General features: G+C 46.9%; 44 protein-coding genes and 3 pseudogenes (1 of these 47 running past the window's edge). 23 read left to right on the top strand and 24 right to left on the bottom strand.

Translation table 11 applies throughout. From position 1 onward, the window contains the following. On the bottom strand, positions 1 to 489 hold the 5' portion of the coding sequence (gene dsdC, locus L4D76_RS15510; protein ID WP_428441802.1) for a DNA-binding transcriptional regulator DsdC. 453 nt of this gene lie to the left of the window's left edge; only the first 489 of its 942 coding nucleotides appear in the window; the start codon lies at positions 487 to 489; the stop codon falls past the left edge of the window. A gap of 241 nt (positions 490 to 730) precedes the next feature. Here dsdC and dsdX point away from each other — a divergent pair, with 241 nt between their 5' ends. The 6 genes from dsdX (at position 731) to glgB (ending at position 9,755) form a co-directional block, all read left to right on the top strand. Further along, the gene (dsdX, locus tag L4D76_RS15505) at positions 731 to 2,068 is read left to right on the top strand and encodes a D-serine transporter DsdX (protein ID WP_428441801.1); all 1,338 of its coding nucleotides are present in this window, start codon (positions 731 to 733) and stop codon (positions 2,066 to 2,068) included. A gap of 20 nt (positions 2,069 to 2,088) precedes the next feature. Next, on the top strand, positions 2,089 to 3,420 hold the full coding sequence (gene dsdA, locus L4D76_RS15500) for a D-serine ammonia-lyase (protein ID WP_428441800.1): 1,332 nt from the start codon (positions 2,089 to 2,091) through the stop codon (positions 3,418 to 3,420). Positions 3,421 to 3,709: 289 nt separating this feature from the next. Further along, the gene (locus L4D76_RS15495) at positions 3,710 to 4,387 is read left to right on the top strand and encodes a TIGR00153 family protein (protein WP_428441799.1); all 678 of its coding nucleotides are present in this window, start codon (positions 3,710 to 3,712) and stop codon (positions 4,385 to 4,387) included. 263 nt (positions 4,388 to 4,650) lie between these two features. Then, entirely contained in the window at positions 4,651 to 5,886 is a 1,236-nt protein-coding gene (gene glgC, locus L4D76_RS15490; RefSeq protein WP_428441798.1) for a glucose-1-phosphate adenylyltransferase, read from the top strand. Between the two features lie 4 nt (positions 5,887 to 5,890). Further along, positions 5,891 to 7,417, top strand: a complete 1,527-nt coding sequence (glgA, locus tag L4D76_RS15485; RefSeq protein WP_428441832.1) for a glycogen synthase GlgA — start codon at positions 5,891 to 5,893, stop codon at positions 7,415 to 7,417. A 157-nt stretch (positions 7,418 to 7,574) separates the two neighbouring features. After that, on the top strand, positions 7,575 to 9,755 hold the full coding sequence (glgB, locus tag L4D76_RS15480) for a 1,4-alpha-glucan branching protein GlgB (protein WP_428441797.1): 2,181 nt from the start codon (positions 7,575 to 7,577) through the stop codon (positions 9,753 to 9,755). Between the two features lie 352 nt (positions 9,756 to 10,107). Here glgB and L4D76_RS15475 read toward each other — a convergent pair whose 3' ends face one another. Then, positions 10,108 to 11,244, bottom strand: coding sequence for an ABC transporter substrate-binding protein (locus tag L4D76_RS15475; protein ID WP_428441796.1), 1,137 nt, complete (start codon positions 11,242 to 11,244; stop codon positions 10,108 to 10,110). A gap of 40 nt (positions 11,245 to 11,284) precedes the next feature. Further along, positions 11,285 to 13,135, bottom strand: coding sequence for an adenylate/guanylate cyclase domain-containing protein (locus tag L4D76_RS15470; protein ID WP_428441795.1), 1,851 nt, complete (start codon positions 13,133 to 13,135; stop codon positions 11,285 to 11,287). A 51-nt stretch (positions 13,136 to 13,186) separates the two neighbouring features. On the opposite strand from L4D76_RS15470, the gene L4D76_RS15465 reads away from it, so the two are divergent. Together L4D76_RS15465 and L4D76_RS15460 are read left to right on the top strand one after the other, a co-directional pair. Next, positions 13,187 to 14,521: an ABC transporter substrate-binding protein gene (locus L4D76_RS15465; RefSeq protein WP_428441794.1), complete on the top strand. Its 1,335-nt coding sequence runs from the start codon at positions 13,187 to 13,189 to the stop codon at positions 14,519 to 14,521. A 189-nt stretch (positions 14,522 to 14,710) separates the two neighbouring features. Further along, complete coding sequence (locus L4D76_RS15460; RefSeq protein ID WP_428441793.1) at positions 14,711 to 17,545, top strand: cation:proton antiporter; 2,835 nt, start codon at positions 14,711 to 14,713, stop codon at positions 17,543 to 17,545. Positions 17,546 to 17,582: 37 nt separating this feature from the next. Here L4D76_RS15460 and L4D76_RS15455 read toward each other — a convergent pair whose 3' ends face one another. After that, positions 17,583 to 18,569, bottom strand: a complete 987-nt coding sequence (locus tag L4D76_RS15455) for a universal stress protein (protein ID WP_428441792.1) — start codon at positions 18,567 to 18,569, stop codon at positions 17,583 to 17,585. Positions 18,570 to 18,797: 228 nt separating this feature from the next. Here L4D76_RS15455 and L4D76_RS15450 point away from each other — a divergent pair, with 228 nt between their 5' ends. From L4D76_RS15450 to L4D76_RS15435, 4 genes are all read left to right on the top strand, one after another. Then, positions 18,798 to 20,018, top strand: a complete 1,221-nt coding sequence (locus tag L4D76_RS15450; RefSeq protein WP_428441791.1) for a cation:proton antiporter — start codon at positions 18,798 to 18,800, stop codon at positions 20,016 to 20,018. A 104-nt stretch (positions 20,019 to 20,122) separates the two neighbouring features. Further along, positions 20,123 to 20,902 (top strand): AraC family transcriptional regulator, encoded by a 780-nt coding sequence (locus L4D76_RS15445; RefSeq protein WP_428441790.1) that lies wholly within the window; start codon positions 20,123 to 20,125, stop codon positions 20,900 to 20,902. 138 nt (positions 20,903 to 21,040) lie between these two features. After that, a complete protein-coding gene (locus L4D76_RS15440) occupies positions 21,041 to 21,874 on the top strand; it encodes a helix-turn-helix domain-containing protein (RefSeq protein ID WP_428441789.1) in 834 nt (277 codons plus the stop codon). Between the two features lie 470 nt (positions 21,875 to 22,344). Further along, on the top strand, positions 22,345 to 23,289 hold the full coding sequence (locus L4D76_RS15435; RefSeq protein WP_428441788.1) for a DUF3179 domain-containing protein: 945 nt from the start codon (positions 22,345 to 22,347) through the stop codon (positions 23,287 to 23,289). Positions 23,290 to 23,458: 169 nt separating this feature from the next. Here the strand turns inward: L4D76_RS15435 and L4D76_RS15430 are convergent, their stop codons facing one another. The 9 genes from L4D76_RS15430 to L4D76_RS15390 form a co-directional block, all read right to left on the bottom strand. Beyond that, entirely contained in the window at positions 23,459 to 24,337 is an 879-nt protein-coding gene (locus L4D76_RS15430; protein WP_428441787.1) for a LysR family transcriptional regulator, read from the bottom strand. 423 nt (positions 24,338 to 24,760) lie between these two features. Next, a complete protein-coding gene (locus L4D76_RS15425; protein ID WP_428441786.1) occupies positions 24,761 to 25,573 on the bottom strand; it encodes a nucleoside-specific channel-forming Tsx family protein in 813 nt (270 codons plus the stop codon). A 72-nt stretch (positions 25,574 to 25,645) separates the two neighbouring features. Beyond that, on the bottom strand, positions 25,646 to 26,818 hold the full coding sequence (locus tag L4D76_RS15420) for an Ldh family oxidoreductase (protein WP_428441785.1): 1,173 nt from the start codon (positions 26,816 to 26,818) through the stop codon (positions 25,646 to 25,648). A 244-nt stretch (positions 26,819 to 27,062) separates the two neighbouring features. Beyond that, positions 27,063 to 28,202, bottom strand: a complete 1,140-nt coding sequence (locus tag L4D76_RS15415) for an arginase family protein (RefSeq protein ID WP_428441784.1) — start codon at positions 28,200 to 28,202, stop codon at positions 27,063 to 27,065. A gap of 122 nt (positions 28,203 to 28,324) precedes the next feature. After that, positions 28,325 to 29,473 (bottom strand): arginase family protein, encoded by a 1,149-nt coding sequence (locus tag L4D76_RS15410; RefSeq protein WP_428441783.1) that lies wholly within the window; start codon positions 29,471 to 29,473, stop codon positions 28,325 to 28,327. Between the two features lie 283 nt (positions 29,474 to 29,756). Continuing rightward, complete coding sequence (locus L4D76_RS15405; RefSeq protein WP_428441782.1) at positions 29,757 to 31,349, bottom strand: hypothetical protein; 1,593 nt, start codon at positions 31,347 to 31,349, stop codon at positions 29,757 to 29,759. A 214-nt stretch (positions 31,350 to 31,563) separates the two neighbouring features. Continuing rightward, positions 31,564 to 32,799, bottom strand: a complete 1,236-nt coding sequence (locus L4D76_RS15400; RefSeq protein WP_428441781.1) for an MFS transporter — start codon at positions 32,797 to 32,799, stop codon at positions 31,564 to 31,566. Positions 32,800 to 32,919: 120 nt separating this feature from the next. Beyond that, positions 32,920 to 33,048: a hypothetical protein gene (locus L4D76_RS15395; RefSeq protein WP_428441780.1), complete on the bottom strand. Its 129-nt coding sequence runs from the start codon at positions 33,046 to 33,048 to the stop codon at positions 32,920 to 32,922. 190 nt (positions 33,049 to 33,238) lie between these two features. Next, positions 33,239 to 34,630, bottom strand: coding sequence for a diaminopimelate decarboxylase family protein (locus L4D76_RS15390; RefSeq protein WP_428441779.1), 1,392 nt, complete (start codon positions 34,628 to 34,630; stop codon positions 33,239 to 33,241). A gap of 185 nt (positions 34,631 to 34,815) precedes the next feature. On the opposite strand from L4D76_RS15390, the pseudogene L4D76_RS15385 reads away from it, so the two are divergent. Beyond that, positions 34,816 to 34,932, top strand: a pseudogene (locus tag L4D76_RS15385) (IS6 family transposase); the annotation flags it as partial. Between the two features lie 257 nt (positions 34,933 to 35,189). On the opposite strand, the gene L4D76_RS15380 reads toward L4D76_RS15385, so the two are convergent. The 4 genes and pseudogenes from L4D76_RS15380 to L4D76_RS15365 all read right to left on the bottom strand — a co-directional run bounded on the left by L4D76_RS15380 (position 35,190) and on the right by L4D76_RS15365 (position 37,753). Beyond that, positions 35,190 to 37,097, bottom strand: coding sequence for a methyl-accepting chemotaxis protein (locus L4D76_RS15380; protein WP_428441778.1), 1,908 nt, complete (start codon positions 37,095 to 37,097; stop codon positions 35,190 to 35,192). Continuing rightward, positions 37,094 to 37,351 carry a sulfatase-like hydrolase/transferase gene (locus L4D76_RS15375; RefSeq protein ID WP_428441777.1) on the bottom strand — a complete coding sequence of 86 codons (258 nt, stop codon included), beginning with the start codon at positions 37,349 to 37,351 and terminating at the stop codon, positions 37,094 to 37,096. The genes L4D76_RS15380 and L4D76_RS15375 overlap by 4 nt, the downstream gene beginning before the upstream one ends. A 49-nt stretch (positions 37,352 to 37,400) precedes the next feature. Then, positions 37,401 to 37,520 (bottom strand): annotated as a pseudogene (locus tag L4D76_RS15370) (IS6 family transposase); the annotation flags it as partial. A gap of 50 nt (positions 37,521 to 37,570) precedes the next feature. Next, entirely contained in the window at positions 37,571 to 37,753 is a 183-nt protein-coding gene (locus tag L4D76_RS15365; protein WP_428441776.1) for a hypothetical protein, read from the bottom strand. 471 nt (positions 37,754 to 38,224) lie between these two features. Between L4D76_RS15365 and L4D76_RS15360 the strand changes: the two genes are divergently transcribed. The 5 genes and pseudogenes from L4D76_RS15360 to L4D76_RS15340 all read left to right on the top strand — a co-directional run bounded on the left by L4D76_RS15360 (position 38,225) and on the right by L4D76_RS15340 (position 43,244). Then, complete coding sequence (locus L4D76_RS15360) at positions 38,225 to 38,482, top strand: hypothetical protein (protein ID WP_428441775.1); 258 nt, start codon at positions 38,225 to 38,227, stop codon at positions 38,480 to 38,482. A gap of 30 nt (positions 38,483 to 38,512) precedes the next feature. Further along, positions 38,513 to 38,988 (top strand): annotated as a pseudogene (locus tag L4D76_RS15355) (IS6 family transposase). A 718-nt stretch (positions 38,989 to 39,706) separates the two neighbouring features. Further along, complete coding sequence (locus L4D76_RS15350; RefSeq protein WP_428441774.1) at positions 39,707 to 40,648, top strand: phosphate acyltransferase; 942 nt, start codon at positions 39,707 to 39,709, stop codon at positions 40,646 to 40,648. A 62-nt stretch (positions 40,649 to 40,710) separates the two neighbouring features. After that, positions 40,711 to 41,769: a butyrate kinase gene (gene buk / locus L4D76_RS15345; RefSeq protein ID WP_428441773.1), complete on the top strand. Its 1,059-nt coding sequence runs from the start codon at positions 40,711 to 40,713 to the stop codon at positions 41,767 to 41,769. Between the two features lie 98 nt (positions 41,770 to 41,867). Further along, positions 41,868 to 43,244, top strand: a complete 1,377-nt coding sequence (locus tag L4D76_RS15340) for an aldehyde dehydrogenase (RefSeq protein ID WP_428441772.1) — start codon at positions 41,868 to 41,870, stop codon at positions 43,242 to 43,244. A 63-nt stretch (positions 43,245 to 43,307) separates the two neighbouring features. Here L4D76_RS15340 and L4D76_RS15335 read toward each other — a convergent pair whose 3' ends face one another. Then, entirely contained in the window at positions 43,308 to 44,189 is an 882-nt protein-coding gene (locus L4D76_RS15335; protein ID WP_428441771.1) for a LysR family transcriptional regulator, read from the bottom strand. Between the two features lie 296 nt (positions 44,190 to 44,485). On the opposite strand from L4D76_RS15335, the gene L4D76_RS15330 reads away from it, so the two are divergent. After that, positions 44,486 to 44,662: a hypothetical protein gene (locus L4D76_RS15330; RefSeq protein WP_428441770.1), complete on the top strand. Its 177-nt coding sequence runs from the start codon at positions 44,486 to 44,488 to the stop codon at positions 44,660 to 44,662. Between the two features lie 481 nt (positions 44,663 to 45,143). Here the strand turns inward: L4D76_RS15330 and L4D76_RS15325 are convergent, their stop codons facing one another. Beyond that, a complete protein-coding gene (locus L4D76_RS15325; protein WP_428441769.1) occupies positions 45,144 to 45,809 on the bottom strand; it encodes a TetR/AcrR family transcriptional regulator in 666 nt (221 codons plus the stop codon). Positions 45,810 to 46,007: 198 nt separating this feature from the next. Beyond that, the gene (locus tag L4D76_RS15320; RefSeq protein ID WP_428441768.1) at positions 46,008 to 47,417 is read right to left on the bottom strand and encodes an APC family permease; all 1,410 of its coding nucleotides are present in this window, start codon (positions 47,415 to 47,417) and stop codon (positions 46,008 to 46,010) included. A 573-nt stretch (positions 47,418 to 47,990) separates the two neighbouring features. Between L4D76_RS15320 and L4D76_RS15315 the strand changes: the two genes are divergently transcribed. Further along, entirely contained in the window at positions 47,991 to 48,470 is a 480-nt protein-coding gene (locus L4D76_RS15315) for an acyl-CoA thioesterase (protein WP_428441767.1), read from the top strand. Between the two features lie 238 nt (positions 48,471 to 48,708). After that, positions 48,709 to 50,679, top strand: a complete 1,971-nt coding sequence (gene dhaR / locus L4D76_RS15310) for a dihydroxyacetone kinase operon transcriptional regulator DhaR (protein WP_428441766.1) — start codon at positions 48,709 to 48,711, stop codon at positions 50,677 to 50,679. A 95-nt stretch (positions 50,680 to 50,774) separates the two neighbouring features. On the opposite strand, the gene ptsP is transcribed toward dhaR, so the two are convergent. From ptsP to dhaK, 3 genes are read right to left on the bottom strand one after another with little or no spacing between them, the layout of a single operon-like run. After that, positions 50,775 to 53,270 (bottom strand): phosphoenolpyruvate--protein phosphotransferase, encoded by a 2,496-nt coding sequence (gene ptsP, locus L4D76_RS15305; RefSeq protein WP_428441765.1) that lies wholly within the window; start codon positions 53,268 to 53,270, stop codon positions 50,775 to 50,777. Positions 53,271 to 53,327: 57 nt separating this feature from the next. Then, complete coding sequence (gene dhaL / locus L4D76_RS15300; RefSeq protein WP_428441764.1) at positions 53,328 to 53,954, bottom strand: dihydroxyacetone kinase subunit DhaL; 627 nt, start codon at positions 53,952 to 53,954, stop codon at positions 53,328 to 53,330. Between the two features lie 17 nt (positions 53,955 to 53,971). Continuing rightward, complete coding sequence (dhaK, locus tag L4D76_RS15295; RefSeq protein ID WP_428441763.1) at positions 53,972 to 55,039, bottom strand: dihydroxyacetone kinase subunit DhaK; 1,068 nt, start codon at positions 55,037 to 55,039, stop codon at positions 53,972 to 53,974. 778 nt (positions 55,040 to 55,817) lie between these two features. Here dhaK and L4D76_RS15290 point away from each other — a divergent pair. Beyond that, a complete protein-coding gene (locus L4D76_RS15290; protein WP_428441762.1) occupies positions 55,818 to 56,261 on the top strand; it encodes a DUF6398 domain-containing protein in 444 nt (147 codons plus the stop codon). Positions 56,262 to 56,359: 98 nt separating this feature from the next. Here the strand turns inward: L4D76_RS15290 and L4D76_RS15285 are convergent, their stop codons facing one another. Continuing rightward, positions 56,360 to 57,052, bottom strand: coding sequence for an IS6 family transposase (locus tag L4D76_RS15285; RefSeq protein WP_428441761.1), 693 nt, complete (start codon positions 57,050 to 57,052; stop codon positions 56,360 to 56,362). Between the two features lie 310 nt (positions 57,053 to 57,362). Here L4D76_RS15285 and L4D76_RS15280 point away from each other — a divergent pair. Further along, positions 57,363 to 57,671 (top strand): fasciclin domain-containing protein (locus L4D76_RS15280; RefSeq protein WP_428441760.1); only part of this gene is annotated, 309 nt, incomplete at its 3' end.

Below are 57,671 nucleotides of genomic sequence, written 5' to 3'. Positions count from 1 at the left end.
CGGCGGCTTGTTATCATAATAAATCGCCAGGTCGATATTATAGTTGTTGAAGTTGATATTTTCGTTACCGGTGAGGATATCTAAGGTTATGGATGGATAAAGCTGATGGAAATCCGCCAGCTTAGGAACGAGCCAGCATTGAGCAATGGATGGGCGGGAATATACGATCAACGAGCCTGATATCTCATTGTTTCTTATCTCTGCGACCTCTTGATTGATCAGCGCCAACGACGATTGCAGCGCCGTATAAATTCTCGCGCCTTCGCTGGTCAGCTTTATTTTACGGTGAAACCGGTCGAACAACTTAAACCCTAATTCACTTTCAAGCCCGTTCACCCGATGGCTAATCGCACTTGGGCTCAGTGATAGTTCTTCTGCTGCCATAGAGAATGAAAGATGACGCGCTGCCACCTCGAACGTATGTAATTTTGATAACTGGTACCCGTTTAGCAGCGTATTTCCTGTTAATGGGATGTTTTTTGCGTACATGAGGTTAACAACAAGTCATTATTGAGGATGATAACAGTACGGCTATCTAATGATTTAATCATTGTTTCATACTATTTTATGTGAAACAGATCGTTCCATAACCCTGCATTTTGAACTTAATCACCCTTTTGGTTCAATCTGGCTCATCTGAAAGTTGAGTATTGATCGTTTGTCAGTCTGATGCCTGAAAGTTTTAATGAGCGCCAACACAGCAGCTCATAATACAAACAAGGACAAGGACATGTACTCAGATATGTGGATATTTGGCACATTAATAAGCTCAATAGCATTAATTGTGTTCACGATTGTAAAACTGAAAATTCACCCGTTCCTGGCATTACTCCTCTCGAGTTTTTTCGTTGGCAGTGTCATGGGGATGAATCCCGTCGAAATGATCAGTGCTATCGAAAACGGGGTTGGCGGTACGCTCGGGTTTCTCGCGGTCGTTATCGGGCTAGGAACCATCCTGGGTAAAATGATGGAAGTCTCCGGGGCCGCAGAACGTATTGGTTTGACACTGCAACGTTTACCTTATGTCTCTGCCGATGTGATCATGGTACTGATCGGCCTGGTATGCGGTATTACCCTCTTCGTTGAAGTCGGTGTGGTACTGCTGATCCCGCTGGCCTTCACTATTGCAAAAAAAACCAATACATCACTTCTTAAACTGGCGATCCCATTGGGCACAGCCCTGATGACAGTCCACTGCATCATGCCTCCCCACCCTGCCGCTTTATATGTGACTAACGCCCTTGGTGCGGATGTCGGCACTGTCATTGTGTACGGTTTTATACTTGGCTTGCCGACCGCGTTAATTGGCGGACCGCTATTTCTTAAGATTGTTGGCAAGCGCCTTCCATTCACCGAGGTACCTGCAGAGCTTGCATCAGGCGAAGAAAGAGATGAGAAAGATTTACCCTCTCTCGGTGCCACCCTGTTTACCATCTTACTGCCAATCGTGCTGATGCTGCTCAAAACAGGCGCTGAACTGAACCTTGAAGCGGAAACTCCCCTTTATACTTTCATTGAATTTATCGGTAATCCGATCACCGCGATGTTTATTGCCGCGCTTAATGCCTACTACCTGCTGGGCCTGAAACAAAACATGGGCATGACGCAGCTACTGGACAAAACCGAAGACTGTTTCTCATCGATTGCCAATATTCTGCTGATCATCGGTGCTGGTGGTGCCTTTAACGGCGTTCTCAATGCCAGTGGCTTAGGCGATGCGCTTGCGACGATTCTTGCGGGATGGCACATGCACCCTATCCTGTTAGCGTGGTTAGTTGCTCTGGTTATGCATGCCGCTGTGGGTTCGGCAACCGTTGCAATGATGGGCGCAACCGCGATTGTTTCTCCTATGTTGGCTTTATATCCCGAGGTATCCCCGGAGATCATCACGCTAGCCATCGGCTCAGGCGCCATTGGTTGCACCATCGTGACTGATTCGCTGTTCTGGCTGGTTAAGCAGTATTCAGGGGCAAGCCTTAATGACACATTCAAATACTATACAACAGCCACTGCTATCGCCTCTGTCGTCGCGCTTGGCGGAACATTCCTGCTGTCGTACATTATCTAATTACAAGAAAGAGAAATATTGTGAATAAAGAACAGATCAAACAATTAGTGTCAGACTTCCCGTTGGTTCAGCAGTTAATCGACCTGAACGAGCTGGCATGGTTTAACCCGGGCATCACAACACTGGAAGAAGGGCTGCCTTATGTGAGCTTAGATCAGAATGATGTCAAAGATGCCAGCGATCGCCTTAATCGCTTTGCGCCATACCTGTGCAAGGCGTTCCCGGAAACGGCTGCAACTCACGGGATCATTGAGTCGGAAATCCAGGCAGTTCCTGCCATGCAAAGTGAACTCAGCACGCGGTATAACACCGGTATCCAAGGAAAGATGCTGCTGAAAAAAGACAGCCACCTTCCTATTTCAGGCTCAATCAAAGCCCGTGGCGGGATCTATGAAGTACTGAAACATGCTGAAGGATTAGCCATCGAAGCTGGCCTGCTATCAGTTGACGACAATTATGAAAAGCTGCATTCCGATGAATTTAAACAGTTTTTCAGTCAGTACAGCATTGCCGTAGGCTCAACGGGCAACCTGGGAATGTCAATCGGCATCATGAGTGCAAAACTTGGCTTCAACGTCAGTGTTCACATGTCAGCCGATGCACGCGAGTGGAAGAAGAGTAAACTTCGTTCACACGGCGTTAATGTCGTCGAATATGAATCGGATTATGGCGTTGCCGTCGAGAAAGGGCGAGAAGAGGCTGCAAGCGATCCAATGTGCTTCTTTATCGACGATGAGAACTCAAAAAATCTGTTCCTTGGCTATTCGGTGGCTGGCGAACGAGTTAAAAAACAGTTTGAAGAGATGGGCATCACCGTCGATAGTGACAACCCGTTGTTTGTCTATTTGCCATGTGGCGTCGGCGGCGGACCTGGCGGCGTTGCTTTCGGGCTTAAATTAGCCTTTGGTGATGATGTTCACTGCATTTTTGCCGAGCCGACTCACTCACCTTGCATGTTATTAGGCGTACATACCGGACTGCACGACAATATTGCCGTTCAGGATCTGGGCATCGACAACGTAACGGCCGCTGATGGTTTAGCGGTAGGGCGCGCTTCCGGCTTCGTTGGCCGTGCCATGGAACGCCTGCTTGACGGCTACGTTACGATTGATGATCAGGAAATGTATAACCTGCTGGGCTTACTCAGTAGAACAGAAGATATTCAATTAGAACCATCAGCTCTGGCCGGTATGGTGGGTGCTGTTCACGTTCAAAACAATACCGATTACCTGAACCGAATGAGCTTTACCGCAGAGAAGATGAATCATGCCACTCATCTGATTTGGGCGACAGGTGGAGGCATGGTGCCGACCGCTGAGATGGAGAAGTACTTAGCCACAGCACAGTGCTAAATCAGATTGCAAAACACGTACTAATGTAAAAAGCCCCCTCGGGGCTTTTTTTGTTTTCACCGTGAAAATGGCAAATCCATTGGGAACAAAGGGTAAATTGTAAAATAATAACATTCTCGATAACCAGATATATAAAGACCAATGCATTGTTTAAAATATCAAGGAGTTATTAAGATTATTATCCAACCCAATCACCGTTGGTCTAAAATATAAATTACAAGGTGACGGATTTTTATCGCGAAGCTGATTGGATTTTTAACACAAGAATAACACTTCGTTGGATTATATTATGACAAGAAATTTAATACTGGATGTCTTTGCTAAATCGCCACTGAAACCATTAGAGAAACATATTCGGCTGGTGGCTTCGTGTTGCAATCAATTGAAACCGTTTTTCCGTGCCTGTGTTGAAAATGAATGGGAAAAGGCAGAAAAGATCCGCAAGCAGATATCGGAACTGGAAAAAGATGCCGACCAGCTAAAGCGCGAAATTCGTCTCGAATTACCTAACAGTTTTTTTATGCCGGTACAACGAACTGATGTGTTGGAACTACTCACTCAACAAGACAAAATTGCCAACAAAGCCAAAGATATTTCAGACCGGGTAATAGGCCGTAAATTACAAATCCCAGATGAACTATCAGAACCCTTTTTTGATTACTTAAGCCTCTGTATTGATGCTACCGAAAAAGCAGCAGATGTGATCAATGAACTTGATGCCTTGTTAGAAATGGGCTTTAAGGGGCGCGAAGTTGATCTGGTTGAAAAAATGATCAATCAACTCGATAAAATTGAAGATGGCACCGATTCTATGCAAATTGAGTTACGCCGTTCTTTATTGGCTATTGAAGCTGATTTAAATCCCGTTGATGTCATATTTTTATACCAAATCATCGAATGGGTAGGTGAACTTGCCGATTTAGCTGAACGTGTTGGCGCACGTTTGGAAATTATGCTGGCTCGATAATACAAGCTCCCCAAACCAGATAAACACTTTTATTTTATGCTGTTAGCGTCATTTTAACCCTCCATGAACTCTGCATCTTAAGGTGGTTTGGGTATAAATCCATTTGCAATGGCTCATTGTGTGAAACATTTGCACAGCTAAAAATAGCCTGCGATTTCTGTTTACAGAACTTCACCTTTATTAATTTTACAGTTCAAATTAAATACATCATATGATATAAACTCATATGATGTATACGCGTTGCGTATGCACGAAACAGCATAATGATAAGGGAGCATAGGATGTCTGGCGTTTTAGGAATGATACTGGCGGGTGGCGAAGGTTCTAGATTACGTCCCTTAACGGAAAAACGTACTAAACCAGCAGTCCCATTTGGGGGGAGTTATCGGCTTATCGATTTTGCATTAAACAACTTTGTTAATGCAGATATTCTGAAGATATATGTACTGACTCAATTCAAGTCTCAGTCATTGTATGTCCATATGAAAAAGGGCTGGAACCTGACTGGTATCACAGACCGTTTTATTGACCCTATCCCGGCACAAATGCGTATGGGCAAACGCTGGTATGATGGAACCGCTGATGCTATTTATCAGAATATTGGTTTTATTGAACAGGCTGAGCCGGACCAAGTCTGTATATTTGGTAGCGATCACATCTATAAAATGGATGTGAAACAAATGCTGGATTTCCATCAGGAAAAAGAAGCTGAACTGACAGTTTCGGCCTTGCGTATGCCTCTTAACGAAGCCAGTGCCTTTGGTGTTATTGAAGTTGATGAAAAAGGCTGCATGATTGGTTTTGAAGAAAAACCCGCTAAACCTAAATCTATTCCGGGTGATCCTGACCATGCCTTGGTTTCAATGGGTAATTATATTTTTGAAACTGGCACTTTGTGCGCCGAATTAAATGAAGATGCGGCTAACGAAAATTCCAGCCATGACTTTGGTAAAGACATTATTCCTAAGCTATTTCCGCAGGGAAAAGTGTTTGTTTATGACTTCAATTCAAACATTATCCCTGGTGAAAAAAATAATGGCTATTGGCGTGATGTAGGTACCATCGAAGCGTACTGGCAAGCGCATATGGATCTGCTTTCTGAAGATGCCCCTTTTTCACTGTATAACCGCCAATGGCAGCTACATACTCATTACCCGCCATTACCACCCGCGACGATTCTTGATGCCAACAATTGTAAGATAGATATTAATAACTGCATGATTTCAGCAGGTAGCTATATTCGAGGCGCAAAAATTCATCAATCGGTACTAGGCTTCCGCACCAATGTTGATCACAACAGTACGATTTCTGAATCTGTCATTTTGGGTGATGTAAAGATAGGTGCAAACTGCATAATTCGTCGTACGATTATCGATAAAGATGTGCAGATTGCCCCGGGTACTGTGATTGGTGTGAATATTGAAGAAGATAAAAAGAAATATCACGTATCTGACGACGGAATTGTCGTGATCCCGAAAGGAGCGAAAATTGGTTACTAAGAAGTTGGCTACTAAAAAGAAAGCTGTGCCAAAAAAGCCACTTAAGATTTTATTTGTTTCATCTGAAGTAGAGGGGCTGGTGAAAACTGGCGGCCTCGCCGATGTTGCAAAATCTTTGCCTGCCGCTTTAAAGCTGATGGGGCACGATGTTCGAATTGTAATGCCGCTTTATAAGACCGTAACAGGTCGTGATCAGGCAGTTTCGTTACTATCAACAGAACTATACGTTGAACCGCAGCCTGCAGCCGTTGATTATCAAGTAAAACAGTTAGCAAGTGGCGATGTGCCCGTTTATGCGCTGGATGCACCGCAGTACTTTGATCGTCCGGAATTGTATGCCGAAAATAATCAGGCATACCCAGACAATGGTGAGCGTTTTGCCTTCTTGAGTGCGGCGGCACTGGACATGTGCGAGAAAGTCGGCTTTCAGCCGGACATTATTCACTGTAACGACTGGCATGCCGGCCTGGTGCCTTTCTTACTGAAAACCCGTTATGCTCAGAGTGACTTTTTTGCTAATGCGAAGAGTGTGATCACTATTCATAATGCGGTATTTAAAGGTATTTTCAATTACGATCAGTACAGTTTGATCCCTGAATTGATTCAACACCGTTACATAAATGCTGAAATAGATCCTTCTCATATCAGTATGCTAAAAGCGGGGGTTGCTTATGCTGATAAAGTGAATGCGGTGAGTCCTAACTATGCCTCAGAATTGCTGACTCATATCGGCTCACACGGTATGGACGTTGACTTTCAAAACCGAATCAGTGATTTATATGGCATTGTGAATGGCTGTGATTATGGCGACTGGAATCCGGAAACCGATCCTTATATCAAGCAGAAATTCAAAGCGAATAAGATCAGTATGGCTCGGGGCAAAAAGGCCTGTAAAAAAGATTTGCAGCAGCAGGTAGGTTTGCCGGTCGTTGATCTTCCGGTGTACGGCATGGTCTGTCGCTTAACCGAGCAAAAAGGCATCCATTATCTGATCCCGATTTTAAAAGACTTCCTGCTCAATGAGGTTCAGGTCGTTCTTGTTGGAACCGGCGATCCGGCATTGGCGTCGGCGTTACGTCAAATTAGCGAAGCGCATGCAGATAAATTCGCATTTGTTGAGGCATACAGCAATCCATTGGCTCACTGTATTACAGCCGGGGCTGACTTTTTTATGATGCCTTCTGAATTTGAGCCTTGCGGCCTGAATCAAATGTACAGCTTGGCGTATGGTACATTGCCTATCGTTCGAGGGGTTGGCGGATTAATTGATACCGTTATTGATTATGACGAGAAACCTCAAGTCGCGACCGGATTTATATTTAGCGATCCGACCCCAGAGGCTCTGTTGATTAAATTGCAACGTAGTCTTCTGCTGTACAGCCAAAAGCCACAGGAATTTAAACGCTTGCAACAAAATGCAATGGCATGCCAGTTCAGCTGGCAGGAATCTGCACTGCAGTACCTTGAGATGTATCTTGATGGCTACGTGTTGCCATCCGTTGCATCGACAGAGTCTGCATCCGGCGTTTAATAACCTGTCCGAACTTCTTTAAGCCCTCATAAGAGGGCTTTTTGAGGTTCTATCGCAATCAAGATGATGTCTTGGCCCATCAGGAAATTATCGATTGACTCGACGCTTAGCATAGATGCGAGCAAAAGCTCTTCAGTGATCAGTAAGGAGTAATTCGTTGAACAGAGAAACACAGGGTGAAAAGGAATACGGCCAGCTAGAAAGAGCCGCATTTTCAGACCCATTTTCATTTCTAGGACCACAATACAATTCTGAAGAGATCTCACTTCGCGTATGGATGCCAGGCGCTGAAAAGGTTGAGGTGGAAATCGAATGTGGTGAACGTTTCAGCATGGAACGTGAATCCACCAGCGGTTTTATCCTCAAAGGTGAAACAGACCTGACCACTGCTAATTATCAGTTGCATGTTTGTTGGCCGAACGGCCAGCAATCGATTAATGACCCTTATCAATATCATCGTATTTTGCCTTCTGACGAGGCGCTTTTCACCCCGTCACAAATGTACAATGAAATGGGTGCCCAGCTCATCACACTGGAAAAAGCAGGCCAGCGGGTTTCAGGCGTTCGTTTTCTGGTTTTTGCACCAAATGCTTCTGCTGCCAGTGTAGTAGGAGAATTTAATGGTTGGGATGGCCGACGTCATCCCTTACAACGCATGGATCATGGCCTGTGGGGATTATTCATTCCCGGGCTGGCAGAAGGGGAGTGTTACAAGTTTGAGCTGAAAGACAGCGCAGGCAATGGCTTGCCACATAAAGCCGATCCATGGGGTTACCATGCCGAACAGTACCCGTCTTTCTCATCGCTTGTTTTTGATCAGGCCAAGTACAAGTGGCAAGACCGGGCATGGCAAAACCGGGAAGAAGCACCAAAGCACCAACAGCCGCTCTCTTTCTATGAGCTGCATGCAGGGTCATGGCGCAGAAATGAACACGGTGAATTTCTGACTTACCGGGAGTTGGCACAAGAGCTGATCCCTTATTTGACCGATATGGGGTACACCCATATTGAACTGATGCCGGTATCAGAGTATCCGTTTTATGGCTCTTGGGGCTATCAACCGATAGGCCTGTTTGCCCCTACCAGTCGCTTTGGCTCACCGGATGATTTCAAGTATTTTGTTGATGAGTGTCACCAGGCCGGTCTGGGTGTGGTGCTTGACTGGGTGCCGGCACATTTCCCGTCCGATGATCACGGTTTGGCAAACTTTGACGGTACCCCATTGTTCAATGACCCAGATCCGCGTCGTGGCTGGCACCAGGACTGGAGCAGCTATATCTACGATTATGGTCGGGATCATGTACGCCGTTTCCTAGTGTCGAATGCGCTGTACTGGTTTGAGCATTTCCATATCGATGGCTTGCGTGTTGATGCCGTTGCCTCAATGCTTTACCACGATTATTCCCGCAAGCACGGTGAATGGATCCCCAACCAGGATGGCGGTAATGAAAACTATGATGCCATCAGCCTGCTGAAGTGGATGAATGAAGAAGTTTATCGCCATTATCCCAATGCGATGACCATTGCCGAAGAGTCTACAGCTTTCCCCGGTGTTTCCAAACCAACCGCGATGGGCGGTTTAGGCTTTGGCTTTAAGTGGAATATGGGGTGGATGCACGACAGCCTGTCATACATCAAAGAAGAACCTGTTCACCGCAAATACCACCACAATACCATCACATTCCCAATGATTTACGCATTCAGTGAGAATTACGTCTTGTCGCTTTCTCACGACGAGGTGGTGTACGGCAAAGGGTCGATGCTGGATAAAATGCCGGGGGATGAGTGGCAAAAATCCGCTAACCTGCGTGCCTATATGGGGTATATGTACGGTCAGCCGGGTAAAAAGCTGAACTTTATGGGGGCCGAAATTGCCCAGAGTGCCGAGTGGAACCACGATGGTCAACTAGAATGGCACTGGCTGCAATATCCTCGCCATCAAGGGACGCAAAATTTAGTCCGAGATCTAAACCGGTTGTACACCAGTGTTCCGGCACTGTATGAGCTCGACTGTTCGCCGGAAGGTTTCCAATGGCGAGTACAAGATGATGCCGAGCAAAGCGTACTGGCCCATGAACGTTTTGCGCTCAATGGTGACAAAGTGTTGGTGATCAGTAACTTTACGCCAGAACCGCGCAATGGTTATACCCTGGGTGTGCCGGAGAAAGGGCAATACCGCCTCGTACTCAATACGGATGCCACCTGTTATTGGGGCAGCGGTTATGCTGTAGATGAATACATTGAAGCGGTGGAAGAGCCAAGCCATGGCCTGCCGTATTCCGTCAAAGTGACTTTACCGCCGTTATCAACCCAATTTTTGGTATTTAGCAAAAACTAAATATCCAATAAATAATCAAGACAAAGCCAGTGGAGCAATCTGCTGGCTTTTTTGTACGCTGAAAAAAAATAGCATAATACCAAATCCATTAATTATCTGATCAATTCAGCGAGAGTTAAAATCCTTTTAGACAAGGCGAGAAATTGAAAATCTAGTGGCTCTAAATTGAAATTTATTAACGTAGTATAAAAGGATTTTAAACTCGCCCAACGGGAACGCCACTGGAAGCCAATTTCTGTGTCTAGCGATTTCAAAAGAGATCCACTCTTCTATCAATCGCTATCCTTGAACTTGACTCCCAGTGGTGTTCTGAATGGGTAGATAATTAATGGAATTGGTATACCCTGAGCCGTCAGGGTTCAACCCGCATACTGAATGAAAATTCGCCTTCCTTTACCTCAAGCACCACGGCACTTTTGATCGGATCACCGGAATCACGAAACTCAATTTTCCCTGTGACACCGTCATAAACGTCAAGATTGTTGAGCGCATCGCGGATCCCTTCAGGCTCCACCCCGCCATGACGTTTCGCCGCCTCAAATAACATCCCGAAGGCATCATAAGTCAGGGCTGCCACATCATCCGGCTCCCTGTTGAACGTTTGACGATAGCGAGCCCTGAAGTGCATCGTCTCGTCATTAGTAGTATCAACCGCATAATGCGTGCTGAAAAAGGCCCCCTCAATCGCATCACGCTCAGCTTCCGGTATTTGAGCCCAGCTATCACTGCCGAGTAATTGAGCCTTGATCCCCAGCTCTCTTGCCTGACGGGCCTGACCTGGCACTTCATTGTAGTAATTGGGCAAAAACAGCACCTCGGGTTCGGCGGCCTGGATCCGGCGCAGCTGCTTAGTAACATCCTCCGTGTCACGGGTATAGAACTCAAAGGCGACTATCCCGCCCCCCAATGCCTTAAAGGCTGTCCTGAAAACCTCAGCCAGATTGCGGTTATACTCACTGGAGATATCATACAGCACGGCTGCCTTTTTAAACTCCAACTCGTCGTAGGCGAAACTCGCCATCAGTTGCCCCTGAAAAGTATCAACAAAAGCGACACGAAAAACCCAGTTTTTATCCCGGGTTGTTTCCGGGTTCGTAGACCAGGGGCTGATCATCGGGATCCCAGCGTACTCGGCGTATCTGGCCGCAGGGATCGCGTTACGGCTGGCCTGAGGGCCAACAATAGCACTGACGTTTTGCTGATTGATCAGCCGCAGAGCGGCACTGATAGCCTGCTCGGCTTTATCCTGATTATCTTCAATCAGCAGTTCCACCCGGTATCGTTCATTGTCGATGATCAGACCGCCGCGGTCGTTGACTTCCTGAACAGCCAGTTTCGCAGCCTCTACCGTGGCCTGTCCCACTTCCGGAATATGACCGCTTATCGGCGCAATCAGGCCGATCCTGAACTCTTTGAGACTTGACGGCTGATCGTTACAACCACTCAAAAAAAGGCCGGCAAGTATCAGCAAGGTGTTAATTAACTTCATATATGTATCCTTAGTTCAAACCCTGCATAACAAAAACAACCTAACTGATCGCCTCTTCCTTACGCCCTTTCAAAATATAGGTGTGCATTTGTCCTTTTCCTTTGATGCCTATCATCCCGCGATCGGAAAATACGAACTGATCCCGCAAGTGTCTGTAGGTGGCTTCGGTGATTTGGATCCCCCCTTTCAGCCCCTGAGACTCCATTCTTGACGCCGTATTCACCGCATCTCCCCAGATGTCATAGACGAACTTTTTCGTGCCAATCACCCCTGCCACCACAGGCCCGCTGTTAATTCCAATGCGCATGCTCAGATCGCTATCATGTCTTCGGTTGAAACACTCAATCACCTCCATCATGTCCAGTGCCATCTCGGCGACCACCTGGGCATGATCATCTCGCGGGATGGGGATCCCGGCTCCAACCATATAGGCATCCCCGATAGTTTTGATCTTTTCCAGCCCCCGCTCTTCACTCAAGCGGTCAAACTCACAAAATATTTCGTTGAGCAACCCCACCAGCTCCGCTGCAGACAGTTGGGCGGACATGGGGGTGAAGTTGACGATATCAGCGAATAAAATGGTGACTTCGGCAAAGCTGTCCGCAATAGTATCTTCGCCTTGCTTGAGACGTTCTGCAATCGCTGCTGGCAGAATATTAAGCAATAGGTGTTCCGACTTTTCCTGCTCCGCGGCTAAATCGTCAAGAGTACTTTTAAGCCGCTCGATCATAATATTGAAGTTTTTCGCCAGCACCCCGGTTTCATCCTGAGTCAGAACCGGTGCAGTCTGATTGAGATCCCCGGCGGCGATTTTCAAGGTGGTATCCGTCACGGCCAGAATAGGCCGGGCAATCCGAGCGGCAATCAGGTAAATCCCGATACTCAGTACCCCAACCGCCAACAGGCCAACGCTTAGGATCATCCCGCCAAGACGGTTGGCAGGTGCCAAGGCTGTGGAAGCCTGAATTTCAGTGATCAGCGCCAGGCCCAGATTGGGAAGCCAGCGGTAACTGCCAATCACCGGTACATTGGTATAGTTGTTATAGAGTCCCGCTCCGTTTTCCCCCTTCAGGGCCGCTTCAATACCCTGGCTGTGTACACCCCGCGGGTAAGACTCATCGCCAAAGCGTTCGGCTGAAATAAAACGGTTGTGAGCATCAATCAAATAAGCCTCGCCGCTTTCCCCAAATCCGGTTCGCCTGCCGACAATCTCGACCAGAATCGACAACCTGATATGGGCTGCCAGCACGCCAAGAAGCTCTCCTGTCGGGCTCAGAAGCGGAGTCGACACCGTCAGGGTCGGTGCGGCGGTCTCGGATGCCGGATACACCTGCTGCAAGTAGGTTGCCTGCCGCCCTTTGGTGAAATACTGATCGCTGAGCCGGTATTGCCCCTCATGAGACGGATCCGTGGAGAAGAAAACCCTGCCGCCAATATTTGTCAGCAGTAAAATTTCTGTCAAATCAGAGGCGCTCGCTGAACCATAATCAAGAAACGTGGACAAAAACAAGACTTCGGCCAACTCTAAATAGGCAGCCTGGTATTGAGCAGAATCAAACTCCTTCGACAATAGTGAGTCAGCAGCTTTGCGTAGTTCATCAAGCCCGGCAATTTTCGTCGCAATAGCGACCTGCTCGGAAATAAACCGGTTAATCTCGAACTCTTTATGATCGGCAATAACCTCAAACTGCGCGATCGCCACCTCCTTTTGAGTTTCAGCAGAAAGAAAATGCGTCACCGCCGCCAGCGCAACGACAACCAGTACTGAAACCAGCAAGAAGTAAACCGTCATCCGCGCCTTCAGGCTCTTTTGCAAAAGCCCCATTGGAATCCCCCTGAAAAACAAATAAAAAATGCTCCGCACAGAGTCAGTATAGACTTCAATACCCATTTTTTGAGCTAACCTAAATATATTGCTCCACCAGAGCCCAGGAGAGAGCTGATGAGTCAACATTTCAGGGAGCGATACTTCCTGACACAGTTTGTCCAATTCAGCCGACGACGTTTCCTTCGAGCCGCCGGAGCGGTTGGTGCGGCAGGAACTTTCTCCTTGTTGATGCCGAAAATACTTCATGCGCAAAGCCTCGGCCCTCCCCTTCGAATCGGTGTCTCCGGACCATACAGCGGACCGGCACAACATACGGGCGCGGCCTTGAAACAGGGCACCCTGATGGCACTGGAGGATGCCCGGGCAAAAGGGGAAGTACCGGTTGTTATCGATGGCAAGCTTCGTGATATTGATATTGTCTGGGTAGACAGCCAGTCCAACCCCGATACAGCCGCGAAAGCAGTAACTGATGCCATTACCCGCCAGGGTGTCGAACTGATGATTGGCGGCTGGCACTCTTCCGTCGCGCTGGCAATGATGGATGCCGAGGCCCCGCTAAAAATGATCCATATCGGCCATCTGGGAGCATCCCAATATATTGCGGATAAAATTAACCAGGATCCCGAACGGTATAAGGGATGGTTTAAAGGCTGGCCTTCACCACCGAAGCTGGCAGGCCTGTACGGTGAGCCGCTTAAATATTTTCTGGATCAGGGCCTGTGGAAGCCAGTCAATAACCGGGCCGCTATATTGGTCGAGGACAGTGCTTTTGGACGCGGCTGGGGCGAGGCGTTGCAGACCAGCCTGAAGAACGCCGGATTCGAGCCATTGCCCTACGACGTGGCAGCCCTGGATGAGACCGAATTCAGGCCTTTGCTGAACAAATACAAAGCGGAAAAGGTCTCACTGGTGGCGATGACGTCGACCGGTGATGTCACAGTCAGCAACTTTATCAGGCAGTTCCGCAGTCTGGGCATCAAGGCCTTATTGCTGGGTCACGGACTGCGTTGGTTCAATGATTGGTACTCAATGACAGGTGATGCTTCAGACTATGTGATCGCCATGGACTCTGCGATGCCGGTTGCGTTGTGGCAGCAGTGGTGGGTCAGGCGATTCAGAGCCCGATACAAGGAAGATCCCAGTATCGCAGCTGCCGGGCTCCACTACGACTACACCCGGATGGCAATCAAGGCCCTTAACGAGGCGGGAACGATGGATTTCGATACCTTAACCGAGACACTCTACCAGACCCCGTATAAGGGAGTCTGGAACCGCTATCAGTTCGCAACCAAATCCGGCCCTCATGCAATATCGGCCAACGAGGTGATGACCGGCAACTTTATGGAGGGATTTTACCTCCCTATGGCTCAGCTCTTTCAGGGACAGGCAAAAATAATCTGGCCGCTCAAATATGCCGAGCAGCGGTTCAGGCAGCCTCCCGGGATTTAGTTCAATCAGTCAATCAGTATCAGTATCAGTATCAGTATCAGTACCGCGAGTCGTATCAAAATAGAGCGGAAAAGCCATACAACAAACAGTGCAATAAACCATGTAATAAAATAAACCATGTAATAAACAGTGCCTGCAAAGCTGCTTCTGGTACACGGCAGGCAAGGATCAATCGTAGAGGCTCTTGCCATGCATGAAACATTTCTTCTGGTCCTGGGGCTCGTTGGCCTGCTTACCATCGCAAGCCTACTGCTGCCCATCGCCAATCGTATCAACTTTCCCTATACGGTGTTACTGGCCGCCGCGGGAAGCCTTTTGGGTGGCATCGTACTGGCGATGAGTGGCATTCAGGCGCCCGGAATACTGGGGGATTTCCTGGTTGCGCTCGAAGCGCTGGATATTACCTCCGATGCCGTTTTTTTTGTCTTCCTGCCTGCCCTTATCTTCGAATCGGCGCTGAATATCAATGCCCGCCACCTGATGGCCGATCTCGGTCCCATACTCCTGCTCGCGGTGATCGGGCTACTTATCTCCACCCTGCTTGTCGGCTTATCCGTCTGGTACGTTTCCGGTATCAGCCTAATAGCCTGCTTACTGGTTGGCGCCATCGTATCGGCCACCGATCCGGTAGCCATTGTCGCCATCTTCAAAAACCTCGGGGCCCCCAAACGGCTTACCATCCTGGTCGAAGGGGAAAGCCTGTTTAATGATGCCACGGCCATCGTGCTATTTACGATTCTGGTAACAATACTGACCAGCGGTGCAGAAGAGAGCGTGCTGTCTGCGGCCGGCAAATTTATGGAGGTTTTCTTCGGTGGCATTCTGGTCGGCCTGATCTCCTCCTGGCTCGTCGCGTCATTGATCGGTCGGCTGCGCAACCTGCCACTGGTCGAGATCACACTCACTATCTGCCTGGCCTATCTGAGCTTTCTGTTAGCGGAGCACTACCTGCATGTATCCGGCGTAATGGCCGTCGTCACTGCCGGTCTGGTGATCAATTCGTTCGGACGTACCCAGATCTCGCCCCATACCTGGCACACGCTGACCGAAACCTGGGAAGAACTGGTGTTCTGGGCCAATTCCCTGATCTTCTTCCTGGTGGGCCTGCTGGTTCCCAAAGTACTGGTCGATTTTACCTCTGACCAGCTACTCTCACTGATCGCCTTAACCATCACGGCATTCCTGGCCCGTACCGTGGTGCTGTATCTGGTGCTGCCGTCGCTGAATAAGCTCGGACTGGGACAGCAAATCAGCATGGCCTTTCGCACTGTGATGTTATGGGGAGGATTACGCGGCGCCGTCTCACTGGCACTGGCGCTGGTGATCCTCGAAACGCCGGGCATTGCCCCGGAAATCCAGGCTTTTGTCGCCTCTCTGGTCACCGGTTTTGTGTTGTTCACGCTTTTTGTTAACGCCCCGACCATGGGAATGATGATGCGCTTTTTTGGGCTTGATCAGCTGCCCCCCGCAGAGAAACTTATTCGCAACCGGGTCATGGCACTCTCGATAGGGCATATCCGTGAGGGACTTAAGCACGCCGCACGCGAGGATAAAATCAATCCGACAATCGCCACTGGGGTTGCTGACATTTACGAGCAGCGATTAAGCAGGGTTGAACACTCGATGGCACGAACTGGCCAGCAGCCCGATACCGTCACCCTCAGTGTCGGACTGAGCACACTGACCAACCATGAGCGTCACCTCTACCTTAAACGCTTCTCTGACGGGCTGGACTCAGCCAAAATCACCCGCACCCTGCTGTTCCACGCCGATGATCTGCAGGATGGCCTGAAAATTGGCAAGGTTGGCGGTTACCAGGAAACCATCAATACCGATCTGAAATTCGGTATCCTGTTTCATACAGCCATGCTGCTGCAACGGCATCTGAAGATCACTCGTCCCCTGGCGATACAGCTGGCCAACCGTTTTGAAGTGCTGCAAGTCACCGATACCGTGGTCACTGCGCTTATCAGCTATAGCCGGGAGAAGATCCCGTCATTATTTGGCGAGAGCCTGGCCCATGAACTGGAACAGTTATTAACCGATCGCCTGAAAATTACCCAGCAGGCACTGGAAGCGCTCCACTTGCAATATCCGGAGTACGCAGAAACGCTCCAGAAGCGCCATCTTGTCCGGGTCGCGTTACGTCTTGAGGAAGCCAGTTATCATCGTATGCTCGATGAAAATATAATCAGCCAGGAGGTCTTTAATGATCTGGTGCGCGAGCTGGACAAACGCAACCGCACCATGGATCGCCAGCCGCGGTTGGATCTCGGGCTGGAACCGGCCAAGCTGGTCGCCAAGGTACCGTTCTTCGCCGAGCTGGGGACGCACCGTATCAGCGAAATTGCCGCCATGCTCACCCCTCAGCTGGTCGTGCCGGGCGAACGGATCGTCACTCTGGATGAACCAGGTAATGCGATGTACTTTATCTCCAGCGGTGCCGTTGAAGCCGCAACGAAACACCAGAGCGTACGTCTTGGCAGCGGCGATTTCTTCGGTGAACTGGCATTGCTCACCCAGGAACCCCGCAGCGCCGATGTCACCGCTATTGCCTATTGCCAGCTACTCGTCCTGCAGGTAGAAGATTTCCAGAAAATAACGTCTGCACATCCCTATCTACAGGAGCGCATCACCCGGGTTGCCAGCGAGCGTCTGGAGCCGGAAAACCTGGTGGCAAAGGTTCCTTTATTTGCCGGGTTGGACAGCGATCATATTACTGAAATCGCCAGACAGCTAAAACCGCTTCTCGTCGCGCCAGGCGAGCATATCGTGCATAAAGGGGAGGTAGGCAGTGCGATGTATTTTATTGCTGCCGGCTCAGTCGACGTAACGAACAACCATGATCCCATCCGCCTGGGCAGAGGCGACTTCTTTGGTGAACTGGCACTACTGAATCAGGAGCCGCGAAATGCCGACGTCACTGCAGCCAGCTACTGCGAACTGCTGGTCTTGCAGGGCGACGACTTTTCTCCGCTTCTTGAGTCTAATCCCGATCTGAAGGAGCGGATCAGCAAACGTTAGGCGGTTATACCAATCGGGATAAGAATCCCGATTGGTATTATTCCTCAAGGGTAACTGGCGTAACAAATCCCTGCGGTTTAACCGCAAGTATCGAACAGTCGATTCGGTTAAGGATCGTTTCTGCCGTGTTACCCATCAGGAACCCGGGAATACCGGTACGAACCACGGTACCCATGACCACAAGATCGGCCTCAATCTTATCGGCGAAAAGCGGGATCTCTTTGCGTGGTGAGCCTTTTAGCAAATGAATTTGAGGTTTGAGATAGGCACAAGCATTACTGCCTAGATGATTAGTGAACTCTGCCACCAATCCATTCAAATTTTGCTGATGCTGCTGCTTGACCTTTTCGACATAGGCAACAACCTCTTCCTCCTTTTTATTCATGAATCCGCCTCGCAGAGAACTTTCACCAATAGCCTCCCATACATGAACAATGTGCAGCTCGGCGAATTCAGACAGTGCTAATGAACCCGCCATACCGAGGATCTGAAGATCGAGCTGATGTTTTGTCTCTGACTCTTCCGGTAGAAAAGAACTATAGAGATCCACCGCGGCTGCCACAAGAATACGGCGATAGGCTTTAGGTGACTTCGAATTGACTAACCATACCGGACACGGACATTTACGTAACAAGTGCATGTCATCACTGCCAAAAACCTGCGCCCGTACCCCATCGCTGCCAGCGGCCTTGACCACCAGATCACGCCCATTTCGAAGCACCTCGCGGATGATTTCCATAAATGGGATACCAATAAGCACTTTGATTTGAATGTCGAGTTTTTTGCTCCACGGAGCAATCAACTCTTCGAGTCTTTTTTCATGCTCGGCAACAATGTTGGCCTGAAGGATCTCGGGAGACAGGATATTATGAAATAACTTCAGGTTAGTCGGTATTTTTTCAATGACCTCAATAACGGTAAGACGGGCCTGGTTGTTGTTCGCCAGATCTACTGCACGTTCCAATGCTGCCTCGTTGGCAGACTCGGCTGTCGCGACCACAATAATATTCTTAAATCTCTCCATGTCACGGCCCTCTTGTTGTCAATAAGCGGAGTACATAGCCATCGCATTATGCGAATTGCATTTGCCATATTGATCTTAAAACATTCTCGGCATTGCTTTTCTATACCAATTTGAACGACTGAATTCATCAAGGCACTTTTTTGTTGATATAATCTTAGTTGAGTATCAGCAAACTGATCTGACATGTACGCGGTTTTCAACGCCATTTCCCGAATATGGACATCGATCATGGAACTCTTTTTTATCCTGCTCGTCCTGCTCGTAACCACGCGGATCTTCGGTGAAGTAGCCGAGCGGCTGGGTCAACCGGCCTTGGTCGGAGAGTTGATTGCCGGTATCGCACTCGGCACCGTCGCAGCCCAGTACGCTGAGCTTTTTCCCCACATCGCCGGACTAGACCAGAACCCCGTGTTCAACACAATCACTGATCTCGCCATGTTCTTCATCATGCTGTTCGCCGGTATCGAGCTGCAACCAAACAAACTCATCAAGTACTCCAAGGGAGCCTTCGTGGTGGCCGTCTGTGGCATGATACTGCCAATGACATTTGGCATGGGTCTGGGGTGGGTATTTCTGCCCGCATCAGACATCTTCCTGGCCCAGTGCATCTTTCTCGGCACCGCCCTCGCAATAACAGCAGTGCCCACTACGGTTCGCATTCTCATCGATCTCGACAAGCTCGAATCACCGTCAGGCCTGATCATCATCTCAGCAGCAGTATTTGATGACATCCTGAGCCTGATCCTGCTTGCCTGGCTCACAGCGTTCATCGGCGCTGGATCAGCCAGCGGCTTTGCACTTGGGCCGATCGTACTCAAGGTTCTCGCCTTTTTCGCCATCACCATCACTGTCGGCGTGTTCCTGTTCCCACTTGGTGCTCGCTTTATCCGCGGAATAAAGGAAAAAGAGTTCGAATTCAGTGCACTGCTTGTTGGGGCACTCGCCTTTTCTGTCCTGGCAGAAGCCCTCGAGCTGCACTTTATCATCGGGGCTTTTATGGCCGGTCTGTTCTTTGATCGCAAAACAATCGACGAGGCCACATACGACGACGTGCGCAACAAGACCTCCGCCATGACGTACGGCTTCCTGGCGCCGATCTTCTTTGCTTCGGTAGGGCTACACATGGATTTTTCTGCCATATACGAAGTTCCCGGCTTTGTCGCGTGCCTGTTACTTGCCGCTTTCGCCGGAAAATTTATCGGTGCCGGAGCGGCTGCTCGCAGCGTCGGTCTTTCGTGGCAGGAGGCAGCCGCAGTCGGGACGGGAATGAGTGCCCGGGGCGCGGTCGAACTCGTTATCGCAGACATTGCACTCAAGGCTGGACTCTTTGACGACTTCTCTGCCATGACACCTGTGGTCGAACACATCTTCTCTGCCGTTGTCATCATGGCGGTACTGACGACACTTGTCACTCCAATACTATTGAAGAAGATCTACGCGGGAACCTAATCCCGCCCGCCAATAAACCATTGCGCATAACACTATTGCCAAGCCTGCTGTTCAAGACTAAGTTAGCCTATCACTGATAATTAATGGAATTGGTATATGTCCTTATGAAAAAGGTCCATCAACCACTGTTTGATAACGACAATCCACCGGGCGATATCTTTTTTGGCCATGAAGTCTTTCTGCCAAATAGCACTACCCAGAAACACCATCATTCCTGGGGCCAGCTACAACTGATCAATGGCGGTATTCTGGAGCTGAATGCAGAAGGTAAACGGTTTTTGTCGCCATCCCAGTATGCGGTATGGGTACCTGCTGGTATTGAACATGAAAGTTATATGCGCCGCAGCATGAACTATTGTTCGATGAATATCGTCAGGCCCTTTGCCGACAATTTGCCTGATTACGCTTGCTTGTTAGAAGTGAGCCCGATCATGAACGCGATTATTAACGATCTGCGCGAACGCCGTATTGCAGTGCCCGTCACCGATGAAGATCAACGAATGGTGAGTGTACTTCTCGATCAGGTACTTTGTGCCAATGAGCACGAACAATTCCTGCCCGGCAGTGAAGATAAGTTATTAAAGCCAATTTTGACCGAGCTGGAGCGCGACCCAACCAATAACAAAACCCTGGCCCGGTGGGCAAAAGATATTCATACCACTGAACGTACTTTAGCCCGTCATTGTCAGGATAAGCTGGGGATGAGTTTTACCGAATGGCGCCAGCGGCGTAAATTTATCTACGCACTACACCTGTTGCGCAAGGGTTTATCCGTGAAAGAGATCGCCCTGACCCTGGGTTACCATCAGGCCTCGCCATTCATCACACTGTTCAAGAAACACGCACATTGTACACCAGAGCAGTATCGTAAAAGACTGGAATGAATATCCCATAGATTGAGGGAGACAAAATGCATGGAAATATTCACTCTGGCAATATTTTTAACCATTCCGAATAGGGCGGTCTTCGTTATTACACTAAAATGAAAAATGAAGTACATGCCTAACAAGTGTATAAAATACATGCCAAACCCATTAGAGTTATTTAAGCGCAATCGTTTCGCCAACACACTCCAGAAACACCGTAAAGCATTACATTTGTCACAAAATGAAATGGCCAGTCGCCTGGCAAATTCCCATATCCTGTTTAAAAACGTGACCCAGTCGATGATCAGCCAGTGGGAAAACGCGGCAAGTGAGCCCCCCTACATTAGACGAGTAGGCCTGGCAGCCTTCTTCCAGCAATCCTATCTGTTTGACGACAACGAACAGAAAATACTGAATAAGACATACCAGAATAAAACCGAACTGGACGATAGCGGACTGATCTACAACTATCCGGTAACCAGAATTGAGAAAACAGAGCTGCATAAATTAGCGGCCTGTGATCTAGCACTGATCACTGACGCCCACCAGCAAAAGTATCTTGAGACGCTTGAAGAGACACTCAGCTACCTTAATAGCAAGAATCCGACAGTGGTTACCTTCCTGCACCGCACAACCATTATTGGTCATTATATTTTGGATATGCCGGCAGCCAACCACATAAGAGTGCTTAGCTTTCTTGCTATCAACCCAGCCTGTTACATCAAAATGCTGGAGCATTTTCAACAACTGTCACAAGAAAAAAACATCACCATTCCAATGCCGGATCCGACGGGAGAACAGTTTTTTTCTGATATCTATTTCAACCGGGTTGTCTCGCCATCGGCCATTCCCTTTTTCACAGGCTCTCATCAACAGCTCTATCGTAATCCGTTCTGGAAGATCATCCAGCAAAAGAGCAACCTGGATTTCACCCGCTTACGATTTGAGATGCTAAAAACCCCCCGACTAAGTGAGACCGTGATCAAGTAAATATCGTTAATTAACTGAAAGTATTCCATTTTCAAATACATGAAAGATAAAGAAATACCATTTGATAGCGCTGAGACTATTATTCCGTTAATACGTGATAAGCATATTTTCCACAGCAGGGCATAGAAAAAAAGCAAACAGGATCTGTAACAAGGTCATTGGCTAGGTTTTGCTAGCAGGCTCTGCTCGTGAAATATGCTTTACCGATATGATTTTTTATCTGTTTTGGCTCTGGTAACAGAGCCATTTTTTCCAACGTTTCAGCACTCCCTCCTTTGCCGAAACGATGATCAAGGTATAATAGCAATCGGCATCCACCCCAGATCAAGCTAAAACATCGAAAGATCCCTCCCTGACCTCGGTCTGTATGATGAGTATCGCTATACCCAAACTACCTCAATACCTAAAAGCCTCTGAATTCTCGCTGAGCTCTGCATTTTGAGGTGGTTGGGGTAAATAAGGATTCATCCATGAAATTGCTTTTTATATCCCTTTGCCTTTTCATAATCGGTGCAATCACGAATCCGCTACTTGCAAAAGCCCTGAACGGCTTCGACCTTAGCCGTACGACAGTGCCCGCAATGCAAATATTATCAGGCGGCCCGCCAAAAGACGGGATCCCGGCCCTGCTCAAGCCGCGATTTATCTCAGGCTCTGAAGCTGCCTACTTAAAGCCAAATGACAAAGTGCTCGGGCTGAGCATTGATGGCATCAGCAAAGCTTATCCGCTCAAGATCCTCAACTGGCATGAAATCGTCAATGATCATGTAAACAATCAGGGCATAGTGATCAGTTACTGTCCTTTATGTGGCAGTGGCATGGCATTTGTGGCAACTCTCGGGGAACAAAACCTGACCTTTGGTGTGTCCGGGCTGTTATATAACTCTGATGTCCTGATGTATGATCATCAAACCGACTCTTTATGGTCCCAGATCCGTGGTCAGGCCGTCAGCGGCCCGATGGCAGGACGAAAACTGAAACAATATCCACTGCTTCTGACTCGTTGGCAACGGTGGCAAAAAACACATCCTGACACCCTGGTACTCTCGACTAACACTGGCTTTCGCCGGAACTATGATCAAGATCCTTATGCCGGTTACAGCCAGTCACCCAAGCTGTATTTTCCGGTTGCGAACCGGGCACCGGATCGCTATTCGCCCAAACAACTGGTACTGGGGCTAAAAGGCCAGTCCGGCCAGATCGTTTTCCCGTTATCAGAATTACGGAAGCATGATCAAGAGAGTTTCACTTATATCTTTGAAAATCGGACCTACCTCGTGCACTGGGATAAGCAGAATGATTCCGCCTGGATCACCGATAATAATGACAATCAACAGTCTGCCACGTTGCTGTACTGGTTTGCCTGGTATGCCTTCTATCCTGATACAGCAATTTTTACGGCAAAAGAAAAATAGTCGGTGACAGAGTTGTAACCTGTTCCCTCAAGGAACCAATATAAAAGGTCAGTTGACAGCCTTTCGGAAGATCACAGTTAGGGTATTTGGGTTAAGGCCGATATTGCTATAATTTATTGCTGCTAACGGTTGAAGTTCAGCAAGGCTCGTTTTATCTAACTTGGCGACTTTAAAGCCTGATTTGTTTTAACAACTTCAATAAGGCTTTTGCCGCCGGGCCTAACGCCTGCTGGGTTGACCATGCAACATCCACTCCTTGCCGCCATGGCTGAGATTCAAAATCAAGCGCAAGCCGGGTCAGGCTTCCCGATTCTATGACATCACGTACCATTTCAGCAGGTAACGCTGTCCAGCCAATCCCGCTTCTGGTTAACTGCATAGCAGAGATTGCATTTTCGGTTTGCCAGACCGCATCAGCCACCCTCCACCTCTGCTGATCCTGGCCATAACGCCCGGTTACAAGGATCTGCCGATGCTGTTGTAAATCTTGCCAACTTACCTGCGCATAAGAAGCCAAAGGGTGATCAGCCGCCACAATACACCACATTTCTAATGCCCCAAGTCCATAAGCTTCAAAACCCGGTTGCAGAAGTTCTAGTTGCAGCATCACCGCTATTTGGGCACGCTCTTCTGCTATCAGCTTTAAAATATCTCCAGAGCCAGCACTTAAGATTTCAATCTCCACATGAGGATATTGAGTTTCAAAATCTTTAAGCTTATCGGCCATCACCTGAGTTATCGCCATCGATTCGACAACCAGTGTGATTTTCTGTTCGACACCAGTTTGAAATTCATCTGCGGTGACCAGTAAAACGCCGCATTCATCAAGAATACGTTTAGCTTTAACCAGCAAAGCCTGACCATGTGTCGTTAGTACCGGTGTCCGTCCTTTGCGATCAAACAAACTAAGATTCAAATCCATTTCCAGGTTCGCCACAGCGCTGCTTATCACCGACTGTGCTTTGCCAAGCCGTCTGGCACCTGCCGAAAACGAACCACTCTCTGCCGAAGCCACAAAGGCTTCCAGTTGTTCAATTGAAAACCGCACCCTTTTTCTCCCCTCGTCTCTAGTTTCTAGTTTCTAGTTTCTAGTTTCTAGTCTCTAGTCTCTAGTCTCTAGTCTCTAGTCTCTAGTCTCTAGTCTCTAGTCTCTAGTCTCTAGTTATACTATCTATTTTAGCGATAGTTACTAACTTTATAGCATCATCATTGTAGGTAGAATGAGTCGCATATTACAGGGCGTGTTACTAGGCCCTGTTGATGGACTTTGAAGCACGCTCCCACAACGTTAACCTTAAAATAAAAGAATAAAAAAATGCTGAAACCTTATGTAACCTTAATATTTTCAGGTACTTTAGGTAACAGCATTACTGTAAAACAGATCAAAAAGCTCCGGAAGGATCTGGGGCCAGTTAAATGGCAATAAAACGTCACAAATAAACTAATAATCAATAACTGCGTTGATTGTTACTTAAAACTTGTATGATGCAGAGAAGTAATGAGTAAAGCCCGTCGATTCTAATTCTTTGGAATCCTTAGTCATATACCCATCTTTGACATAATCTAGGCTGTAACCCAATGCGTACCGCTCTGAATGCCAGAAAATACCATTGGACATGACACCGCCTTGTTCTGCTATAAACTCATTGCCATATGTATCTACATCAAACAGCCAGTCCATGTAACCTTGATACGAGATATAACTATCGTTATCAAAGAAATAAAATGGTTTAAACCAGTTCATGGAGAATTGGTAACCATTCCATTTTCCTTCTTCTTCTTTGAAGAATTCGTTATTTAATGAGTGACGAGCATATAAGTTCATCCCCACTTTACCAAACCAGGGGACCTGGACATCAGCCCCAAGACCGATTAGCGTATCAAAAAACGGATCACTGACGTTGTTAAGGTTAGCAATATATAGTTCTTGCACAGGACCGAAAGATAAGTCTTTCCCTGTCATGGCATCTAATGACAGGCGGGGAGCAAGCTTTATAAACACATTTGAACTGTCGTGCCTATCACTGCTCGAAGAGTTGGTGATATCAAATATATCAACGTAACCATAAAGATCTAAGAATCCTGAACGACCACCAAATTCTAATTCCAGGAAAGTATCGGTGAAACCATCCGGGCCATGTGGCTTCTGATCGATTACATGCCACAGGTTAAACTGCTTCCATTGGTAATCATTTTTATGGATGCCGTCAGAATAGTCTGCCGCATGTGCACCAGACGTCACGCAAGTGGAAAAAGCGATTAAAGCAAATAATGATTTATTCATAATTTTCGTTCTAATTAGTTTTTTAATTATCTGAGCCCATGAGGCTGGGCTCAGTTCATCAATTAGTAATCGTTACGTGCGCATCGTTGCAACTGCACGTTCTGCACCGACTTTTGATTCCCAGCGCGCATTAATTTCATCAATGTTGCAATTGTGGCGTTCCAAAAAGGCTTTAAAGCCTTTCCAGTGAGAATCCATCACTTCATGCTCAGTTTTACCTTCACGCATTGCGCGCAAACCCCACTCGTCTGGGATATAAACTTCAGAAAAACCTTTGCGTGGACGATTTTCTTTAATGGCACGGACAAAGCGGTCGCTTTTGCGTTTTACTTCTTCGATTGGGCCAAAGTGGCTAGGATCGATAACCAGAATGTAAGAACCACCAACCGGGCATGGCGCATCTTCTTTGAGGTAATCCGACGGCATTGCAGGGAGATCTGAACAAATGACTCCTTTCGGATTGATGATCGCGGTCATCGCTTCATTCCAAAGGTTCAGCGAATACAGGCGTGGATTGGTAAAATTCCAAGGTGCCTTGCAGTCAGCAACTCGACCGTAGCCCGGGATCAGCTCTCCCCACTTACGGGCATCAGCTGTCAGTTCACCAGTTTCCGGATCTACCAGCAGAGGGGCTTTCAGATCGCGATCGTTCAGAATGGCATCAGAGATATCGGCATCATAACCTTCACACAGTTTCACCGAGGTTACCAACGGCAGTTCTTCCCCACCAACACAAGCGGCGTCAAACGGAGGAACAGAAATACCGAAATCCATACCACCGAATGGTGCCGATAGCGGAACTGAGTTATTTGACGTCATGGCAAACATGCCGACTTCCATCGCCATTTGCGAGTAAGAAGAGAATGAACCGGCGTCACAGTGGTTATGACCATATACAATAGCAATACCATGCTCGCGCGCTTTTTCGATGGCCTTTTCAGCCATCATTTTCACGGTATAGTGACCAGATGACTTGTTACCATTAAAAACAGCCCAAGTCGGTCCTTCAGACTCCATTTCCGGCTCAGCTTTAGTGTTCAGCACACCGGCTTCATACGGGATAGTAATCGCTTCAATGACGCCCAGCCCCTGATAGATTTTTCCCTGCATGCCTGCCCGCAGCAAGTTATCAGCTACCGCATCGGCATGCGGTTGTGATGCGCCAACATGTTTCCAGCCTTCAGATACAACGAAGTGAAAATACTCGTTGTCGAACATTGTCGTTGGACTACTTTGCGTCGTCATGTTATTCCCTCTCGATACTTCTTAAGAATGAATTAGTTCTGCAGTACACCTACAGACCATGAGTTCAATCTAATGAATTGAGGCTCGGATTATGAGTATCAAACCGTTAACTCAGGTTACAGTTACCCAAGTAAAGAACTATTGGTTAACTTGGTGACGCAATATTCTTGTGATGGCGAGAGGAAAGGAAAAAAGCGAAAAAAGGCAGCTCAAAGGCTGCCTTCTCTACAGTGACAAAGCACAATTAGAATTCGATATTACGGCCAAAGTTCATTGGCCAATTAGTTGGACGCTTGATGCCTTCGCGAATATGACGACACTCGGCCAGCCAGACCAATAACTCCCAGCCAAATGCTGCGGTCAGCAACCCATCTTTTTCGTCGCTATTCTTCTGAGGTGCAAACTCAGCAATATCAGCCCCAACTAAGTTTATGCGCTTGCTAGCACGCAACTTACGGAAAATATCATAGTACATACGTGCAGACACGCCGAAGGGATCAGGACTTGAGTTCGCGCTATGGTCAAGCAAATCCAAGCCATCAAGATCAAAGGTCAGATAGACTGGACGGCCATCACCTTGTTTTTCCAGGATCTGGTCAACAATATAATCCACACCTAAATCATAGATTTCATCGGCTAGATAAAAGTTACCCCCTATCGCTTTTGCTTTACCTTGCTGAGTGGCACACCAGCGACCACGCATCCCCAGGCTGATACTCGATGTAGGATCAATGGCTCCTTCTGAAGCGAGTCGGCAGTACCAGTTACCGGAATAAGACTCATAGTCGAAATCTTTACGGGTTAACAGATCAAAGTGACCGTCTATGTGGAGTAGTGAAACAGGACCATGAACTTTAGCCAAGGCTGCAGGGGCCGGATAGGCTACCGTATGATCACCACCAAAAAAGAAAGGCGTACAGTTATGGTTGATCACCATATCATCCACGACTTTCTGGATAGCTCGCATCTCTTCATCAAGGTTAAACTGCCCCAAACCGTCCCAGTTGCCGTAATCAATGATATTGCACAACTCAAACGGCATGGTGCCATCCTGATGCATCATTCCCATCCCCGTTTTCGATGCTTCACGGATAGCAGCCGGACCAAACTTGTGAGCGCCGGCATTCGGTGAACACTTATCGACGGTCAGACCATACATAACAATATCTGCGCCCTCAACAGTGTTTATATAAGGGGCACCATAGGCTCCAACATGTTGTTTGCCCAGTAGACTGTACGCTTCAACGCCTTGCTCAGACATACGCTGTTGCATTGGTGCAATGTCATCATTGATATAATAATCAGCGTCAGATTTGTTCCAATAAATATCTTTGTATAGTTCTAACTTCTCTGCTGCGATTTCAATCCGTTTTGGCTCAAACATTTCACTTTCCTCTGGTTAGCAATTTGTGACTATAAGGGAATTAAGCTATGGCAATTGCACGTGTAGCGATGAAAAACAGGTTAATCTTGGGAAAGCCCGCAGAGTGCGGGCTTTATATAGGCTTAGAGTGAAACCGAGCCAAAAGCCAGTGGCCAGACGGTAGGTCTGTTTTCACCATTCTCTTTTTGTTTTTCATCGGCCAGCCAGCACAACAGCTCCCAACCAAATCCCGCGGCTATAATTCCATCTTTGTCCGTCGGATCAGTATCTGGCGTATATTCAGCAATATCAGCACCAACCAGATGAACCTTGCCTGATTCTTTAACTTTACGAATGATCTCATACACTTGAAAGTGCGTTAAACCAAATGGATCGGGGCTTGAATTGGCCCGGCAATAAGCCGTGTCCAGCGCATCCAAATCAAAGGTTAGGTAAGTCGGTCCACCATCACCGCAACACTCGACGATCTTATCAATGACAGGCTGAACACCATGGTCCCAGACTTCATTGGAAGTAAATGCTGTCGTGCCAAAGGCAATGTGATTTCCCTTCACCATCGCCGTCTGGCGACCGCGCACTCCAATTTGTACCGTACGTTCAGGATCGGCGTGACCTTCTGAGTACAACTTAGGTAACCAGTGACCAGAGGTGTATGGATAATCGAAATCTGCACGGGTTGACAGATCATAGTGAGCATCAAAATGGATAACCCGCAATGGGCCATAACGCTCAGCCAGGGCTCTCATTGTTGGGTATGGGATGGTGTGATCCCCACCAAATACCAATGGCGTCAGCTGTTTCTCCACCACCAAGTGGTTCATCAGTTCGATTAACTGTTCAACTTCAGCTTTCAACTCAAACTGCCCCAGACAATCCCAGTTTCCGTAGTCGATGATCCGACATTGCTCGAAAGGAATTTCGCCATTATCGCCGACCGTTCCCATCCCCATCTTACTCAGGTGACGCAGTCGCTGGGGTGCAAACTTATGCGAAGAACCCGTTGGTGAACATTTTTCGATTCCCATACCGTAAATAACTAAATCAGCATTATCGGCATCTTGAGAAAAGGGAGCCTGGTAGAATCCCAAGTAGTCTTTATTAATAAAACTCAGCTGTTCAATCCCTTTGCCACCGCCCTGTTCCTTTAACCGCGCCAGGTAAGCAGCAACCGCTGGGTCAAGGTTATCCGCCGCCGAAACGTTTTCCCAGATATGCTTGTACTTGGCAACCCGATCCGGCTCGATGGCTGGCCATTTTTTTACTTCAGGCATTTGTCGTATCTCCGTACTGAAAGCAATCATTGAAGACAGGAGATCGCTTCCTCCTATCTATTGAAATCAGTATTGCGAGAAATGGTGCGACGCGGATAGTGTGTTACGGTTTGTATCCCAGTAACAGGCGGGGGATCTGTTAAGGCTGCCTTGTTATCATTAAGCCGCCCCTATTTCTATTTATGACATAGGCTGCCTTGAGGAAAGGGGGATCCACGGATGGTAAGCTGTAACTCAAATGGATATACCCCGCCAGGGACATATTCTGGCGAGGTTTTGCATCCTAACTATTTCGAATTTCTTTTAATGCAATAAACAGCATCTCTGCGAGTTCGGGAGCCACAACGTAGCTGGTGATCCGTTGCTCGGCTGTCTGCTCAAAGTCAGGACAGAGATTTAATACCTGCTGATAGGCCAATTTCGCTTCTTGAACCAGGCCTTGTCGCTGTAGTGCCGCAGCCCTAAGCAGAGGGGACCAAAACAGCTCAGTATGTGAAAACTGATCCAACTGCTTAAGCGCTACTTCAAATTCACCACGCTTAAAGTAATACAGATAATGAGCCAAATTAAACCAGGCTGGCTGGTATGCATTAAGGCGCATTGACTCAGTCATCAACTCCATACCGCGTTCGAATTTGCCTGCCAGACACAAAAGCTGCCCGGCTAATCCAACCATGTAAGCGTTATTAGGGTTTAGCTCAACCACGTGTTCTGCGCTATTGATCACACCAGCGGTATCTGCTTCTGCCTGGTAAAGCAGAGCCTGCATCATCGCCGTCCCTTGCCTGTTGGGCTCCATTTCAATTGCCTTATTCGCATATTGGATGGCGGTTTCCCTTGCATTCGGAATATCCGCAATACCTAACGTATACGCATCAAGATGTAAAACGGCTAAGATCGTCCAAATTCCGGCATGTTCAGGTTCGTTCTGATGAGCTTTCTGGGCGCACAATAAAGCACTATTGAACGTTTCCTTGGTAAGCGCCATTAAATAGTGGCGATACTTTAGGCTGGCCTGGTAATAATTCGGCTGGCACAACGCATTCTCGTTAGTAATATGCAGCTTGTAAAGATAACGGTGTATTACCCCGAAAGTACTCGCTATTTCACCTACGACAGAACTGATCACTTCATCCAGCATCGAAAATAAGTCATGTTCCCTGTAGACAAAATCATAGCGCTCTGCCCAGATTTGCTGCCTAGTATCACTACGTTGAAGCCGAGCATGGACTCTCACTCGCTCACCCAACTGGCGAATACTACCAGACACGATAAAGAATGTTTCATCCAGCCGATCCTGAAGAGATCCTTCGTCTTGTTCCATGCTAGCGGCAACATTCAGATTGTCAAAGCGGCTCAGTTCAAGGCTGATCTCGTCACTCAGGCCGCCACACAAAGACACCAGTTCAGGATCACTGGCATTGCAAGTAAAAGGAAGTACTCCAACCTTGGGCACTTGCCCGAATTGGTCAGCCTGGAGAGCCACTCCTACTTGTTCTTTTTCCTCATCGGTGTCTGCACTTAAAAAACGGATCGCATAGGAGCCCTTGGGGATATCAAATATTACTGTATCGTCTTTACCCAAGGTTAAGTAGTAGGTAGCAAGAGCTCGGCGTAAACGCCCCATTTGAACACGCACGATAGGATCGGATTGAGCGTCAAAACTTTGATCTCGTCCAAAAACTTCTACTGCAATAGTAAACTGCTTGAGGCGGTCACTGCGTCCGCCGATCTCCTCTTGGACCACATAACGCAGCAAGTCACACATCCTGGGAGCGTTAAGAAAAATCTCACTGCACGTAATTTTGTCAAGCTGCTGATGTATCGCCGACTGAATATCAGCCGACTTTAACGTTGATAAATCGATAGGATGCAAGCTTTCTCTCCGCGACGGCTATAACAAGGAGTATATTACACAATTGCAACAACAAGGCCGACCTGTATCAATTCAAAGCTCTAATCAAAGGAAAGGCTTAAACAATAGAGCCGATTCGAAATAAACGGTCTAATTAGTTAGCTGATCTAGCTGTCTAGGGGTTAACCGGGGAAGGTGCAAACAAACCCCGTTAGGGCTTGTTTGCACAGGTAAATCAGACTAATTGAGCTGCCACTGCCCTCTGGCGGTGACGAATAGTCAAGGCTGCAAAAACAGCGCCGGCAAAAAGAAAAGCCGCCACAATGTAGGCAATAGACTTCCAACCAATCCCTTCAGCGATAAAGCCTGAAGCTGCGTTGCCACCGGCATAAGAAATCGAGATGGTAAACATCAGAAGGCCCTGAGTCAGCCCCGGGCCAACACGTGACAACTTGGCAACCGTAGACGGTGTTGTCATATCCCAGACGGTAATTGACATAACAAAAAGTACCGACAGCCCCAGAGGAATATAGGCAGCAACGGCGGAATCACTCAAGGACTGCAGATACATCGCCATCATAGCCCCACCGGCAACCAAAGAGAACAATACCCAAACTGCGGTACTTCCGATGCGTTTGACCAGAGGCTCGACAAACATAATCAGGAAAAATCCAGCCACAGCGGCTACCGACAGAGCAACCGATGATTCGGCAGGCGCGATGTCAAACACCTTTTCCATGTAGTTCGGATACTGCCCCATGATCAAGCCCTGACCCGCAACCAAACAAAAGATCGCCGCCATAAAGAGACCAAACTTAGAGAACAGGATCTCAGTCAGACCAACCTTACTGGTACCTTCTTCTTCACTGGCTGAAGCTATCTTCTCATTTTGTCGTGCAACTAACGTCGCCTGTTGTTTATTGTTCGCCGCAGTGATCACGAGCAGAACCAGCACGACAGCAGCAATCAATGCCATCATCTCGATATAGCTCCACCCTGCTTCCATCAGCGATGCCAGCACCAATCCGGCAATAATTGAACCTAAGACATTCATTTGAACCAGTCGGGTCAGCTTGCGCGTCTCGGTGACATGATCATAACCGGCAGAAACAATAAACAAAGGGTTCATCATCAGCAATGCAGCTGAACCCAAACCAAAGAAGAAAGCCCCGGCGCACATCATGAAAAAGCTGCTGCCCGCGAGTATGTAGAAAGCAAAGGCGATCAGGTAAAAAATAAAACCCGAGTTTTGTACTTCCCGATGGCCTTGATGCTTATCCGCCCAGATCCCCATCAGAGGTGCCAGCAAGCCTGCCAAGCCAAAAACAGCCATGGCGATACCCACCAGCTCGGCACTGCCGGTCTTCTCCAGGATGAAAAGAGGCAGAACAATGGGAATGAAAACAATTTGGACAACGCCATAAGTGAAGTGCGAAAAAAACCACGCATCAATACCGATTTTCTTAAACATAATGAGAACTCCTTAACTATATTTTTTGCTCTCGCTGAACTTGCGGTGGAATGTATCAGAACAAGTAAGGAGTAACTGTGAGCTAAAAATCTCGCTAACCACCCTTTGTGGCGGCCAGTGTCAAAAATACTGACGCCAGATTTTTTCCTCCTCAAATAGATTGATATCAATCAATCCATGCCTGCTTTTATTGACATTAGAGGCAAGAGATTTAATCCCGAATTCAATATCGTCATACGGCAATTCCATAATTCACTCCTCTATTAACAGACTCTCGAAATAACCTTTTGCTATCGCTTTTTCGGGTAACGGATACGCTCAGGTAACCGTTCGTTACTCATACTTTTTTGCTGATTGTTATCATTCTTCAGATGAAAAAAAACCAGCCTTTCCCAAGGCTGGTTTAGTAATATCTTTAACGCTTTTCGTGATTACACGACTAGCGAACGATCTCTGCCTTCAAGCGCTCTGGAAAGACTTGTGTTGCAAATACGTCTTCAATCGTTTCAGCTCTTTTAATCAGATCAACTTCGCCATTATTTACCAGCACCGTCGCCGGACGAGGCAGCGAGTTGAACTGACTTGCCTGAGATTCGGCGTAGTGGCCCACGTCCATGATCGCCAGGATATCATTTCGCTCCAGCTCCGGCATTTTAGCCGCACCGGCCCACAAGGATGGAATACAGATAGGACCAACAATGTCAGACGTCATTGTCAGCTCGTCATCCATCTTCGTCGCTGGCAGTACCATGTTCTTGGACTCTTGGGACTCAACCAAAGTGGCCAGGTAAGTAGACGCATCACAGGTAGTATAAGCAAGGTCCGCATCACGCTTCACCACATTGACCGATGTCAGCAGGGTACCGATGTTTCCTGCGATATAACGTCCCGGCTCAAGCCACAATTGTGGAATTGGGAAGTCAGCCTTGGTGAACTCATCGAGCATCCCCTGACAGACTACTTCTGCGTATTGCTCTATGGTATTTGGGTTTTGTTCAACACCACGGGATTCCGGATCACGCTCACGAGGCCAGCCGCCCCCTAGATCAACCATAAATGGTGTCACATCGCACTCACGAGAAATTTCAATCACGTCTTTCGCATATTGGCGGTAAAGTGCTTCCCAGCCTTCAAGTTGCTTACCAAATCGGCCCAGGTGAGTGTGGAACCCGTAAAATTCAAATGCGGGAATTTCTTTCACACGTTCAATGATCTTAATGGCCGTATCTTTGAGCAAACCAAATTTAATCCAGCGCATCGCCCCAAGAAAATCAGGGAAAGGATAAGCATCGGCAACATAGTCTTTAAAGAAAGTATCAGTAAGCACTTTCAGACGTACACCGATTCGAACGCCAGTGGCACCCAGCTCGTTGGCGATCTGTTCAACGATTTCTATCTCTTCATAAGAATCCAGGTGGATCGCATAACCGTACTGAATCGCTCTGCGGATTGCTTCTTCGCTCTTCACCGTACCATTCAAAGCTATACGTTTCGGATCGGCACCACCAATGAATGTTGCTTCTACTTCGCCAGGACCGAAGCAATCACCACCGATGCCTTCTTCATTACAGATTGCACGTACTGCAAAGTTAGTATTAGCTTTGATGGCAAACATCACGTTCACAGGCTGCGGCCAGTTACTTTCGAAAGTAGCCTTTAGTCGACGTAAGTTGCTGCGCAGTGTGTTCTCGCTCAGGACGAACAGAGGGCTGCCATGCTGGGCAACCAAGTCAGACACTTTACAACCGTCAATCATCAACTCGCCATTGTCGGTAACACTCAGTTGATCCGTTTGTGTGGTTACGGCTTCAAGCTGTTTTCTATAAGACATCAGAGATTCCTCATACTTATCAAAGAATGCACCAAAACCGGCAGGGGCCGCATCTGGCACGTTATAAATTGATAAACATTCTAGAACCTGAAGGCTCACTGATAACATCACTCAGTGTCAATAATATTGGCAGCGAAGCTAGCTACAGGATACTTGCACTTCATCAGGTCCTGTCGCAGGCTGCAGAACGAGGTATCAAAGTTGATCACTCAACATTGAACCGCTGGGTGATTAAGTATGAGCCATTACTGGAGCAGCGAGCACGCAGAATAAAGAACCCGGTGGCTTCTTCGTGGCGGGTGTAGAGCTGTGGTCGATGATTAAAAACGGACAGCTCAACAACCCTGAAGGTTTATCTGTTTGGGAGCAGTTTTATGCGCTGGCAGCCTAATTGTATCTGAAAATCAGTACGCTTGTACTTCAGCATAACTTTGCGACAGAACCGATTATTCTAAGATGACAAAACAGTTTATCGAGCAGCAACCAAAAGATGCTGCTCGTTTGTCGAAACCTCCATATACCTATGCAGACTGACAACTTTCTTTGTCGAAGAGTCTTTTTATTGCAACCTGAATTTACTGACAACAGATTTCAACTGACTGTTCGCAGCAGCAAGGTTGATAGTTTCATTTGTTGTCGCTTCACCATTTACTGATAGCTCACCAACGATTTCACGAATGGCGGTCATGTTACGAGTGATCTCATCAGTCACAGCGCTCTGCTGTTCGGCAGCGGTAGCAATTTGCGCACTTAAATCATTGATGTGGGTCACAGCTTGATCAATGGTATCCAGGTCATTTGCCACCAACGTTGAGTTTTCTACTGTTCTCTCGCATGTTGATTTGGTGATACTCATAGCAGTAATCGCCGCATCTGATCCTTTACGTAATTTTTCCAATGTTTGCTCAATTTCTGCAGTGCTGACTTGTGTTCTGGCCGCAAGTGCTCTGACTTCATCAGCGACGACGGCAAAGCCTCTACCTTGCTCTCCGGCACGGGCGGCTTCTATGGCGGCATTTAACGCCAATAAATTGGTTTGATCTGCGATTTCACCGATGATAGCCAGTACCTTGGTGATCTCCACGGTTTCTTTGTTGATTTCGGCAATACGGACAGAAGTGTTTTCGACTTCCTTCACCAGTTGTGAAGCTGTACTTGTAGCTTCGGTCACGACAGTTTTTGACTTGGAAACTTGCGAGTTTGTATTTTGGGTGAATTGGGACGCTTGTGATGCGTTATTCGCGACATCACTCGCAGTGGCACTCATTTCTTCAATGGCAGTAACAACTTGTTCGGTCTCAGTAGAGTGAGCGGTCAATACCTTGTTGTTTGCGTCTGTTTGGTTCTTAAGTTGCTCGACGCTACAAGAAATGTGCTCTGAAGACTGGGACACTTCCAGCATCAAAGATTGTAGGTTGGCGATAAAGGCATTGATACCTTCTGATATTTGGCCCAGATCATCATTGCTTGTTACAGGCAGTCGTCGAGTGAGATCGCCGTTGCCTTTTGACAGATCGAGTACGACTTCTTTGAGTGACAGGATTGGACGATATAGAGTATTTAATATCGCAATGATAAGTAAAGTGGCGACAGATATCATAACTAGTGAAGATATAATCGCACTGGTTAGCGCTTCATCGACTGCTGCATAGGCAACGGACTTATCAATTCCGATAAAGAGATACCATGTCTTGTCGTTAAGGAGCGTTATTTCATGGGTGAAAGATAATTTATCAACGCCATTCAGCGTATAATCCAAAGTGCTCTCATCTTGGGACAACATTGCTTGCTGCACATTGGACATACCAACATCAGCAAACCGGGTCCCAACGGTTAGGGAAGAGGAATTGGAAGCTAACGCCTTTCCAGTTGCGTCTACAATTGCAGTAACCGCACCTGGGAAATGAACACTTTTTACGGTGTCAATTAAGATGGTTAGCTCAATATCACCCAAAACAGCGCCACCCTTAATGGATTTTACCAAAGAAAGGACAGGTTTTCCGGTGCTTGCTTCATTGTAGACATCCGTTAGTTCTAAACCATTTGTTCTTTTGGCTTGTTGATACCAAGAGCGAGTGCGAGGGTCGTACTGTTCGGGATCTCCAACACCATTTTCCCATGCGCCACCGTTTATGTTTGCATACGATCGCCCATCATCAAATCCGTAAAGTACCGTGGGAATATCGTTGGCATCCACAGTGAGTTTTGCTGTTTCTACATAGCGTTCACTAGATTCCCCAGCTTTATAATGGTTAGCCAATGAGTCAATTGCGCGCGCTTTACTCTGAAACCATGTCTCAATTTTATTTGCTTCATACTTGATAATGGATGTTGATGTGGCATTAATGCTTTGAATCGTATCGTCTTTTAGGTTGATGTAAGACAACCAATTCGAAACGAGTAGACACGCAGTAACTAAAAATATCATCGAGATGATTATTGTTCTTTTAAATCCTAGTGACTTCATTTTTTACCTTCGGCACTTGTTTGATCTGAATTTGGGATAAAAGTAGCCTTTGTCCCTAGACGAGAAGTAAGAAGAGCAGCACGAGATGGAGAACTAACAGGTGAGAAAACGTAGAAGTCAGTGAAGTTCTGACCTTTCGCTGCCATTTTGTCAATGTTCGGTGTTTTGTATTTACCGCCATTTGCGCTGATATTTACATAATCATAATCATCCAAGTAAACGACAATTACAGTTACAATATGCCGCCGTAGCATGACGAAATATAGTCATTTAATGCTGATAAATGGCTGAATCATGCTTTCATTGACCTTTGACGTTAATGTATGTCTCGTCCATCCGCCACGAAGGGGCGACAGGCTTCTTTCTTCGACGAGACCGATGCTCCAGTAAAGGGGTGTATTTAATGACCCACCGATTGGCGGTCTTTATGGTAAAATAGTATTTATATCTGATACTTCTGGGTGCTAAATCATTTAAGATATGTTTTCTAACATAATAATAAGTTCGCCTTCAGTTTTAGGCTCCGTCGCCAACTGAATTTCTGGTGAAGCACCACCTCTTAATATGTAAACTTTGGTACCACAATGGTCATAGTGATACCAGAATCCATTTACACATACATCTGTATAGCACTTTGTGTCTTGTTTTAACTCCATAATTTAACCTTCCTCATTACTTCCATTTAATGGCTTATTTAACACTACACTAAACAAGATAAGAAAATCAAAAATAATCAGAATTAAATAGATCCTATATTTACCATGTTGGCAAAGGAAGGCAGAAATTAGCCACTTATTAGCATTAAATAACTATATGTCCCTATTTTATGGTGGCACAATGTTATTGTTGAATAACATAAACATTCCGAGATATTACACAGGAAATAAAAACCACGTGGTTTTAATATATTTTATGAAGGATGGTTATTTATATGCCAATAAAATTGGCCATATTAATTTTATTGAAAACCATGTGATGAGCGTTTCCGATGTTATATATTCCATGACTAAGAAAAAAGACATTTCCGACGCACCCAGTTTTAAAAAAATAACAACACCCTTCATATTAACTAATGCAATTCGCATATTATTTGGCTCGTTAATTTTCAAGTACTCATGGAGGTGCGTATGGGGATTTATATGAAATTATATATATTTATCAATAGAGAAATGATCTGTTTAGCGACTAGCAAAGCAATGGAATACGCGAATCATCTCGATTTTTGGGAAACATTCCACCCCTCAGATCCTTCTGCTAAGTATGTTTTAACTCTTTGTTCAACTGATAAGGGAAACTTTGCTTATCGCGAAGTTTCTGAAAAATCAGCGATGGATTTCTTTCAAAGGACAAGGGGTCCTGTCGCAATCTGGAGCAGTAAGTTATGATCTCCGCCACCACTCACTACTTCTCGCACAATGACTATTAATTTTTCAGGCCGCCACTTTCCGTTAGGTATTATCTCTCTTACAAATTGAGTTATCGTGAAATTGAAGAAATCTATGCAGAACGAGGTATCAAAGTTGATCACTCAACATTGAACCGCTGGGTGATTAAGTATGAGCCATTACTGGAGCAGCGAGCACGCAGAAGAAAGAACCCGGTGGCTTCTTCGTGGCGGATGGATGAGACCTATATCAACGTTGAGCTTTGGAATAGCGGACGCATGTTAAGCCTTATTGAAATCCATTCAATTAAGTATCTGAACAATATCGTTGAGCAAAGCCACCGCAGAGTGAAAGGTAAAATGAACCAGGCACTTGGCTGGAAATCTGACGAAGGAGCAAAGGCGATATTGGCGGGTGTAGAACTGTGGTCGATGATTAAAAATGGACAGCTCAACAACCCTGAAGGTTTATCTGTTTGGGAGCAGTTTTATGCGCTGGCAGCCTAATTGTATCTGAAAATCAGTACGCTTGTACTTCTGCATAACTTTGGACAGAACCCTAAAATAACTGAATAGGCAGCGGCCAAACGACACAAAGTGAATTGTGATTGAGCTCTCAACTCTGTCATAGCAATAACGTCACCGCCCTTAAGAATGACGCTGTTGATATAGCAAAACGAAGAGAATATTGACCTGCTACCTGACACAGAAGTCGCTAATAAACACTATGTTCAACGGCTCATTCTTCTGCTTTCACCGAGCCCTATTTGTCATTTGCATCTGGTCATAATGCTCTGCTTCATCGTACCAATACCCGCCTAAACACAACCCCCAAAAAACACCATAAACATCTGTTTTTATTTGATTATCAAGCCAGCTCCGTTGTTACTTCCAGATTAAATACCTATCTTCCCCTCCCCGCATTTGGACTCACCATTTACCTCTCATGCTACCACTCAACCCTACAGGCTTAACTGACTATCAGAGCTTCATTTCGAAGGCATCACTTACTTTTGAATCCCCCGCCTTGCTGTCAATTAATTTGACTCTCACTGAAATTGAAGCCGCGAAAGGTTCAGTAATATGGCGTTGAAAATTATTGGAGCTACAGGATCGCCGCCAGGAGCTCGCGGTGACTTAAAACCAAGTTGCTCCTCCCACGGAAAAGAACTTATTAAGCATCCGTGAGAATTTACGGCGTTATCAGAATTAAAAGGTAGAACCTATGTACGACAAGAATTTCTTTATTGAGCAGGCCAAAAAAGGCGGATCCAAACAACGAGTGATTGTCTGCGCTGCTCACGATGAAGCAACCATCGATGCTGCAAACAAAGCACGCCTCGAAGGCATCGTTGATGTCACTCTGGTGGGTGAACTGCCTCTGATCACTCAGGCCGCACAGGAGTGTGGCGCAGACTTGTCTCACTTCGACATTATCGAGGTCAACGGCCTGGATGCCATCGCTTACGAATCAGTTAATGCTATCGCTCAAGGTCAAGGCGATGTGCTTATGAAGGGTCTGATCGAAACTTCTGTCCTGCTCAAAGAAACCCTGAAGAAAGAACACGGCTTGCGCACTGGCAACATACTGAGCCACGCCGGTGTTCTGTTCAAAGAAGGTAGCGATCAATTCCACATCTTCACTGACGCCGCGATGAACATCGCACCTAACCTGGAGCAAAAGAAAGGCATCATCCGTAACGCCGTTGAACTGGCTCACGCACTGGGCATCAAAACACCGAAGGTGGCCAATCTATGTGCGAAAGAGAAGCCATACGACAAGATGCCAGCCACCATCGATGCCGCTGAACTGCAGAAAGCGAACCAGGAAGGAGAAATTACCGACTGTATCGTTTCTGGCCCCCTGCAGTTGGACATTGCCATCTCCAAATACGCCGCCAACCTGAAAGGCGTGAACGATCCTGTTGCTGGTGCAGCTGACATTCTGATGGCTCCAAACATTGAAGTGGGCAATGTTTTTGCCAAAGCCCTTCAATACCTGGCGGGCTTCAGCATGGCTGGTGTGCTGCTGGGTGCCCGTATCCCGGTGGTTCTGGTTTCCCGCGCAGACGGCGAATCTGAGAAAACCATCTCCATCGCCTTGGCATGCGCGGTGGCGGCAATGAAAACCCCACAAGTCCTGCCAGAAACAGAAGCAACTGTTTAATTGACACCCACTGCTGCCACTTAGTCACAGCAGGCTCATGCAGAATATACAGGTAAAAAGACATGAAAATTTTAGCGATTAACCCAGGATCTACATCAACCAAGATCGGTCTTTTCGAGGGCTCAACGGAAGTCTTCGAAAAAACCTTGCGCCACAGTGTTGAAGAGCTGGCTCAATACGCTCGGGTAGCGGATCAAAAAGAATTCCGTAAAGCAGCCATTCTTCTGGCGCTGGCTGAAAATGGCGTGTCTCCAGCCGATCTGACGGCCATCGCCTGTCGCGGGGGAGCGTGTAATCCTGTTGAAGGTGGTACCTACAACGTTGATGAAAAACTGGTCGCTGATCTGGTCGATGCTCAAATTCAGCACCCAGCCAACTTGGCGAGCATCATTGGTAAAGAGCTGGCGGATGAGAATGGTATCAAAGCATTCTTCACTGATGCCCCTGTCACTTACGAGCTGTCTGAACTGGCTGCGTTTTCTGGTCACAAAGAGATCAAGCGTAAAGGCCGCTTCCATGCGCTGAACCAAAAAGCAATCGCTCGAAAATTTGCCGAAGAAAATGGCAAGAAATACGACGACGTCAACGTAATTGTTTGTCACATGGGCGGTGGAATCACCGTTGGTGCTCATAAAGCGGGTCGTACTGTTGATGCGACTGACGCTATCTCTGAAGGCCCATTCACCCCTGAACGCTGCGGCGATCTGCCAACCCGCGAGCTGATCGATCTCTGTTACAGCGGTCAATTCACTCACGCCGACATGAAAGGCTTCATTCAGGGTAAAGGTGGGGTATTCAGCTACACCGGCACCATCGACATGCGTGATGTTGAAGAGCAAGCACAAGCGGGCGACACCAATGCCAAAGAAGTCACGGATGCAATGGCTTACCAAGTCTCTAAGCAAATCGCAGCAATGAGCGCGGTGTTCAACGGTAAGGTCGACGGCATTCTGCTGACTGGCGGTATCGCATACAGCAAGTACATCACAGCCGAAATTGCCAAGCGCGTTGAGTTCATTGCTCCGGTAAAAGTTTATCCGGGCGAGGTTGAGCTTGAAGCTCTGGTGCTGGGCGCTCTGCGTGTATTGACCGGTGAAGAAACAGCGAAAACCTACGCTTAATTCCTATTTATAAATATTTTGTTGAGGCTGTGCAGTGAGCTGGGCAGCCTTGCAACGAGGTGGTTCGCCACCAAATTAACCACTGAGGTACGTATACTATGTCTTTTGATATCAACACTGCTAAAGGCGTTTTCAATTCAGTTGAAGCCGCAATCGAAGCTACTCATAAAGCTCAAGTTGAGTTCTACGCTAACTCAAGCAAAGAATCTCGTGAAGCCATTCTCACCGCCATCCGTGGCGCGGTTCTGACTCACGCTGAAGATTTCGCAAAAATGGTTCTTGAAGAAACCAACCTGGGTCGTGTTGAAGACAAGATCGCCAAGCATCAACTGACAGCACTTAAAACGCCGGGCACCGAAGTTCTGGAAACTAAAATATGGTCAGGTGACCACGGTATTTCCATTGAAGAACGTGCACCTTACGGTGTGATCGGTGCGGTAACGCCGGTGACAAACCCAACTGAAACTCTTGTGAACAATGCCATCTCTATGCTGGCATCAGGTAATGCCGTTGTATTCAACGTGCACCCGTCGGCAAAAGTTGTTTCTGCCTTGATGATCGATCTGCTAAATAAAACCATTGTTGAAGCTGGCGGCCCTGAAAACCTGGTCACTATGGTGAAAGAGCCGACTCTGGAAACGCTTGGTGAAATCGCGAAATCTCCTCTGGTGAACATGCTGGTAGGAACCGGTGGCCCGGGTCTGGTTAAAGCGATCCTCCAGTCAGGTAAAAAAGGCATCGGCGCCGGTGCCGGAAACCCACCGGTTCTCGTTGACGCAACTGCCAACCTGGATCTGGCTGCGGCTGGTGTCTATGCCGGTGCAGCTTTTGATAACAACCTGCTATGTATTGGCGAGAAAGAAGTTTTCGTTGAAGACGCTGTTGCTGACGAATTCATCGCGAAGCTGTCAGAGCTTGGTGCTTACATTCTGAGCAAAGACGAAGCTGAAAAACTAACAGATCAAATCCTGACTATGGATGAAGTTAACGGTGCTAAGCCTTGTACGGCCCAAGAAATAGCCCGAGTATGGCACCCTGTGAAGCAGTTCGTCGGTCAAGATGCAGGTGATATCCTGAAATCGATTGGGATTGAGTCTGACACTCGCCTGGCTGTTATGGATGTTGATAATCAACACCCTCTGGTACACGTTGAGCAAATGATGCCGGTTCTGCCGATTGTTCGTTGTAAAGACATCAACGAAGCAATCGAGCGCGCTGTCGCTGCAGAACGTGGCAACAAGCACTCGGCCTGTATCTACTCAGGTAATATTGAAAACGTCACCCAGTTTGGTCGCCGTATCAATACTACGATTTTCGCTCATAACGGCCCAACCCTGTCAGGTGTTGGCTACAATGCTGAAGGTACTTCAACCTTTACCATCGCAGGACCTACTGGCGAAGGGATCACAAATGCGCTGTCATACACTCGTGCACGTCGCTTCGCGATTGCTCAAGGCGGCCTGCGTATCGTTTAATTAAACCGGGTGGTTTTAAAATAAAACAATGACTGAAGAGCCGGGATTAACCCGGCTCTTTTTTTATAGAATATCGTAAATACCTTCTTCAATATTTTCAGCCAACTGTTGCGCCAATTCAGGGTGTTGTTCGTTGGGGCGCGACAATTCAGCATAGTTCTCATAAAACATACTATTCGGGTGTTTGACGACTTTCAGCGTTTCCTTGCGCAACTCTTGCTTCACCAAAGGTTCAGGGACAATCGCCCATCCTAAGTTATCGAGTACGGCATCGAGAACCTCGTGATAACTGGAGAAACTAATATTGCTGCTAGCCAGCGGTTTAAACTCAGGATTCACATCATCAGACAGATGAGCCAAGATAATCTGACGATAGGTACTAATTTCAATACTGGACACTTTTGACATCTTGGCCAACGGATGTTCGGCCGCGCAGACGACCATCATCCGGATCCGTCGAAGTATATTCACATTCAAGTTCGGATCATCGGTGGTATTTATCATCAGGCCATAGGCCACATCAACCTGTTTATCTTTAACCATCGAAGGGAGATCCGGGCTGGACACTTTAATGGCAGACAAGGTTACAGACTGATCGTTTTCCGATAATTTGGTCAGCTGTTTTCGCCAGAAACTCAACGGTAAACTATCATCATAGGCGACACGGATATTGCTGCTGACCCCTTCCGCCAGTCGGAGTGACTTTGAATAGATATTGTCAGCGATATTGACAATATTTTTACAATCGGAGAACAGCTCTTTACCTGCATCACTTAAGGTCAGTTTGTTCTTGGTGCGGATAAACAACTCGACTCCAAGTTCGTCTTCCAGACTCGATAGTGACATGCTTAACGAAGTGCGGCTTTTCCCCATGAGTCGGGCAACCTGTGACAGTGAACCGTTTTCTGCGGTTAACACAAAGGTGCGAAGTTTGAGCAAATTCATGGAGTGTCCTTTAGCAACTACTGTCATTATTGTCATTATTGTCATTATACTACCTGTGACAACTATTTTGACAGCATAAAGGCCAGGGAGGATCTGCTCAATCACAAAGCCATCTTTACCTATCGACAATATCGATAGTAGCTAACTTTTAAACCATATAAATAAAGAATATAAAGAGAGCAGAAACGGTAGGTGTGTCAATCGCACTATCGATAAAAAGATACAGTAGTGATTCTTTGCCCTGCATTTTGGTTAAAAATCATTATCAACATTGAATACTATTTAGGTTATAAATCATGCTGCAAAATGAAAAAAATGAGACGATTTCAAAAGCGGAAAAAGAAAGAAGAGAGTTAATGGAAAGGCTAACTAAAACAAAAGGCACGTTAGCCACCTCATCTAAAAATAAAGAGGATTCAGGACAATTGTTATCAATGGTAATTAATAGCACTGCTACTTTCGAAAAAAATTAATATAACCCACAAGATACCAAGTTTGTTTAATTCCATCGTCAAATTACACGCCGGTGATAATACCAACAGCTTAACTCCTCTCTGGTGACGCCTTTATACCATGCAGAGAGGATTCCAACATACTCTCTGCAAGTACTACCTACTATCTAAACACAATGAAGATGATTGATTGAAACGGTCAAAGTCCGTCATCCCAGAAACCGCCAAACACTGAACTTGCAGACTTTATCAAAACTCACCTGGCGGTTAATCAGGGATCCATCATGCTCGGAAGGTTCAGTGGACTGTGGACCCCCGATAATCACTACTGTAAATCCAATCGATAATGAAAAGATCAGCATTAAGCGCTTCAATAAATGACAAAGAGCAAGGATGACGAAACTCTCAGTTTAATCTTGAAGATTACGAATAGTGCCTCACCCTGTTTACGCGTGCCAATGAACAGCTGACTCAATCATAATTAATGAGTCAAGGTACTACGTTACCCAGCGAAGGCATTACTGCAAGTGATCTTATCGAACACTTCGGTCTCGGTCGGCACAGATGTATTTCGCTGCAGGTAATGAGGGAAGTAAAGCCCTAGGTAGGCAATTGCGAGTCGACAGCCTTCTTCACTTGCTTCAGGAATGATATTGCCCACAACGTTGTAATACGTTGAATAGATCTTATCTGCCGCTTGTAAGGAGATAGCAAAGACATTTCGATTTTTGGGCAGCGCGGGTAGGATGAAATGACGGCTGTAAATGTTGGTGATTCGTTTAGCCAGAAGGTGGTCATTCTGTACATCAGCTTGACGCAGCTGGTAATACTTGTGCTGGCCGAGAATTAACTTGGCTGCTAACGGGTTTTCTCGGTAGTTTCTGACATAAATATCTTCTATCTGACGAGTGATATCACTCCAGTGTTCGAAATAGGGCACTGCCTCTACTTGATCTAGAAGCTCATTTAAGTTCTCAAAAACTTCGTTGGCAATCTCTATCAGCAATGCTTCGATATTAGCGAAATGATGGTAAACCGTCGAATTAGCGATATGTGCCTGTCGGGCGATATCGTAAAGCGAGATCAGGTTGACATCCTCCTTTTTGATTAAGGTGATGGCAGCTTGTTTAATTCGGTTTATTTTCTGTTGTGCATTTTCAGCTTTCATTATCGTACCGGACTGTCGTAACAGTCCCTCCTGAAAAACAATTAGCTGACAATATAAGGAACATAAAAACACAAAGGCAGTAAGATACGGTAACACACTGTTACAAAAGTAATTTTTTCCATGGTAAGGCGTTTTATTCACCACCGCATTGACGAAAAAAGCCGACTAAGCCGGCTTTTGATACACAGTTATCGTTGATTAGACTGAGCGGGTATCCAGCTCTGCAGCTTTATCCAGCATCTGAGGTTTCTTACGTTGGATAAATATCTCACCAATCAGAATCGAAACACCAACTCCGGCTCCCACCTGCCAGAGATATTCGACATCCAAAGGCTCACCTGGCACCCAAAAGAAAGTCACCACGCCCATGATCAACAGCAGCATAGGAATATAACAGGCCAGGCGGGTCAACGTGGTGCCGCCAGGCATTCGATATGGACGCTCACGGTCTGCATCTATACGACGTAATTTCAAGAATGCAGGGAACATGATGATGTAAGACATCAACAGAATAATTGCACCTAATGAGAAGACGTTCCAGAACAGATCCTCATTACCACCCATGGTTGCGATTAGTGCATAAGCAATCATGGTTATGGTCGCAACTACACCGTTCCACAGTGCCGCTCCCTTCGGCGTGCCTTTTGCCGTGGTCGTGACAAAACTTGCAGGCATATCTCCATTGCGCGCTGCATAGATGGCCACATAATTAACACCGACCGACCAGTTCACAATATTGGCCATCAAGGTAAATAAGAAGCATATCGACAGTACCTGAATGGCCACTCCAGCAATACCACTGGTACCAAATAGAATAGTCAGGCTCTCATAAAGGCCTGCCGAGGCCGAGATCTGATCAATCGGTAGTGCCGCCTGCACCCCGAAGGCCGCCAGCAGATAGAAGAATGCGATCAAGAAACCACCCAGTACGGTTGCTTTGGGAATATCACGTTTGGGATTGGCCATCGCATCAGAAGCACCTGAAACCACCTCGAAGCCCAATAAACTAAATAGGATCACTGGCAAGATACCCAGCCCTACCTGCCATGACGGCGTGAATGCACTAAGGCTGAAATCATTCGCAATCTCCCCTCGCAGTGCCATGACAATCCCACCCACACCTAGGGTTGTCATGATAATCACCTTAAAAATCGCCCCCACAGTTGAGATCCAATTGGCCTCCGCTACCGGCTGCATACCAATCCAGGAACTCACCCAACTCATTGCAATCGCAATTCCTGCAACCTCCCAGGGAGAAAGTGTCACATCCAATACTTGGCCGATGACCACGGCGAAAAGGTAAAAAACCGCTGGGATCCACAATGCATAATTGACCCAATAGAGCCAGGCAGTCCGGGCCGCCCAATTTCGTCCATAGGCACGCTTCACCCAATCATAAATCCCCCCTTCTGCTGGATAAGTCGTTGCCAGTTCAGCCGTCACCAATCCATAAGGGAGGAAAAATAACACCAAAATCACTAACCACCACACCATCCCCCCGGGGCCGGCAACTGCCGAAGCTGCGACAGTATCTACCACTAATACTGTGCATACACCGAATAGCACAATATCTATAAGCCCCATCTTTTTTTGTTTTGCATCCGTCATAAATTTATCCTTCTCTGAAAACAATCCCTGCCATGTCTCCGATATGAACGAAGAATGCACCGGAACCGATATTAATCCCTACTGCGAGCACCTTGCTTTTCAACTCATACAGCTAAGTTCAAGTGATATATCAACAAAAACAACAGGGAAAAAATGAAATCAGAATAGGACATCTGCTTATTTGATTATTTAACAACTGAAAACGTGAGCCTGTCGCCATATATCCCAAGCGGCGAATTGTAAAAAATAATCATTGATCCTAATCAAGCCGCCAATGGAAATCATATGCTCCATGGAACATATATTAACAATATGACGACGGTGAATTTGAAACATCGTCTGTTAATTATTAGCGAGTCCGCTGAGCCAATTAAGAGAAAACGAAATCGCAAAATATATTTTCGCTGCGTAACTCCCCCCCCCTTTATATAAAATCAGCAATGTCACTAACCAGATGCATGCCTAATCACCTGGCGTCTAAATTATTGACAGCTTTAATTGTAAAAAGTGGGACTAATTATTACATTTCGCCCACAGAGCAAATTGCTAAAGCACACTTACAGGAGTAACCGTATGGTTGGAGAGCAACATGAAGTAACACTGAGATTTTTGGCAGAGCCCAGCGACGTCAATTTCGGCGGTAAAATACACGGCGGAGCGGTAATGAAATGGATTGATTTAGCCGCTTACGCCTGCGCTGCAGGCTGGAGCGGGCGTTATTGCATTACAGCCTATGTAGGAGGGATCCAGTTTGTCGCCCCCATCCATGTGGGTAACTTGGTTGAAGTCAGCGCTAAAGTGATTTATACCGGAAGATCTTCAATGCATATCGCACTTGATGTTCAAGCTTGTGATCCTAAGTCACGGAATCTAAGGCTAACCACGCACTGCATCGTGATCATGGTTGCCGTTGATGAATCTGGTCATCCAATCAGGGTGCCTGAGTGGGTGCCGAATTCAGAAGAAGAAAAAAAGTTGCATACCTCGGCGATTAAGCTGATGGATGTGCGTAAAAGTATTGGCACAGAAATGGGAGCACATATAAAAGAGTGATCTGCTTATTCATGAAAAATAAACATTTCAAGTTTGTGAAAATGAATACAGGAGGGCTGTTTTATTTGCTTCCTGGCGCGTGAAACCGTTGTCATCAATGGCTGCTTATCGTCGTTTTAAGGATGGAGGTTGGTGAAGATGGGCTTTGCTAAAACTCAATATTCCAATCTGGGCATTATTTTTTTCTGATCCAAAACGCTAAGATGACGGCTGAATCAAATAAGCAGTAATGTTTCCTATGCAATCTCGTCGCACATTGACCAAAGAGATTTGGCACACCTTTGTTTCTCAGTCCTCAGTGGAGGCAGAACTCCCCGATATCGATCCGCACCTACAGCAAGTTTGGGCTCGCTGTCGTCGACAACAGCGTCACGATCATTGGTCGATACCTCACAGAGCTAAAGGGGTAACTTTTGCCTCAATACAAAAAAGCAAAGCGCAGTTTTTAAATATTGCCGTACCGGCTATCGAAGATATTTACGAATATCTGGAAAACGACAGCTGTGCTTTTTTAGTTTGCGATGAAACCGGCTGCACCCTGTATTTCTACGCAGACAATGTTATGCAAGAGAAACTTGGTGCACTCGGTATTCAGGAAGGCGTTTATTGGCGGGAAGGCATAATAGGTAACAACGCGATTTCAAGTGCCATGCATTTAGCTAAAGCGACCAGAACGGCTGGCTTTGAACACTTTAAACAGGCGCTACACGATTTTGCGGTATACGCCGCCCCAATATTTGATGGTACAGGTTCAGCGCATGGCTGCGTCGCATTGGTGCTGCCAGCCGAAAAAGCCAGCGTCTCTGCTTTGGGCTTAATTCATTCCGCTTCACGCGATATTGCCAGTCAAATGCAAGCTGAAAGTATGCTCACAGAGTCTAATCAGCACTTATCTGAGGTACATGTCCTGCTGGAAGGTGTTGATGAAGGTGTACTGGCGTGGTACCCCAATGGAAAGATTCACTATTTGAATCAAAAAGGCTGTGAACTCCTGGGCTTAACACCCAGTGAATTGGGGCGAGAAATCAGCTCAGTTCTCACTATGCCTCAGCGTGTACGCCAGGCCATCAAGCGTGGAAAGGGGCTGGATATGGTCGAAACCACAATAGAGAGTAAAGACAGGCTGATTTCCTTGGTGATGTCGCTCAAGATTGTGAGAAACGCTCAAAACGATACCCACTGCTATATCGCTCTACTCTATCCGCTCAAGCATATTCGCGATTTAGTGCATCAGCATGCCGGTAACCGAGCAAGATTAACGTTTGATGACATTGCCGGGGTTTCGGATGCCATGCACCGCGTGATCCGCCAGGCGCGCCATGCCGCAAAAGGGCGGGGGCCTGTTCTGCTCCATGGGGAGGATGGAATAGGAAAAAGCCACCTTGCGCAGGCGATCCACAACGCCAGTGAAAGACATGGCCAGCCCTTTATTGCCATTAATTGCCAGGCCATTCCCAAAGAGCTAATGGCGACCGAATTTTTAGGCTCAGCACTGGACGGTGATCAAGCCTCTGCATCGAAATTTGAACTGGCTAATGGTGGCACCTTGTTTCTTGATCAAGTGGAGTGTCTGTCTTCCGAAGTACAAGCAGCCTTACTTCACCTCTTAAAAACGGGACTGCTAAACCGCATGAATGGCAATATTGTCTCACTGGATGTTCGTATCGTTGCAACCTCTAATATCGATTTGGATCAGTATGTTGTGGAAAAGCATTTTCGCAGGCAACTGCTTTTAGAGTTGCAAACTTTTGATATCCAAGTACCGCCGCTTCGCGAGCGCATTGAGGATGTACCTACCTTAGTTGAACGAAAACTCACTCACTTGGAAGCCGAAAAGAAAACGCCTCTCACCATTAGCCAAGAGGCGATGTCACTTTTGATGCGGTATCGCTGGCCTGGCAACCATAGAGAGCTGCGTAATGTCATAGAGCGCTCTGCCAACTTTGCCCATGAGAGTGTTATCCGAGTCAAAGATCTACCCGATACCATTCTTTCAGCGATAGAGCGAGAATCGGTTAGCGATAAACAGGTTGGAGATAAACAGTTGCATTCAAACTGTCTCGCGGATGCTGAAAAGAACACCATCATTCGTTCAGCCGTGCATTGTCGAGGAAAAATTAGCAAGATGTGTGCAGATTTGCAGGTGGGTCGCACCACTTTATGGCGCAAGCTAAAGGGCTACGGTATTGATGTGGCAGATTATAAATAACCAGAGATGATGTGGTTTGGGTATAAAAGGGAATGAGCGGCAGTGAAAAGCCGCACTTTAGCGTGCGGCTTTGTTATCAGGTTGAAAATGGGTGCTTAAAGCATTGCCAGTACTTGTTCTAAGGTTTCGGCATTTAAGATCTCTTTCGCTTTTAACTCAGCATGCTTGCTCTGGGTTGTACGCACCGCTTGCTTAACCCCTGCGATACGGATGGGACTCATACTCAACTCATCAATACCCAAGCCGATGAGAGTCGCTGTTAGCTTGGGATCGCCGGCCATCTCACCGCAGATCCCAATGGTGATCCCTGCATCATGAGCGGCTTGCGCAGCCACTTCGATCATACGCAGCACCGCTGGCTGAGCCGCAGACACTAAGTAAGAGACCGCATCGTTACCTCTGTCGGCTGCCATCACATACTGAGTGAGATCGTTAGTCCCAATACTGAAGAAGCTCACCTCTCTTGCTAACTGTTTAGCATTTGCTACCGCAGCAGGCACTTCAATCATAATGCCGATCTCTGGCATCGCGGCCGGTACACCATCACGTTGCAGCGCCTGATAGCAAGTATCGAGCAGAGATTTCGCCTGGCGCAACTCCTCAGGGGTTGAAACCATTGGGAACATCACTTGCAGGTTAGGATGTTCTGCCCGGGCCCGAAGCAAAGCGTTCAGCTGCAGTTTGAATATATCCACATTTTGTAAACATAAGCGCAGGCCCCGGCAACCCAGGAACGGGTTCTCTTCTGGCCCTTGCTGCAAATAAGCTAAAGGCTTATCTCCACCAATATCGAGAGTCCGAATGATCACTGGCTTTTCACCGAAGACTCCGGCAATGTGTGAATAGAATTCATATTGGCTCTGCTCGGACGGTGCTTGCTCGCTATCCATAAAGAGGAATTCGCTTCGCACCAATCCGACCCCTTCGGCTCCGCTACAAAGCGCCTGCTCAGCATCTTCCACGCTGGCAAGGTTGGCAAAGACATCCACCAGCTTGCCATCTTGCGTTTTGGCTTTTTCCATCGCCAACGCCTGGGCTTGCTCTCTTTGGTGATGAAGCTTTTCAAGGTCTTGCTGCGCAGTTTCAAGTTGTTGCGCCACCGGTGCTAGCCAAACATCACCGCTGCCACCGTCAATAATAGCGACTTCGCCCTCTTGGCTTCGTGACATTATTCCGCTGAGCCCAACGACTGCCGGGATCCCCAGCGCACGAGCAAGAATGGCTGAGTGTGATGTACTCCCTCCCTGCTCCAGGATAATGCCTTGGACCATATTCGGATCAAGCTGCGCGGTATCTGATGGTGAAAGATCGGCGGCAACTAATATGACTGGATCAGTAAGCACAATTTGAGGTGCATTTTCACCAATGAGCAACCCCATCACTCGGCGGCCAACATCGTAAACATCGTTGGCTCGCGCCTGCATATATTCACTTGGTGAGTCTTTGTATGCCAGGGCAGTCTGCTCGATGACTTGCAACCAGGCATTTTCCACATTGATCGCATCTTTTAGCATTTGCTTGATTTTACTGCCAAGCTCTGGATCTGCCAGCATTTGGCTGTGAGCGGTAAAAATGTCACTTTCTGATTTCGATCCCGCTTTTGCGGTTTGGTTTGCCAACTCAGCCAGATCTCGCTGGGCGATATCACACGCCTGATCAAACAGCTGCCATTCCTGCTCATAATCTAAATAGTCACGTTCACGTGCTTCGGGCATGGTGATCCGGTAGTGCCAAATTGGTGCAATGGCAATCCCCTCGGATGCACCAATGGCAGTCAAGCGTCCGTCTTCATTTTCAACTGAGTGGCGTACTCGGCGGGGAGCTTCAACCGCTATCTCATCACTTCTCTCATTAATAGATTCGTTAAAATGGCTCTCTGCGAGCAAAGCAAATGCCTGCAACGCCTTTTGCGCCTCTTCGCCGCTGGCAATACAAGTTAGGCTGTCGCCCTGTTTTACGCCTAATAACGCAATACTGTTGATACTCTTCGCACTGACTCGCGTGCCATGGCTGCTCAGCCAGACTTGGGCATCAAATGGGCTGATGGCACCTACAATAGCTGAGGCAGGCCTGGCGTGAATGCCGTGAGGATTTTTCACCTGCCACTCAAATTTAATTTCATTTTCACTGTCTACAGGATCCGGTTGAGAATTCGCCTGTATACCACCAGGAAGCTTAGCGCTTTGGTCTAACAGCTGGTATTTCGCGAACAATGCACTGTGTGCTTCATTGATCACGTCTTCTAATGACATGCCTGCTGCTGCTGCAACACTTGCCGACATGGCGCCTTCAATTAGCGGTGCCGCACACACGTGTACATTCGTAGCTTGTTCACTACCAATTAGCTCTAACGCCATATCGGTGCTTAGAATCGCACTGCCCATATCGACCAAGACCAATACGCCTTGGGGAGAATACACCTCTTCGATTGCCGTCATCACAGCAATGGCATCGGTACCAATTGGATTTTCAGGATCATCCACACCGGCAGCGACAGCAATTTTGACTTTCCCCTGGGTCATCTGGGCTGCCAACGCATGGACGCCTTTGGCTAAGTCCGGACTGTGGGAAACAATTACAATACTGACCATAATCAAACCTTAAACTGAGGTGGCGCGATACCACCTCGAACAGCAAAGAGGGTGCGTTTATTGCGCTGAAGCGTTGCGCAGTGCAGTGAAGAGTAGGTAAGTGGATGTAGCGCCTGGGTCTTGATGGCCAATAGAACGCTCACCTAAATAGCTTGCTCGTCCTTTTCGCGCCTGCATTGGAATCGTGTTTTTCATTGCGCTTTCAGCTTCTGCCACTGCGGTACTCAGGGCATCGTAAACACTGGCATCTTGGTTTTGCTTTAGGCTCACCATGATGCCGTTCCAGGTATCGATCATGGTTTTATCACCCACTTCCGCTTTTCCGCGTTGAACAACCCCATCCATGCCGTCCTGAAGCATTTTGGTGAGTTCAGCAAGGTTTAACTCTTCTTTAGACATCACGCTGGTTGCATTACGAATAAAGAAAGTGCCATACAGCGGGCCACTGGCCCCTCCGATACTCGAGAGCAGTGTCATTCCCGTGGTTTTTAAAATGGTACCAATGTCCTTATCGGCAACACTCGGTAATTTCTCTTTCACTTTTTGAAAGCCGCGGTTCATATTTAGACCATGATCCGCATCGCCAATTTCTCTGTCTAATTCAGTCAGAAAATCTTGTTCGTCTTTAAATACATCGGCTGATGTTTCAAGCCACTGAACGATTTGCTGTTTCGTAATTGTCATCATGTCTTCCTTAACGCTTAGCAACCCCAGCGCATTGCGGGTGTGTTAACGGGCATATCGTACAGGGATAACATCTCATCATCGACTTTTAGCACTGTGATAGAGAGGCCCTGCATATCTAATGACGTGCAATAGCTGCCAATAAGATTGCGCTCAATTTTAATATCTTGTAGCTCCAGTAGCTCTGCAACTTTGCGATATACCATATAAAGCTCAGATTGCGGCGTTGCACCGAGGTTGTTCACTAACACAATAACTTTATCGCCAGACTGGAGCGATTCGGTGACCCAGGATTCGTCTTGCCATTCACCGGCATCATTGTCCCAACGGCGAACGATACGTTCATATGGAGTATTATCTAAGATCTCGTTCATCATATCGTTGGTGATCGTGTCGCCATCCGTAAAGGCCCGGCGCTCGATGCCCGGTTCGCCGTGGATCCCAACACCAAACTCAATCTCGGTGTCATCCAGCTCAAAACTACGTTTACCTGCCGCCGGAACGGTACAAGCAGAAAGTGCGACACCAAACGAACGTCCACGATTGGCAATACGTTTAGCCAGCTCGCTGATTTTATCCAGGTTGTAGCCTTCTTCGGCCGCCGCCCCGAGAATTTTCTCAGCCAGCACGGTGGTTGCAACACCGCGACGCCCTGCGGTATACAAGCTGTCTTTCACTGCGACATCATCATCAATTAGTGCTGCCTGTACTTTGATACCGTCACCGTGAAGAAGCTCAACCGCGGTTTCAAAATTCAGTACGTCGCCGGTGTAATTCTTGATAAGAAACAGGACACCCTCTCCAGCGTCTACCTTCTGAGCACATTCGTACATTTGATCGGGTGTTGGTGAGGTGAACATCTCACCGGGGCAGGCGCCATCTAACATGCCTTTACCCACAAAACCGCCGTGCATAGGCTCATGACCGCTACCGCCACCAGAGACAAGGGCTACCTTGGCCTTTTGGCGTTCTCGCCGCACGATATACATAGGATCTAAGTTGACGTCGAGTTCAGGGTGAGCCTTGGCGACACCTTGAAGTTGCTCTTTAACTACGTTATCGACTTGGTTAATCATCTTTTTCATCGTTCTATCCTTATTATTCTGCGCAGGGTGTGGGATAAAGTTGAAACTGATGATATGCCAGCAAGATAAGAAGGGGGACTTAGATTATTTGTTTCAGATTGGAACACTTATAATCATGATTCCGTTCCAGAATGAAACATCAATAACGTTCAAGCTGCAGATCCTTGAACTAAATCATGTTTTTTGAGGTGTTACGTAGAAGAGTGAATACTGAAAATCAAGATGCACAGGGCTAATTTCGATGTGTTTATTAGCAATATTTGTTAGTTGGCTCACAAAGAATGTTGGTAATAATCTGAACCAATAAAAATGGACATTTCATTAAGCAATATTCTTTAGCTCAAAATTCTATGGTCGAAGATAATCAATAGTGCTGTATCTTCGGGCTCGATTATAGTTAATTTCTATATATTCAAATACTGTTTCCGCATTGTATCTCTATCCATTATTGGGGTTGTTGCAAAATATTCAGTCTCGGATCAGAATTCCTTCTTTTCCATCTAATCTAGCAACTCAATGACCAAGCCCTAATTTAAATGGAAGCACTTTTCCGATGAATTACGCGAACCTCAACAACATGCAGAGAGAGATCCACCTTCTGAAGGCGTCTATTCAACGTGGGGTCAATCTACCAATGATATTTAAGCTAATCACTGGGTAAGTCTGCCCTCTATTCCGGGATGACATATTTACGTGCACTTAACGCACCGAATTTTGGCGGTGTTTATGTAAAATCAATATATTCTTTAATTGAGGCGGCTGCTTAGTGTGAGGGGATATGACTGCAACGAAATCAAACCGTATTCCAAGTGTAGTGAAGGGGCGATATGAGGAGATTACCGCTTTAACTGATCGGTATTCATGTGAGTTTCTAAATGACGAATATTCCGATTTGATTCGGTCGGTGACTGCAACTCTTTGTCGTAAGCGGCCGTGTCCTTTAGCTAAAGGAAAAGCTAGTACGTGGGCATGTGCAATAATTCACGCTGTAGGGATGGTCAATTTCCTTTTTGATAAAAACAATAAACCATATGTAAGTGCATTTGATTTATACAAATATTTTAATATCAGCTCTAGCAACGGTTCTCTAAAGTCCAAAGCCATACGAGATTCATTAGATATGTATCCATTATGTGAGGAATGGAGGCTACCTAGCCTGAAGGATGTTCAGTTCAGTCCTCTTTGGAAGTTGTTTGATATAAGAACTATGCCTAAGCAGTAATTACTCATGTCTTTGCCTTCTAATAGGCATCAGATTAGTTTGTTTGGTACTGTCGCAAAGCTATGCAGAAGCACAAAAGTATTGATTTCCTGATACAATTAGGCTGCTAGCGCGTAAAACTGCTCCCAAACAGATAAGTCTTCAGGGTTGTTGAGCTGTCCATTTTTTATCATCGACCAAAGTTCTACACCAACTAATGTTGCCTTTGCTCCTTCGTCAGATTTCCAGCCAAGTGCTTGGTTCATCTTACCTTTCACTCTGCGGTGGCTTTGCTCAACAATATTATTCAGATACTTAATTGAAAGGATCTCAATAAGGCTCAGCATGCGTCCGCTATTCCAAAGCTCAACGTTGATATTGTGCAGTGCTAATGCATTAGAATGACTTCCATCAATTACCACCTTCTCTGGTAATCCGTGTTGGCCAATGGCCTTTTGGAAAAAGGCTCTAGCCGCTTTTTCATCTCGCTTATCACGCAGTAGAAAATCAATCACATCACCATATTTATCAACGGCGCGGTAGTAATATTTCCAYTGRCCTTTGACGTTGATATAGGTCTCRTCCATYCGCCACGAAGAMGCSACTGGCTTCYTCTTTTTGCGAGCTCGATGTTCTAGCAATGGCGCATATTTRATCACCCAGCGRTTCAATGTTGARTGATCAACATTGATACCTCGTTCGGCAAAGATTTCTTCAATTTCACGGTAACTCAATTTGTAAGAGAGATAGTACCGAACCAATTGAAGGATTATCTCTGACGGAAAATGTCGGCCTGAAAAATTGATAGTCATAGGGTTCGAAGTAGTGAGTAGTGACGAAGATCATAACTTACCGCACCAGTTTGCGACAGAACCCGAAATTTGGTTTTGTCGCAACGTAATGCTGAAGTACAAATGCACTGATTTTCAGGCACAATTAGGCTGCAAGCGCGTAAAACTGCTCCCAAACAGATAAGTCTTCAGGGTTGCTGAGCGGTCCATTTTTTATCATCGACCAAAGTTTCTTTTATGAGACAACTTTTTTCCCTCTGCTAACTACAATGTTTTCTCATACGTATTAGAACTTCTGTATGACACCAAAACAGACCCAGAGGATTCACTAATGAAAATACTCCAACGCTTTTTTGCTTATTCGCTAAGTGCCTTATTCCTTTTTACCTTGTCCAGTTTGGCGGTAGCGGCTTATAAGAAAGGCGAGAAGATAAACCTGGTCGAGGTCGCGGCCACCAACGAAGACTTCCAGACCCTGGTCATGGCGATCCGGGCATCCGACCTGACCGGCACTCTCGAAGGTAAGGGGCCCTTTACTCTCCTGGCACCAACCGATGACGCTTTCGCAAAGCTCCCGGCCGGCACTCTGGCTGACCTGCTCAAGCCAGAAAACAAAGAACAACTGCAGGCCGTGCTCAAA

Origin of the sequence: Photobacterium sagamiensis (assembly GCF_050337085.1) — a bacterium.
In the GTDB taxonomy this organism is placed as follows: domain Bacteria; phylum Pseudomonadota; class Gammaproteobacteria; order Enterobacterales; family Vibrionaceae; genus Photobacterium; species Photobacterium sagamiensis.
The sequence above is the reverse complement of the archived record's forward strand: the minus strand, read 5'-3'. Positions and strand labels throughout refer to the sequence as shown.

Bases quoted from the DNA above. Each gene is read 5' to 3' on its own strand.
- L4D76_RS15290 (WP_428441762.1), top strand. From the start codon at position 55,818: ATGACTGCAACGAAATCAAACCGTATTCCAAGTGTAGTGAAGGGGCGA.
- buk (WP_428441773.1), top strand. From the start codon at position 40,711: ATGAAAATTTTAGCGATTAACCCAGGATCTACATCAACCAAGATCGGT.
- dhaR (WP_428441766.1), top strand. From the start codon at position 48,709: ATGCAATCTCGTCGCACATTGACCAAAGAGATTTGGCACACCTTTGTT.
- L4D76_RS15365 (WP_428441776.1), bottom strand. From the start codon at position 37,753: ATGGAGTTAAAACAAGACACAAAGTGCTATACAGATGTATGTGTAAAT.
- L4D76_RS15340 (WP_428441772.1), top strand. From the start codon at position 41,868: ATGTCTTTTGATATCAACACTGCTAAAGGCGTTTTCAATTCAGTTGAA.
- L4D76_RS15330 (WP_428441770.1), top strand. From the start codon at position 44,486: ATGCTGCAAAATGAAAAAAATGAGACGATTTCAAAAGCGGAAAAAGAA.
- L4D76_RS15435 (WP_428441788.1), top strand. From the start codon at position 22,345: ATGAAATTGCTTTTTATATCCCTTTGCCTTTTCATAATCGGTGCAATC.
- glgC (WP_428441798.1), top strand. From the start codon at position 4,651: ATGATAAGGGAGCATAGGATGTCTGGCGTTTTAGGAATGATACTGGCG.
- L4D76_RS15415 (WP_428441784.1), bottom strand. From the start codon at position 28,202: ATGTTTGAGCCAAAACGGATTGAAATCGCAGCAGAGAAGTTAGAACTA.
- L4D76_RS15320 (WP_428441768.1), bottom strand. From the start codon at position 47,417: ATGACGGATGCAAAACAAAAAAAGATGGGGCTTATAGATATTGTGCTA.
- L4D76_RS15350 (WP_428441774.1), top strand. From the start codon at position 39,707: ATGTACGACAAGAATTTCTTTATTGAGCAGGCCAAAAAAGGCGGATCC.
- L4D76_RS15315 (WP_428441767.1), top strand. From the start codon at position 47,991: ATGGTTGGAGAGCAACATGAAGTAACACTGAGATTTTTGGCAGAGCCC.
- ptsP (WP_428441765.1), bottom strand. From the start codon at position 53,270: ATGGTCAGTATTGTAATTGTTTCCCACAGTCCGGACTTAGCCAAAGGC.
- dhaL (WP_428441764.1), bottom strand. From the start codon at position 53,954: ATGACAATTACGAAACAGCAAATCGTTCAGTGGCTTGAAACATCAGCC.
- L4D76_RS15450 (WP_428441791.1), top strand. From the start codon at position 18,798: ATGGAACTCTTTTTTATCCTGCTCGTCCTGCTCGTAACCACGCGGATC.
- L4D76_RS15325 (WP_428441769.1), bottom strand. From the start codon at position 45,809: ATGAAAGCTGAAAATGCACAACAGAAAATAAACCGAATTAAACAAGCT.
- L4D76_RS15495 (WP_428441799.1), top strand. From the start codon at position 3,710: ATGACAAGAAATTTAATACTGGATGTCTTTGCTAAATCGCCACTGAAA.
- L4D76_RS15395 (WP_428441780.1), bottom strand. From the start codon at position 33,048: ATGGAATTGCCGTATGACGATATTGAATTCGGGATTAAATCTCTTGCC.
- L4D76_RS15465 (WP_428441794.1), top strand. From the start codon at position 13,187: ATGAGTCAACATTTCAGGGAGCGATACTTCCTGACACAGTTTGTCCAA.
- L4D76_RS15360 (WP_428441775.1), top strand. From the start codon at position 38,225: ATGGGGATTTATATGAAATTATATATATTTATCAATAGAGAAATGATC.
- L4D76_RS15375 (WP_428441777.1), bottom strand. From the start codon at position 37,351: ATGCTACGGCGGCATATTGTAACTGTAATTGTCGTTTACTTGGATGAT.
- L4D76_RS15420 (WP_428441785.1), bottom strand. From the start codon at position 26,818: ATGACGACGCAAAGTAGTCCAACGACAATGTTCGACAACGAGTATTTT.
- L4D76_RS15470 (WP_428441795.1), bottom strand. From the start codon at position 13,135: ATGGGTATTGAAGTCTATACTGACTCTGTGCGGAGCATTTTTTATTTG.
- L4D76_RS15460 (WP_428441793.1), top strand. From the start codon at position 14,711: ATGCATGAAACATTTCTTCTGGTCCTGGGGCTCGTTGGCCTGCTTACC.
- dsdX (WP_428441801.1), top strand. From the start codon at position 731: ATGTACTCAGATATGTGGATATTTGGCACATTAATAAGCTCAATAGCA.
- L4D76_RS15455 (WP_428441792.1), bottom strand. From the start codon at position 18,569: ATGGAGAGATTTAAGAATATTATTGTGGTCGCGACAGCCGAGTCTGCC.
- L4D76_RS15390 (WP_428441779.1), bottom strand. From the start codon at position 34,630: ATGTCTTATAGAAAACAGCTTGAAGCCGTAACCACACAAACGGATCAA.
- L4D76_RS15425 (WP_428441786.1), bottom strand. From the start codon at position 25,573: ATGAATAAATCATTATTTGCTTTAATCGCTTTTTCCACTTGCGTGACG.
- L4D76_RS15335 (WP_428441771.1), bottom strand. From the start codon at position 44,189: ATGAATTTGCTCAAACTTCGCACCTTTGTGTTAACCGCAGAAAACGGT.
- L4D76_RS15410 (WP_428441783.1), bottom strand. From the start codon at position 29,473: ATGCCTGAAGTAAAAAAATGGCCAGCCATCGAGCCGGATCGGGTTGCC.
- L4D76_RS15400 (WP_428441781.1), bottom strand. From the start codon at position 32,799: ATGTTTAAGAAAATCGGTATTGATGCGTGGTTTTTTTCGCACTTCACT.
- dhaK (WP_428441763.1), bottom strand. From the start codon at position 55,039: ATGAAAAAGATGATTAACCAAGTCGATAACGTAGTTAAAGAGCAACTT.
- L4D76_RS15445 (WP_428441790.1), top strand. From the start codon at position 20,123: ATGAAAAAGGTCCATCAACCACTGTTTGATAACGACAATCCACCGGGC.
- L4D76_RS15440 (WP_428441789.1), top strand. From the start codon at position 21,041: ATGCCAAACCCATTAGAGTTATTTAAGCGCAATCGTTTCGCCAACACA.
- L4D76_RS15380 (WP_428441778.1), bottom strand. From the start codon at position 37,097: ATGAAGTCACTAGGATTTAAAAGAACAATAATCATCTCGATGATATTT.
- L4D76_RS15475 (WP_428441796.1), bottom strand. From the start codon at position 11,244: ATGAAGTTAATTAACACCTTGCTGATACTTGCCGGCCTTTTTTTGAGT.